The sequence below is a fragment of the Neorhizobium sp. BT27B genome (assembly GCF_050455485.1).
In the GTDB taxonomy this organism is placed as follows: Bacteria; Pseudomonadota; Alphaproteobacteria; order Rhizobiales; family Rhizobiaceae; genus Neorhizobium.
The window spans coordinates 283838-335963 of record NZ_JBCIYT010000008.1; the positions used below are offsets into that span (position 1 = coordinate 283838).

Annotated in this window: 43 protein-coding genes and 5 pseudogenes (1 of these 48 only partly in view); 21 read left to right on the forward strand and 27 right to left on the reverse strand. The window is 59.1% G+C overall.

What is annotated here, in order from left to right:
* The 3 genes in view from AAIH70_RS21945 to AAIH70_RS21955 are tightly spaced (at most 14 nt apart) and all read left to right on the forward strand, a layout consistent with a single transcriptional unit that may run on beyond the window.
* On the forward strand, positions 1–426 hold the 3' portion of the coding sequence (locus AAIH70_RS21945) for an ABC transporter permease (protein WP_132278015.1). 705 nt of this gene lie to the left of the window's left edge; only the last 426 of its 1131 coding nucleotides appear in the window; its start codon lies off the left edge, out of view; the stop codon is at positions 424–426.
* 14 nt (positions 427–440) lie between these two features.
* Entirely contained in the window at positions 441–2108 is a 1668-nt protein-coding gene (locus AAIH70_RS21950) for an ABC transporter ATP-binding protein (protein WP_430035638.1), read from the forward strand.
* Positions 2109–2122: 14 nt separating this feature from the next.
* Positions 2123–3499: an alpha-glucosidase/alpha-galactosidase gene (locus tag AAIH70_RS21955; protein ID WP_430035640.1), complete on the forward strand. Its 1377-nt coding sequence runs from the start codon at positions 2123–2125 to the stop codon at positions 3497–3499.
* 15 nt (positions 3500–3514) lie between these two features.
* Here AAIH70_RS21955 and AAIH70_RS21960 read toward each other — a convergent pair whose 3' ends face one another.
* Entirely contained in the window at positions 3515–4399 is an 885-nt protein-coding gene (locus AAIH70_RS21960) for a helix-turn-helix domain-containing protein (protein WP_165932099.1), read from the reverse strand.
* 91 nt (positions 4400–4490) lie between these two features.
* Here AAIH70_RS21960 and AAIH70_RS21965 point away from each other — a divergent pair, with 91 nt between their 5' ends.
* The 5 genes from AAIH70_RS21965 (at position 4491) to AAIH70_RS21985 (ending at position 10671) form a co-directional block, all read left to right on the forward strand.
* A complete protein-coding gene (locus AAIH70_RS21965) occupies positions 4491–5765 on the forward strand; it encodes an ABC transporter substrate-binding protein (protein WP_430035642.1) in 1275 nt (424 codons plus the stop codon).
* Between the two features lie 64 nt (positions 5766–5829).
* The gene (locus tag AAIH70_RS21970) at positions 5830–6690 is read left to right on the forward strand and encodes a carbohydrate ABC transporter permease (RefSeq protein ID WP_430035644.1); all 861 of its coding nucleotides are present in this window, start codon (positions 5830–5832) and stop codon (positions 6688–6690) included.
* Positions 6687–7523 carry a carbohydrate ABC transporter permease gene (locus tag AAIH70_RS21975; RefSeq protein ID WP_430035647.1) on the forward strand — a complete coding sequence of 279 codons (837 nt, stop codon included), beginning with the start codon at positions 6687–6689 and terminating at the stop codon, positions 7521–7523. The genes AAIH70_RS21970 and AAIH70_RS21975 overlap by 4 nt, the downstream gene beginning before the upstream one ends.
* 11 nt (positions 7524–7534) lie before the next feature.
* Entirely contained in the window at positions 7535–8617 is a 1083-nt protein-coding gene (locus AAIH70_RS21980) for an ABC transporter ATP-binding protein (RefSeq protein ID WP_430035649.1), read from the forward strand.
* Positions 8618–8661: 44 nt separating this feature from the next.
* Entirely contained in the window at positions 8662–10671 is a 2010-nt protein-coding gene (locus AAIH70_RS21985; protein ID WP_430035651.1) for an aldo/keto reductase, read from the forward strand.
* A gap of 134 nt (positions 10672–10805) precedes the next feature.
* Here AAIH70_RS21985 and AAIH70_RS21990 read toward each other — a convergent pair.
* The 12 genes and pseudogenes from AAIH70_RS21990 to AAIH70_RS22045 form a co-directional block, all read right to left on the reverse strand.
* Positions 10806–11221: pseudogene (locus AAIH70_RS21990) on the reverse strand (DDE-type integrase/transposase/recombinase); the annotation flags it as partial.
* A 111-nt stretch (positions 11222–11332) separates the two neighbouring features.
* The gene (locus AAIH70_RS21995; protein ID WP_132280164.1) at positions 11333–12085 is read right to left on the reverse strand and encodes a siderophore-interacting protein; all 753 of its coding nucleotides are present in this window, start codon (positions 12083–12085) and stop codon (positions 11333–11335) included.
* On the reverse strand, positions 12082–14067 hold the full coding sequence (fhuB, locus tag AAIH70_RS22000; protein WP_430035654.1) for a Fe(3+)-hydroxamate ABC transporter permease FhuB: 1986 nt from the start codon (positions 14065–14067) through the stop codon (positions 12082–12084). The genes AAIH70_RS21995 and fhuB overlap by 4 nt, the downstream gene beginning before the upstream one ends.
* A gap of 1 nt (position 14068) precedes the next feature.
* A complete protein-coding gene (locus AAIH70_RS22005; RefSeq protein WP_430035656.1) occupies positions 14069–14959 on the reverse strand; it encodes an ABC transporter substrate-binding protein in 891 nt (296 codons plus the stop codon).
* A 2-nt stretch (positions 14960–14961) separates the two neighbouring features.
* On the reverse strand, positions 14962–17394 hold the full coding sequence (locus AAIH70_RS22010; protein ID WP_165932147.1) for a TonB-dependent siderophore receptor: 2433 nt from the start codon (positions 17392–17394) through the stop codon (positions 14962–14964).
* A gap of 150 nt (positions 17395–17544) precedes the next feature.
* A complete protein-coding gene (locus AAIH70_RS22015; RefSeq protein WP_165932148.1) occupies positions 17545–18462 on the reverse strand; it encodes a FecR family protein in 918 nt (305 codons plus the stop codon).
* A 132-nt stretch (positions 18463–18594) separates the two neighbouring features.
* A complete protein-coding gene (locus AAIH70_RS22020; RefSeq protein ID WP_245519378.1) occupies positions 18595–19164 on the reverse strand; it encodes an RNA polymerase sigma factor in 570 nt (189 codons plus the stop codon).
* 289 nt (positions 19165–19453) lie between these two features.
* Positions 19454–21037: pseudogene (locus tag AAIH70_RS22025) on the reverse strand (ABC-F family ATP-binding cassette domain-containing protein); the annotation flags it as partial.
* A gap of 263 nt (positions 21038–21300) precedes the next feature.
* A pseudogene (locus AAIH70_RS22030) lies at positions 21301–21727 on the reverse strand (SMP-30/gluconolactonase/LRE family protein); the annotation flags it as partial.
* Between the two features lie 17 nt (positions 21728–21744).
* Entirely contained in the window at positions 21745–22422 is a 678-nt protein-coding gene (locus AAIH70_RS22035; RefSeq protein ID WP_132280179.1) for a DUF1028 domain-containing protein, read from the reverse strand.
* Positions 22423–22512: 90 nt separating this feature from the next.
* On the reverse strand, positions 22513–22926 hold the full coding sequence (locus AAIH70_RS22040; protein ID WP_132280182.1) for a RidA family protein: 414 nt from the start codon (positions 22924–22926) through the stop codon (positions 22513–22515).
* 54 nt (positions 22927–22980) lie between these two features.
* Positions 22981–24231, reverse strand: coding sequence for a flavin-containing monooxygenase (locus AAIH70_RS22045; RefSeq protein WP_132280185.1), 1251 nt, complete (start codon positions 24229–24231; stop codon positions 22981–22983).
* 284 nt (positions 24232–24515) lie between these two features.
* Between AAIH70_RS22045 and AAIH70_RS22050 the strand changes: the two genes are divergently transcribed.
* The 9 genes and pseudogenes from AAIH70_RS22050 to AAIH70_RS22090 all read left to right on the forward strand — a co-directional run bounded on the left by AAIH70_RS22050 (position 24516) and on the right by AAIH70_RS22090 (position 35947).
* Positions 24516–25469 (forward strand): LysR family transcriptional regulator, encoded by a 954-nt coding sequence (locus tag AAIH70_RS22050; protein ID WP_132280188.1) that lies wholly within the window; start codon positions 24516–24518, stop codon positions 25467–25469.
* Positions 25470–25590: 121 nt separating this feature from the next.
* Positions 25591–27933, forward strand: coding sequence for a glycoside hydrolase family 3 C-terminal domain-containing protein (locus tag AAIH70_RS22055; protein ID WP_207908335.1), 2343 nt, complete (start codon positions 25591–25593; stop codon positions 27931–27933).
* Positions 27930–29135, forward strand: a complete 1206-nt coding sequence (gene argE, locus AAIH70_RS22060) for an acetylornithine deacetylase (protein ID WP_207908336.1) — start codon at positions 27930–27932, stop codon at positions 29133–29135. Before AAIH70_RS22055 ends, argE begins: the two co-directional genes overlap by 4 nt.
* Positions 29136–29205: 70 nt before the next feature.
* On the forward strand, positions 29206–30276 hold the full coding sequence (locus AAIH70_RS22065) for an ABC transporter substrate-binding protein (protein ID WP_132280194.1): 1071 nt from the start codon (positions 29206–29208) through the stop codon (positions 30274–30276).
* Between the two features lie 121 nt (positions 30277–30397).
* Positions 30398–32134, forward strand: a complete 1737-nt coding sequence (locus AAIH70_RS22070) for an ABC transporter permease subunit (protein WP_132280197.1) — start codon at positions 30398–30400, stop codon at positions 32132–32134.
* A 51-nt stretch (positions 32135–32185) separates the two neighbouring features.
* Positions 32186–33244, forward strand: coding sequence for an ABC transporter ATP-binding protein (locus AAIH70_RS22075; RefSeq protein ID WP_245519379.1), 1059 nt, complete (start codon positions 32186–32188; stop codon positions 33242–33244).
* Between the two features lie 120 nt (positions 33245–33364).
* Complete coding sequence (locus tag AAIH70_RS22080; protein WP_132280203.1) at positions 33365–34276, forward strand: nucleoside hydrolase; 912 nt, start codon at positions 33365–33367, stop codon at positions 34274–34276.
* 129 nt (positions 34277–34405) lie between these two features.
* Positions 34406–34699, forward strand: a pseudogene (locus AAIH70_RS22085) (SDR family oxidoreductase); the annotation flags it as partial.
* A gap of 184 nt (positions 34700–34883) precedes the next feature.
* Positions 34884–35947, forward strand: a pseudogene (locus tag AAIH70_RS22090) (nucleotidyltransferase family protein).
* Between the two features lie 178 nt (positions 35948–36125).
* Here AAIH70_RS22090 and AAIH70_RS22095 read toward each other — a convergent pair.
* Positions 36126–36461, reverse strand: coding sequence for a GntR family transcriptional regulator (locus AAIH70_RS22095; RefSeq protein ID WP_132280206.1), 336 nt, complete (start codon positions 36459–36461; stop codon positions 36126–36128).
* A 225-nt stretch (positions 36462–36686) separates the two neighbouring features.
* Between AAIH70_RS22095 and AAIH70_RS22100 the strand changes: the two genes are divergently transcribed.
* Positions 36687–37052, forward strand: coding sequence for a hypothetical protein (locus AAIH70_RS22100; RefSeq protein ID WP_132280209.1), 366 nt, complete (start codon positions 36687–36689; stop codon positions 37050–37052).
* A gap of 129 nt (positions 37053–37181) precedes the next feature.
* The gene (locus AAIH70_RS22105) at positions 37182–37409 is read left to right on the forward strand and encodes a hypothetical protein (RefSeq protein WP_430035666.1); all 228 of its coding nucleotides are present in this window, start codon (positions 37182–37184) and stop codon (positions 37407–37409) included.
* Between the two features lie 123 nt (positions 37410–37532).
* Here AAIH70_RS22105 and AAIH70_RS22110 read toward each other — a convergent pair whose 3' ends face one another.
* The 3 genes from AAIH70_RS22110 to AAIH70_RS22120 form a co-directional block, all read right to left on the reverse strand.
* Positions 37533–38021, reverse strand: a complete 489-nt coding sequence (locus AAIH70_RS22110) for a GlcG/HbpS family heme-binding protein (protein WP_132280215.1) — start codon at positions 38019–38021, stop codon at positions 37533–37535.
* Between the two features lie 96 nt (positions 38022–38117).
* The gene (locus AAIH70_RS22115) at positions 38118–38699 is read right to left on the reverse strand and encodes a response regulator transcription factor (RefSeq protein ID WP_132280218.1); all 582 of its coding nucleotides are present in this window, start codon (positions 38697–38699) and stop codon (positions 38118–38120) included.
* Positions 38696–40282 carry a sensor histidine kinase gene (locus AAIH70_RS22120; RefSeq protein WP_430035669.1) on the reverse strand — a complete coding sequence of 529 codons (1587 nt, stop codon included), beginning with the start codon at positions 40280–40282 and terminating at the stop codon, positions 38696–38698. Before AAIH70_RS22120 ends, AAIH70_RS22115 begins: the two co-directional genes overlap by 4 nt.
* Before the next feature lie 783 nt (positions 40283–41065).
* On the opposite strand from AAIH70_RS22120, the gene AAIH70_RS22125 reads away from it, so the two are divergent.
* Complete coding sequence (locus AAIH70_RS22125) at positions 41066–41878, forward strand: IS5 family transposase (RefSeq protein ID WP_153353569.1); 813 nt, start codon at positions 41066–41068, stop codon at positions 41876–41878.
* Positions 41879–42014: 136 nt separating this feature from the next.
* Here the strand turns inward: AAIH70_RS22125 and AAIH70_RS22130 are convergent, their stop codons facing one another.
* The 9 genes from AAIH70_RS22130 to AAIH70_RS22170 all read right to left on the reverse strand — a co-directional run bounded on the left by AAIH70_RS22130 (position 42015) and on the right by AAIH70_RS22170 (position 49766).
* Positions 42015–42863: a Pnap_2097 family protein gene (locus AAIH70_RS22130; protein WP_132280224.1), complete on the reverse strand. Its 849-nt coding sequence runs from the start codon at positions 42861–42863 to the stop codon at positions 42015–42017.
* A gap of 2 nt (positions 42864–42865) precedes the next feature.
* Positions 42866–44140 (reverse strand): MSMEG_0569 family flavin-dependent oxidoreductase, encoded by a 1275-nt coding sequence (locus AAIH70_RS22135; RefSeq protein WP_132280227.1) that lies wholly within the window; start codon positions 44138–44140, stop codon positions 42866–42868.
* Positions 44141–44152: 12 nt separating this feature from the next.
* Positions 44153–44440, reverse strand: coding sequence for an MSMEG_0570 family nitrogen starvation response protein (locus AAIH70_RS22140; RefSeq protein ID WP_132280230.1), 288 nt, complete (start codon positions 44438–44440; stop codon positions 44153–44155).
* On the reverse strand, positions 44433–45590 hold the full coding sequence (locus AAIH70_RS22145) for an MSMEG_0565 family glycosyltransferase (protein ID WP_132280233.1): 1158 nt from the start codon (positions 45588–45590) through the stop codon (positions 44433–44435). The genes AAIH70_RS22140 and AAIH70_RS22145 overlap by 8 nt, the downstream gene beginning before the upstream one ends.
* On the reverse strand, positions 45587–46561 hold the full coding sequence (locus tag AAIH70_RS22150) for a sll0787 family AIR synthase-like protein (RefSeq protein WP_132280236.1): 975 nt from the start codon (positions 46559–46561) through the stop codon (positions 45587–45589). Before AAIH70_RS22150 ends, AAIH70_RS22145 begins: the two co-directional genes overlap by 4 nt.
* A gap of 1 nt (position 46562) precedes the next feature.
* The gene (locus AAIH70_RS22155; protein ID WP_132280239.1) at positions 46563–47105 is read right to left on the reverse strand and encodes an MSMEG_0567/Sll0786 family nitrogen starvation N-acetyltransferase; all 543 of its coding nucleotides are present in this window, start codon (positions 47103–47105) and stop codon (positions 46563–46565) included.
* Entirely contained in the window at positions 47102–48229 is a 1128-nt protein-coding gene (locus tag AAIH70_RS22160) for an MSMEG_0568 family radical SAM protein (RefSeq protein WP_132280242.1), read from the reverse strand. Before AAIH70_RS22160 ends, AAIH70_RS22155 begins: the two co-directional genes overlap by 4 nt.
* Complete coding sequence (locus tag AAIH70_RS22165; RefSeq protein WP_430035676.1) at positions 48147–49202, reverse strand: Nit6803 family nitrilase; 1056 nt, start codon at positions 49200–49202, stop codon at positions 48147–48149. The genes AAIH70_RS22160 and AAIH70_RS22165 overlap by 83 nt, the downstream gene beginning before the upstream one ends.
* An 81-nt stretch (positions 49203–49283) precedes the next feature.
* Positions 49284–49766 (reverse strand): MSMEG_0572/Sll0783 family nitrogen starvation response protein, encoded by a 483-nt coding sequence (locus AAIH70_RS22170; RefSeq protein ID WP_132280249.1) that lies wholly within the window; start codon positions 49764–49766, stop codon positions 49284–49286.
* A 338-nt stretch (positions 49767–50104) separates the two neighbouring features.
* On the opposite strand from AAIH70_RS22170, the gene AAIH70_RS22175 reads away from it, so the two are divergent.
* The gene (locus AAIH70_RS22175) at positions 50105–51508 is read left to right on the forward strand and encodes a PLP-dependent aminotransferase family protein (protein ID WP_430035678.1); all 1404 of its coding nucleotides are present in this window, start codon (positions 50105–50107) and stop codon (positions 51506–51508) included.
* Positions 51509–51852: 344 nt separating this feature from the next.
* Here AAIH70_RS22175 and AAIH70_RS22180 read toward each other — a convergent pair.
* A partial coding sequence (locus tag AAIH70_RS22180) for a hypothetical protein (protein WP_430035681.1) occupies positions 51853–52126 on the reverse strand: 274 nt, incomplete at its 5' end.

The following is a 52126-nucleotide window of genomic DNA, read 5'->3' on the forward strand; positions in this document are numbered from 1 at the left end:
CATGTGTTCCTGACATTCGTTGTCGTGGTCATGTCGGCGCTGGGCTGGGCGCAGATGTCACGCGAGGTGCGCGGCAAGTCGATGGCTCTGTCCCGCATCGATTATGTCCGCGCAGCCATTGCCGTCGGCGCCACCGATCGCCGCATCATCTTCCAGCATATCCTGCCCAATGTGATGAGCCATGTGATCGTTTCGGTCACGCTGCATATCCCGAGCGTGGTACTGCTGGAATCCTTCCTCGGCTTCCTCGGTTTCGCGGTCAAACCGCCGCTGATCTCCTGGGGCCTGATGCTGCAGGACACCTCCACCTATTCCGTCATCGGGTCCTATCCGTGGATCCTCGCCCCCGTCGGCTTCGTGCTAATCACCGTCTTTGCGTTCAATGCGCTGGGTGACGGTCTGCGCGATGCCGTGGATCCCTATTGAGGAGAGGACAGAACATGGCTCTCGCAATCGTCAACAATTACGCACCTTCCGACCGTTTCGATCATGATGCGCAGAAGGGAACACCGATCATCGATGCCCGCAATGTCGGCGTTACCTTCAAGGTGGAGCACGGCGCGGTAGAGGCGGTGAAGGATATTTCCTTCCAGCTCTATCGTGGCGAAACCATCGCCATCGTGGGGGAATCCGGTTCCGGCAAGTCGGTGACGGCACGCACCGTGATGGGGCTGCTCTCGAAACGCGCAACCATCTCGCCGAAGGCGACGGTCGGCTTCAACGGCGACAATATCCTGAAATTTTCGCCGCGTGCCCGGCGCGCCTTGCGCGGCAACCGCATCTCGATGATCTTTCAGGAGCCGATGAGTTCGCTCAATCCGCTTTATACGGTGGGCAGCCAGATCGTCGAGGCGATCCGCGCGCATAACAGGGTCAACCGGAAGGATGCCGAGGCGAAGGCGCTCGATCTCCTGAAGCAGGTGCAGATCCCCGAACCGGAAGCGCGGCTGAAACAATATCCGCATCAGCTTTCGGGCGGCCAACGCCAGCGCGTGATGATCGCCATGGCGCTCTCGAATGACCCCGACGTGCTGATCGCCGACGAACCGACGACGGCGCTCGACGTCACGGTGCAGGCGCAAATCCTCAACCTTATCCGTTACCTGCAGACACAGCGCGGCATGGCGGTGGTGCTGATCACCCACGACCTCACGATCGTGAAGAAGTTTTCGGACTATGTTTATGTGATGCAGCACGGGGAAATGCGCGAGCACAACACGACCGAGCGTATCTTTGCCGATCCGCGCCATCCCTATACGAAAAAGCTGCTGGCCTCGGAGCCGCATGGCAGCGCCGGGCCGCTGCCGGCGGATGCGGGTGTGCTGCTCTCGGCGAATGGCGTGCGGGTGTCGTTCATGATGCGCCATGGCGGCATCTTCAAACCGGACCTGCGCGAACTGGTGGCCGTCGATGGTCTCGGCCTCACGCTTCGCCGGCATGAAACACTGGGTATTGTCGGTGAATCAGGCTCGGGCAAGACCACATTCGGCCAGTCTCTGCTGCGGTTGAACCAGCCGAGTGCCGCCGAAATCACCTTTGCTGGTGAGCGGATCGACGCCCACTCCCGTGCCCAGATGCGGCCGCTGCGGGCGAAAATGCAGGTCGTTTTTCAGGACCCGTTTTCGTCCCTCAACCCGCGCATGACGATCGGCCAGATCATCGATGAAGGCCTTGTCGTCAACGGGCTCGGCAGGAACAAGGCAGAACGGCTGGCACGCGTGCGTGATGCGCTTGATGCTGCCGGCATGCCGACCAATATCCTGTCGCGCTTCCCGCACGAATTTTCCGGCGGTCAGAGGCAGCGTATCGCCATTGCCCGTGCCGTGGCGTTGGAGCCGGAATTCATCCTGCTCGATGAGCCCACCTCGGCGCTCGACATGTCGGTGCAGGCGCAGATCATCGAGCTGCTGCGAAAACTGCAGGATGAGCGCGGCCTCAGCTACCTGTTCATCAGCCATGACCTGAAAGTGGTGCGCGCACTCTGCCACCGCGTCATCGTCATGCAGAACGGCCGCATCGTCGAGGAGGGGCCGGTCGAAGACGTCCTTTCCAAACCCAAAACGGAATACACCCAGCGGCTCGTGAAGGCCGCTTTCGAAATCGCCTGATATCGGAGGAACATATGGCAGGACATCCCAAAATCACATTCATCGGCGCCGGTTCGACGGTGTTCATGAAAAACATCATCGGCGACGTGTTGCAGCGGCCGGCTCTTTCCGAGGCACATATCGCGCTGATGGATATCAATCCGCAGCGGCTGGAAGAAAGCGCCATCGTCGTCAACAAGCTGATCTCGACGCTTGGGGTGAAGGCGACGGCGGAGACGTTCAACGATCAGCGCAAGGCACTGGCCAATGCCGATTTCGTCGTCGTCGCCTTCCAGATCGGCGGGTACGAACCCTGCACGGTGACCGATTTCGAACTGCCGAAAAAATACGGCCTGCGCCAGACAATCGCCGATACGCTCGGTGTCGGCGGCATCATGCGCGGGCTTCGCACCGTGCCGCATCTGTGGAAGATTTGTGAGGACATGCTCGCCGTCTGCCCGAATGCGATCATGCTGCAATATGTGAACCCGATGGCGATCAATACATGGGCGATCGCGGAAAAATATCCGACCATCCGTCAGGTTGGCCTTTGCCACTCGGTGCAGGGCACGGCGATGGAACTCGCCCATGATCTTGGTATTCCTTACGAGGAAATCCGCTATCGCTCGGCTGGCATCAACCACATGGCGTTTTATCTCGAATTCGAGCATCGCCAGAAGGACGGTTCATATCGCAACCTCTATCCGGATCTGCTGCGCGGTTACCGCGAGGGCAGGGCGCCGAAACCCACATGGAACCCGCGATGCCCCAACAAGGTGCGGTATGAAATGCTGACGAGGCTCGGGTATTTTGTCACCGAAAGCTCGGAGCATTTTGCTGAATACACGCCCTATTTCATCAAGGAAGGCCGCGAGGACCTGATCGAAAAATTCGGCATTCCGCTCGATGAATATCCAAAGCGCTGCATCGAGCAGATCGACAAATGGAAAAATCAGGCGGATGCCTATCGCTCGGCCGAAAAGATCGAAGTCAAGCAGTCCAAGGAATATGCCTCCTCGATCATCAACTCGGTCTGGACCGGCGAACCTTCGGTCATCTACGGCAATCAGCGCAACAATGGCTGCATCACCTCGCTTCCCTTCAATTGCGCCGCCGAAGTGGCTTGCCTTGTCGATCACAACGGCATCCAGCCGACCTTTGTCGGCGACCTGCCGCCACAGCTGACGGCGCTGATGCGCACCAATATCAACGTGCAGGAACTGACGGTTCAGGCACTGATGACGGAAAACCGCGAGCACATTTTCCACGCGGCGATGATGGACCCGCATACCGCCGCCGAACTCGATCTCGACCAGATCTGGTCGCTGACCGAGGACCTTCTGACGGCGCATCGCGACTGGCTGCCGGAATGGACGCAGAGCGTACCAGTCCGCCAGGCAAAGGCGAGCTGACCCAACCGGCTCGTCTCAAACCGCCGCGGCACGTGTGTCGCGGCGGAAATCCGATGGTGGCATGCCGGCGGTGGAGCGAAACGCCTTATTGAAGGCGCTGACCGACCCGAAACCGCTGTCCATCGCCACCTGCAGAATGCTGTCGCCGCTATGCATCAGTTTCGCCTGCGCATGCGAAAGCCTGAGCAGCGTCAGATATTTGATCAGCGTCATGCCGGTCGATTTGCGAAACAGGTTCATTGCGTATTTGGGATGCAGTCTTGCCGCCTCGGCAATGTCGGTCGCATCCAGTTCTTCCAGAAAATTGGCGGCAATGAAGTCGCACATCTTTACGACGGCGGGCGAGGGCGCACCGGTCTCCATCGAGGAAGAGTGCGTCTTGCCGGATGAGATCGTCTCATAGGGCTCCATAAAAATCCGTTCGACGCGCAGAAGCAGTTCCTCCACCGCATGCTGCGCCTTCATCTCTTCACCCGATGTCACGTAGCGGAACCAGCGCGGAAAATTTTCGCGGTCGGCCGCGTCGGTCTGTGAAGTCAGCATCGTCGCGCCGCCCATCAGCATGGCGGAGACGCTGGCTGGCAGGCGCATGCGGAAAAAATGCACGAGCGGCAGATGTGCGCCGGCATAGATGGAATCGCGTGAGGATTCGTCCATCCGGTGCGGCTGTCCGCCCCAGAACAGGCAGATTTGCCCGGCCGACAGTGTCAGATCATGCCCGCCCATGCGGTAATGCACATGCCCGCGCATGATATAGTTGACCTCGATCTGCGCGTGCCAGTGCGGCCGCAGCATCACGCGTGGATGTCCGTGGAAAAATTGCAGCGTTGTCGGCATGCCCTCGATGCTGCTTGCACCCGGCTGGTAAAAAGCCTTTTCCTCGATCTTACTTTCCGACAGGTCCGTGTTCCCTTTGTACGAGACAGAGTTTCGCCGATCGCTAATCTGCTCATGTTCGTGGAGGAACAGCAATTGAAAAGGGAGGTTTTCAATGCGCTACAGGTTTCTTGGCGCGACGGTATCGTTTGCTCTTTTGGCAACCGGGCCCGCAGCCGCGCAATCGACTGAAATTACCATCTGGAGCTGGAACGTTGCCGCCTCGGCATTGAAGTCCACTCTTGATGGGTTCAACAAGAAATACCCCGACATCAAGGTGACGGTGCAGGATCTTGGCAACGATCAGGTTTTCGATAAATCGCTGGCCGCGTGTGCTGCCGGTGGTGACGGATTGCCGGATATCGTGACGATCGAGAATTTTGAGGCGGAACTGTTCTGGAACCGTTTTCCGGATTGTTTCACCGACCTGACGGCACTCGGCTACACGCCGGAAATGCAGGCGCTTTTCCCCGAATTCAAACGCACGGAACTGGAAGTGGATGGTGCTGCCTATTCCATGCCATGGGATTCCGGGCCGGTCGCAGTCTTCTACCGCCGTGATTTCTATGAGAAGGCAGGTGTCGATCCTGCAACGATCAAGACCTGGGATGATTTTCTGAGCGCCGGCAAGAAAGTCATGGCGGCCAACCCCGGCACGGTGATGGCGCAGGCCGATTTCAACGGCGACAGCGAGTGGTTCCGCATGCTCTCCAACGAGCAGGGTTGCGGTTACTTTTCGACCGATGGACAATCCATCACCATCAATCAGCCCGCCTGCGTCGCCACGCTCGACAAGATCAAGCAGATGAAGGATGCCGGCATCATCACCGCCGCCATCTGGGACGAAAAGATCCAGGCGAACACCGCCGGCCGTACAGCCAGCCAGGTTTTCGGCGCCTGGTACGAAGGCACAATTCGCTCTGGCTCGCCGGATCTTGCGGGTAAATGGGGCGTCTATCCGATGCCGAGCCTGACGGCCGACGGGCCGCACGCCGCCAATCTCGGCGGCTCTTCGCTCGCCATCAGCGAAAACTCGAAGAACAAGGAAGCTGCCTTCAAATTCGTGGAATATGCGCTGACCACCAATGAAGGCCAGGTGTCGATGCTGAAATCTTTCGGCCTCGTGCCGTCGCTTCTGTCGGCGATCGATGATCCGTTCGTCAAGGAAAGGCAGCCCTATTGGGGTGATCAGGCGGTGTGGGCGGATATCCTTTCCACCCTGCCCAAGATCAGGCCGGCGCGCGGCACCGCATTCCAGGCGGATGCGGATGGCGTCTACAAGGCGGTGCAGGCGAAATTTTTCGCCAACGGCTACCCGGACGCCAAGACGGCGCTCGATGATGCCGCCAAGCAGATCGAAACGGCCACCGGCCTTCCCATCGCGGAATGAGCAATCGGGCCGGGCAGTCCGCTGTCCGGCTCAAACTCCCCGCCGACGATGACCGGAGGAAGCCATGCGTGTCCACAACAGGATCGCTTATGCGTTCCTGGCCCCCTATCTGCTGATTTTCGCCAGCTTCTGGCTGTGGCCGATCATCAGTTCGTTCCTGATCTCGTTCCAGAACACCCGCGTCAATCCGTGGCGTTTCGCGCCCTCGATGAACTGGGGCCGACTGGTCGGTGATCCGGCTTTCTATAACGCGCTTTACAACACGCTGATCATTCTCGTCATTCAGGTGCCGGTGATGATTGCGCTTGCCACCGTCATGGCGGTGCTCTTGAACTCGCCGCTCCTGAAGGCGCGGCCGCTTTATCGTTTCGCCTTTTTCGCGCCGGTCGTGGTGGGTGAGGTGGCTTATGCCGCCGTGTTCCGGCTGATGTTCAGTGCCGATTTCGGTATCGTCAACAAGATCATCGGCACGGTTGGCCTCTCCCCCATCTCATGGTTCGACAACGGCACGGCGGCGATGGCGCTGCTGATCATGGCCGTTACCTGGCGCTGGGCCGGTTACAACGCCATCATCATCCTCGCCGGGCTGCAATCCATTCCCGGCGATGTTTATGAGGCGGCAACGCTTGACCGTGTCGGCAAGGTTCAGCAGTTCTATCATATCACCCTGCCGCTCTTAAAACCCATCATTCTGTTCTGCATCGTTTTATCGGTCATCGGCACGATGCAGCTGTTTGCCGAGCCTTTCCTCATCACCAATCGCGGTGGGCCGGGTGGGGCAACCGAAACGCTGGGCCTGCTGCTTTACCGGCAGGGGTTTACCTCGCTCAATTTCGGTTACGCCTCGGCAATCGCCTATACGATCGCAGGCCTGGCCGTTGCCATTTCGCTGCTCAACCTGTTTTTCGGGAGGGAGGCGAAATGAGATCGAAATCCCGCTCGTTGCTGATGCGCCGGTTGGCGCTGCATGCCGCGCTCACGCCACTCGCCATCATCTGGCTGTTTCCGCTGTGGATGATGTTCGTGTTCTCGACCATGTCGGATTACGGCATTTTCAGCCCCGATATCGTGCTCGTCCCATCGACGCAGTTCATCGAGAATTTCCAGAACCTGCAGGCCGATACGGATTTTCTGCGGGCGATGTTCATCTCCATCACCGTCGCCGTCATCTACACCATTCTGTCGGTGATGCTGACCTCGATGGCCGGATGGGCCTTGGCACGGTACCGGTTCGCCGGGCGCTCCGTCGTCATCGCCATCATTCTCGGCACGATCACGCTGCCCTTTGCGGTCGTCGTCATCCCACAGTTCATCATGGTGGCGCGCGAGTTCAGGCTCGCCAATACCTGGGTGGCGCTCATTGTGCCACCGCTGTTTAATTCGCTCGGCGTGCTGTTCATGCGGCAGGCATTTTCCATGATGCCGTCGGAACTGTTCGATGCGGCGCGGGTCGAGGGCGTCAAGGAATGGCGCATCTTTCTGCACATCGCGCTGCCCTTGGCGCGGCCGACCATGGCGGCGCTGTCGATCATTCTCTTCCTCGCATCCTGGAACAATTATCTCTGGCCGCTGCTGATCAATTCGCGGCCGGGCATGATGACCGCGCCTGTGGCTCTCGGCACGCTGATTGGCCTCACCAAAGTGTCCTGGGGCGGCATCATGGCGGGGGCGGTACTGCTGACTGCGCCGATCCTCTTCGTCTTCATTTTCCTTCAGCGTCATTTCATTTCCGGCATCACCGCCGGCGCCGTAAAATAATCGGAGGCTTCATGGCCGGGCTCACCCTCAAAAATGTCATCAAGCGTTTCGGTGCCTTGCAGGTCATCCATGGCGCCGATCTGGAAATCAAAGACGGCGAATTCGTCGTGTTCGTCGGTCCATCCGGCTGCGGCAAGTCCACGCTTTTGCGCATGATTGCCGGTTTGGAGGATATTTCAGGCGGCGAGATTGCCATCGACGGCACTGTCGTCAACGATGCCGAACCGGCCGATCGCCATATCGCCATGGTGTTCCAGTCCTACGCGCTTTATCCGCACATGACGGTGCGCAAAAACCTGTCCTTCGGCCTGACGATGAACGGCAACCCGAAGGCCGATACCGAACGTCGCGTGGCGCATGCAGCCGATATCCTGCAGATCAACGAGCTGATGGATCGCCGGCCCGGCCAGTTGTCCGGCGGTCAGCGTCAGCGTGTTGCCATCGGCCGCGCCATCGTGCGCGAACCGCAGGTGTTTCTGTTCGACGAACCGCTCTCCAACCTCGACGCTGAACTGCGGGTGCAGATGCGGGTGGAGATTTCAAAACTGCACAAGCAGCTCGGCACGACGATGATCTACGTCACCCACGACCAGACCGAGGCGATGACGCTGGCCGACAAGATCGTCGTGCTGCGCTCGGGGCGCATCGAGCAGGTGGGCGCGCCGCTTGATCTCTACGATGATCCGGCCAACCAGTTTGTGGCCGGGTTCGTCGGCTCGCCGAAGATGAATTTTTTGAAGGCGACGATCGAGACGGTTTCAACTGACGGGGTGACGGTCGCGCTTGATGCGAACCCGAAGCTCAAGGTCATGCTGCCAATCTTCGGTCAAGTCGCCATCGGCACGCCTGTCACTTTGGGTATTCGCCCGGAACATTTTGTCGATGCCGGTGCCGGCGACGCCGACCTGACGGTGGATGTCGATGTCGCCGAACATCTCGGCCATACCAGCTATGTCTATGCCGCCGTTTCCGGTGAGCCTCTGATCATCGAACGGCCGGAATCCCGCCATGCTGCCGCTCAGCAACAACTCACTGTCGGTCTGCCGGCAAAACGCTGTTTCCTGTTCGACGCCGAAGGCCGTCGCCTTCGCTGACATCTTTTGTTTCATCTCCCAAGACTGACTGAAAAGGACATGCCATGAGTGCAGAGCAAAAAATCCGCTGGGGTATTATCGGTCCCGGCACGATCGCAAAAACCTTTGCCGAAGGCATTGCCGGGTCCTCCACCGGCACGCTCGCGGCGATCGCCAGCCGCAACCCCGACAAGCCGGGGCTTGGTGATGGTTTTCCCGGTGCGCGTATCGTCAGCGGTTATGAGGCCTTACTGGCCGACCCAGACATCGATGCGGTCTATATCGCCACGCCGCATACGGGCCATGCCGAATGGGCGATCAAGGCCGTGCGGGCGGGCAAACATGTGCTGGTGGAAAAGCCAATCGCGCTGTCCGCCTTCGATGCCGACGCGATCTTTCATGAGGCGAAGAAGGCGGGAGTGTTCGTCGGCGAAGCCTATATGTACCTCTTCCACCCGCAGACGGCGCGGCTCGTCGAACTGGTGAAACAGGGCGTCATTGGTGACGTCAGGTTGATCCGCTCCAGCTTCGGTTTCGATATGGGCGGTTTCCGGCCGGAACACCGGCTGTTTTCCAACGATCTCGCCGGCGGCGGCATTCTGGACGTTGGCGGTTATCCGGTTTCGATGGTGCGGCTTCTGGCCGGCGCCGTCAGCGGCATATCCTATGCCGAACCGGTAAGCGTTGCCGGTGCCGCGCATCTTGGCCAGTCGGGCGTTGACGAATGGGCATCCGCCGTCCTGAAATTCGAAAACGGCATCGTGGCCGAAGTCTCATGCTCGATCATGGCGAACCAGGACAATACGCTACGCATCATCGGCTCCAAGGGTCGTATCGAGGTCAAGGATTTCTGGTTTGCAGGCGGGCGCAAAGGCGGTACGGGCAGGATCGAGATTGTCAGAGGCGACGAGCGGGAAGTCGTAGAGGTATCGGAAGATCGGCATCTCTACTCTTTCGAGGTGGATGCCGTGACTGCGGCGATCCGGGCCGGTGAAAAAAGGTTTGCCTATCCGGGCATGAATGCGGCGGAGACACTGGCCAATCTGCGTGTGCTGGATCGTTGGCGTGCTTCGGTCGGTCTGGAGTATGGGGTCGAGAAAGCGGCGCAACGCACGAAAAACATTGCCGGCGCATCCGTCGTCGCCGGAAACAGCGTGCCGAAACGGCAGATACCGGGCCTTGCCAAGCCGGCTTCGGTCGTGGCGCTCGGTTTCGAGTTTTTCCCGAATTTCGCATCGGCCTCCCTGACCTTGGACGCCTTTTACGAGGCGGGCGGCAACCTGTTCGACACGGCTTTCGTTTACGGTGCCGGCAAGACCGAAAGCATCTTTGGCGACTGGCACACCAGCCGCAATGTGCCGCGTGAAGAGATCGTGCTGATCGGCAAGGGTGCGCATTCACCGCTCTGCTATCCGGATATCATTGCCAAACAGCTCGATCAGTCGCTGCAGCGGTTGAAGACGGATTATCTCGATATCTATTTCATGCACCGCGACGATCCGGACATCCCGATCGGTGAGTTTGTCGATGCCATCGATGCCGAGGTGAAGCGCGGGCGTATTCGCGGCATTTATGGCGGCTCCAACTGGACACGCGAACGTCTGGATGCGGCAATCGACTATGCAAAGAAGAACGGCAAGGCGGCCCCGGCCGCGCTTTCCAACAACTTTGCGCTGGCGGAAATGCTCGATCCGATCTGGCCGGGTTGCGTGACATCATCGACGGCCGAGTGGAAGAATTGGCTGAACGAACGACAGATCCCCAATTTCGCATGGTCCAGCCAGGGGCGCGGCTTTTTCACCGACAGGGCGGGTCGTGACAAACGGGACGATGCGGAAATCGTGCGTTGCTGGTATTCGGACAGCAATTTCGAACGTCGCGACCGTGCCATCGAGCTTGCGCAAAAGCGCGGCTGCAGCCCGATCCACATCGCGCTTGCCTATGTCATTGCCCAGTCATTTCCAGTGATACCGCTTATCGGACCACGCACCGTTGGTGAGTTGGAGGACAGTCTGTCCGCTCTCGCGATAGAGTTGTCTGCGGCGGACATCGGTTGGCTGGAAGCTAAGAATTGAGTTAGGTGAGACCTCAATCGGCCAAATGGTTCTTACCTGATGGCCGAAAGTCTCTTTCGTCATAATCGGGCTTGAAACGTCACGGTGAGTATGAGGATGGATTGAATAGCCCGAGATTTGTAGACCCCCTCGGGTTAGATTTTCTGCTGCTTCTCGAACTCGATGGGCGACAGAATTCCATTTCTGACGTGCTTGCGTTTCGGGTTTTAGAACATCTCGATGTAATCGAACGCATTCTGGCGAGCTTCATCGCGTGAACGACCCTGTGACGTATCCTTTTCTGCTTCAGAAGATTGAAGAAGCTCTCGGCCACCGCATTGTCATGGCAGTTGCCGCGTCGGCTCATCGAGTGAACCAGTTTGTGGTGCTTGACGAGCGAGGCCCAGGCCATGCTGGTGAACTGCGAACCCTGATCCGAATGAATCAGCACCTTGTCCTTCGGTTTGCGTCTCCACACCGCCGTGCGCAGAGCCTGCAATACGACGTCCATGGTTTGTCGGCTCTGCATCGCCCAGCCGATGACCCGGTGGGAATAGAAATCGATGACGACCACACCGCCTGGCTATCCACCCAGCCGCTGTTTAGCGAGCAGACGTACCGTCACTTAGTGAACCTGACAATCAGCTCGACAGTCCAATCCCCATCAGGAGCTTAAGGCATATCAATCTCTCGTCTTGCCTCTCGTCCAATATCCGATCGCCGTCACGCTCTCTTTCTCAAATCCGGCGACATCGAGAAGCTGACGGCGGATCTGGGTGGCGATCCTCGTTTCTCCAGCCACCCAAATATAGCTGTTCCGTTCGGGAAGACGAACGTCATTCCAGATCTCCTCCAGCCTGGTGATTTCGGAATGCAGTCCGAAGCCGAAGCTCCATGCAATGCGATATTCCGGGTTGATATCGCCTGGAATATCTTCGGCGGACGGTATCTCCAGATGGGCCTGGATGGGGCAGATCCCCTGATGTTCTTCCATGATACGGCATGCCGCAGGCAGGCCTGTGGCATCGGCAACCAAAACGATAAGTCCCGTATTTTCCGGTGGTGCGTATTTGCCTTGCGGGCTTGTCAGCCCAATCGTGTCACCGGTTCTGGCGGAGGACGCCCAGTCCGACGCGATGCCTCCCTCGTGGACGACGAATTCGATGAGCATGCGACCTTCGGCGCTGTTCCAGTGCCGCACGGTATAGGGGCGCATCGGCGAACGGGGCATATCACCGGGCATCTGCCAACGGCCGTCAACCATGCGCGGCATGGTAATCACGCCGTTTGCGGCCGGAAATACCAGTCGCACCCATTCGTCTGCAAAGCCGCTCGTAGCGAAACGTGCGAGGTCCGCGCCGCCCAATTCGATACGGATCATATTCGGGGTTATCCGATTGGACGAGACGACTTCGCCCAGATAGCAATCCTTCATCGCTGGCCTTTCCAGAGGTAAAAAAGGAAGAACGGTCCACCGACCAGGCTGGTCAGCACACCGGCGGGGATCTGCCACGGAAAAATCAGCATGCGACCGAGCCAGTCGGCGACAAGCATGATTGTTGCGCCTGCCAGTGCGCAAGCCAGCAGCTGAGGCAGGGCGCGAGTGAAGCCGATCTGGCGCACCAGTTGTGGTGCCAGCAAGCCGACGAAGCTTGCTGGACCAACCACAAGCGTCGCCGCAGCGGCAGCGATCGCGCAGGAAAGCATGATGGTGCCGCGTGCCAGCTTCAAATCGATGCCGAGCGCTGTTGCTGTCGGTTCACCCAATGGAAGGATTTCCAGCCAGCGATTGAGCAGGGGAGTGAGGACGATGGAAGCAATGGCGATGGCTGCAACCAGCGTTGCCTGATCGGTGGTGACCCGGTAGGTCGAACCCGACATCCAGGTCAGCAGAAGTGCACGCACCGGGCCGCCGGTCGAAATCAGAAAGGCGGACAGTGCGCCGACGACCGTCGACAGCGCAATACCGGTGAGCAGAAGGCGCTCGGAGGAAAACCGGTGTCGCCAGCCGAGCGTGACGATGACGGCCACGACGGCCAAACCACCTGCTGTCGAAGCGGCCAAAAGGGCGGAAACACTGACGGTGCCATAGGCCACGATAAAGATCGCCGCTCCGAACGTCGCGCCTGATGAAACGCCCATCATTTCCGGGCTGGCCAATGGGTTGCTCGTCAGCTTCTGGATCAGCATCCCGGCAATGCCGAGCAGCATGCCGGCGGCGATGGCCGCGACGATCCTGGCGGCGCGCCATCGCAGAATCAGGTCGATGTCTGTCGTCAGTTCCCACCCGTCGGGCCCGCGACCAATAACGAATGCGACACACAACAGGATCACGAAAGCGCAGACCAGAACCGGCAACGTCAGCTGACCTGTCGATGCCCGACGGGAGGATGAATGCGCTGGCGCCGCTGAAATGCCGGTTCGTATCCGTTTGAGAAGAAGGAGCAGAACCGGTGCCCCAAGCAGCGATGCGACGATGCCTGTCGGCAGTCGTCCTCCTCCCATTGTCGGCCATTGGACGAGTTGATCCGCGCAGACGAGAAGCGCGCCGCCCAGCAGCGGTGCCCATAACAGGCGATCCGCCAGCCGACCGGCTCCGATCGATCGCACCAATGCCGGAACCGCCAAGCCTATGAAACCGATAATGCCAACCGCGGCAACCACTGCGCCGGATAGAACGAGTGCGATCAGCAAGGCCGCAATACGCAATTGGTTCGGCTTCAAACCCAATGAAAGAACGGCGTCATCGCCGAGATTGAAAAGCGAGAGCGGGCGCCTGATCGGCACTATTGTCAAAGCACAGATGAGAAGGCACACGAACAGTCCGCGGGCTGGCCCCCAGCCGCTTTGCTCAAGGCGGCCCGTCTGCCATTGCAGCAGCTCTTCGCTACGGTCCGGATGCAGAAGGACGATGATCGCGCAGATCGTTGCAAGCGTCAGGTTCACCACGAGGCCGGCCATCACCATCGAGATGGGTGTGGTCGAGCCGCGACGGGCGATGCCGAATACGAGTGCGGTGGCAAGGCCTGCACCGGCGATGGCGATCGGACCATATCCGTGTATCAGCAAGCCCGGTGCCCAGATGAGCGATGCGAGAAGTGCCGCCTGTGCGCCGGCGGAACTGCCAAGTGTTGTCGGTTCTGCCAGCGGGTTTCGCAAGGTCTGTTGGAAAACTGTTCCCGCAAGCGAAAGCGCTGCGCCACTCAGCCACGCAATAAACAAACGCGGCAGAGCCGACTGCATGAACAGCAACTCGTTCGGCGAGCTCGGTAAATCTGCGGTGATCGCCGCCAGCCAGTTAGCCATCGGCAAAACGGCGTTGAGCGATTGGATCGCCAGGATTGTTGCGAGCGCCGTCACGAGGATGGTGACTGCCCGCACGGCATGCACTGAGGAGGGCAGTTCCGGCCTCGTCATGTCAGGACGCATCGCTGAACGTGGCAGAAAACCATTCTGCGAGAGCAGTGGCAGATGCGAGGCCACCGAAGATCGAGACCGGCTGTGTGAGGTGGACGCGACCCTCGCGCACAGCCGGCAGGCCGGCCCAGAGGGAATTGTCTTCCATCGCGGTGAGGGCGTTGGCGGTGAGCCTGCCCTGGTTGAGAATGACAATGTCGCTGTCGGAAACCGTCATCAGCTTTTCGATGCCAATCGATGAAAAACCAAAACCGTTGACGTCGCTGGTCCAGGCGTTTTTGAGGCCTGAATGTTTTGCGACACTGTCCGGGAGGCTGCCGGCGGCATAGATGTTCACGAAGCGGTTGGTGCCATGCAGGTTGATGAGCACGATGCGGCGCGGTGGCAGTTGGCGCTGCATATCAGCCAACCTTCGCTGCGCTCCGAGCATCACGTCCCGTTGCTCGGCCTCGGGATAATGCGAAAGCACCGTTCGAGAAAACTCTATCGCCCTTTCGACCGGATCGCCGCCACTGCCATGGATGCTGCAGAGCCGAACGGGCGCGATGCTTTCCAGTTGCGGTCTTGAAATCGCACTCCATCCCGGCAGATAGATCGCGTCAGGTTTGAGGCGATCCATATATTCCAGATTGGGTTCCCAGGTGGAGCCAAGATCGGTGACGCCTTGAAGGTTGGCGAAGGATTGGAACGTCTCGCGGAACCCGTGAAGATCGGCAATTCCAACCGGCTTGATGCCCATCGTCAGCAGTGTCTCGGCGGCTGCCCAATCGATGACCGCCGGCCTTTTTTGATCGGTGCCTGCAATGGATTGCCTCGGCCGGACAAGGACGGTCGCCGCCGCACCGAATACGGCGAGGCGGCGACTTATGAGGGCAGGGGCACACTCGGGCATGTTCACCAACGATAGCTCAGCTTGCCCGTGAAGGTGCGTTCCGAGCCGTAATTGCAGGCATTCACCGTAAAGCAGCCGGGGACATAGGATTTGTCGAACAGGTTGCTGACGTTCAGCGATGCAGAGAGCCCCTTTGCTTCGGGGAATTTCTGGCCGAAATCATAACGAAGTGCGACATCGACAAGTGTGAAGGCTGGGACCTTGAACGTGTTGTCGTCGCTGCCCCAGGTGTCGCCAATATACCGAACACCGCCACCGATGCTCAAACCGTCAAGCGCTTCCTGCTGCATTTCGTAGTTCAACCAGATGGACGCGGTATGCCGGGGCACGCGATAGGGCGTGTTGCCCAACTGGCTTGTCGTTTCCGTCTCGGTGATTTCCGCATCCGAATAGGTATAGGCGGCAGTCAGGCTCAGGCCGTCGTCGAGGTTGGCAAGTGCCTCCAACTCGAAGCCGCGTACCCGAACTTCACCTGTCTGAAGGGTAACGCGCGGATCAGCATAATTATAGGTCTGGACGTTTTGGCGAGCGAGATCGAAGGCACTCACCGTGAACAGACCGTCGAAACCCGCCGGCTGATACTTGATGCCGACTTCGTACTGCTGCGCGGTTTCCGGTACAAACACATTGCCGAGGCTGTCTGTACCGACCACTGGCGAGAAGGACTCGGAATAGCTCACATAAGGCGCGATGCCGTTGTCGAACAGATAGGTCAGGCCGGCGCGTTTGGTGAAGGAGTGGTCACGTTGCGTCGTTACGCCGCCCGCAAGGAGGTTTTCCGTGTCGCGCCATGCCCAATCCTGCCGAATTCCGAGCGTCAGGATGAGGTTGTCGAACTTGATTTGGTCCTGTGCATAGATGCCCGCCTGCGAGGCGGTGATGTCGGACAGGGATCTGCTCGTCCATGTGCCGGTATTGATCGGCGATCCATAGACCGGATTGAAGATATCGATCGAGGGCGCTGCACCGCGTTGCTCAAGCCATTTCGACGATCCCCAGAGATAGTCGACACCGACGATCGCCTTGTGTTCAATCGCTCCGGTATCGAAATCGAAACGCAGGCGATTGTCCACGGCGATGCCATCGTTCTCGATGTCACGCAGATTGTATGTGCGGTTGAGGGTGCGGTTACCCACCAGAGCACCGCTCGCCTGCAAATACTGGCGATGGTTGGTCAGGTGCGTATAGCGAAAGTTCTGCTCGAACTGGACAGTGTCATTGAAGCGGTGCTGGAATTCGTATCCCACTGCCGTACGATCGGCCGTCTCGTATTCCCAGCTGGGTTCACCGAGAAATCGGTTGAATGGAATATGACCGTTGGGATTGTCGAACAGGACGGCTGCAGCGGGAACCTGCGCGTAAAAATCGCCGTCATTACGCTGGTAGGAGCCGAGGACGGTCAGTTTCGTGTCTTCATCCGGTGCCCAGGTAAAGCTCGGGGCAAAATAGCGCCGATCGTTATCGACATGATCGACCTGTGTGCCGGCATCGCGCGCCATGCCGACAAAGCGGTACATGATCGTCTTGTCTTCGGAAACGCCACCAAGGTCGAAGCCGCCCTGGTAGTGATCGAAGCTGCCGAATACGGTCTCGATCTCATTGACCGGATTATCGGTCGGACGTTTGGAGACCGTATTGACCATGCCGCCCGGCACTTGCTGGCCGTAAAGAACCGATGAGGGCCCTTTGAGAACCTCGATGCGCTCCACGCCATAAGGATCGAGCGCAAAGAAACCGAAATATCCCGGCGTTACGGCCCGCAGCCCATCCTGAAACGTGTCGAGGCTGCTTTGCTGGAAGCCGCGCAGATAAAGTGGATTGTCCATCATCTGCGAACCGCTGGATTCAGAACGCACGCCGGCGGTGTAACGCAGCGCTTCATTGATGCTCTGAACGCCTTGGTCCTTCATCCGGTCTGAGGTGATGACGGAAATCGACTGCGGCGTTTCAAGAATGGGAATATCTCCCTTCGTGCCGGTCGAAGAACTGTTTGCGACATAGCCGTCAACATGCTCGAATGCGCCACCCTGGCCCGCAACCGTGATGGTGCCCAGCTGCGTGCTGTCTCCGCCCGCTGCCGCATCGCCTGGGGCCGCCGGACCGCGCAATGTGACGGTATTGGCGTTGGTGAAACTGTAGGAAAGACCTGTGCCATCCAGAAGACGGCTAAGCGCTTGTTCGCGGGTGAATGTTCCAGAAATGCCGCGCGTCGTTTTGTCTTTTACCAGCGCTGCCGGAAAGATCACCTGCAGGCCTGCCCTGTCGCCAAACCGCATGATGCCGGCGCTGAGCTGCCCGGCGGGTATCGTATAATTGATGGCCGCTGCCCGGCTTGTGGTTCCACCCTGCTGTTGAGCGAGAACCGGCAGAGGCGAGACCGAAGCCAACATTACCGCCAGCACACTGGTTGCCGCGATTGTTACGCCCGCGGACATTTTTCTGGAAACCAACACCTTCATCGCCCCTGTCACTCCAACACTACGGATCTGGGCGCGTCCCCCGCACCCTTATGACAGCAAGACGGATGGCGATAACGATCACCTCACACTTACTTGAAAATAAAATTCATGTTTTAGCGCGGCCTGTCAGGCGGAGCTGAGAACAACGAGATAGCGGCTGAGATAAACGGCTCGGACAGGCAGTGCGCTGGTAATGGCGTCGAGCACGCCGTCGGGATTGTCTATCGAAAAAATTCCTGTGACGCGCATGCTGGCCAAGGCCGTATCGGTCATGGTGATCATGCCGCTGCGGTAGCGGTTGACGTCGGCGATAACCTGACCGAGTGGCCGGTTTTCAAAGATCAGCTTGCCGCGACGCCATGCCGTTTCCGCATCGGCATCAATTCGCTCGATTGCCCCAACGCCGCCGCCGGTCGCATAAGTCACATTCTCCCCCTGCCGGACGATCACCGACGTTCGGTCGGATGCAACAACCGAGACGGCGCTTTCCTCCACGGCAATAGTCACATTGTCGCTCCATTTATGCACGGCGAACCGTGTGCCGAGCGCCGTTGTGCTGCCATCGCCCGCATCGACCCTGAAAGGGCGAGATGGGTCCTTGGCGACATCGAAAAACACGCGCCCGCGGATCAGTCGCAATGCCCGTGCGTTTTCGGTGAAATCGAGGGCAATCGCCGTTTCTGCGTCGAGGCTGGCCGTCGAGCCGTCCGCAAGCTTCACCACGCGTTGCTCACCGGTTCCGGTCGAGTAGTCGGCGGTCCAGGCGGCGATCGGCAGGGAGGCAGTGACGACGCCGGCTGCCACTATTGCGGTGGCGCTCCCGGCCAGGAAACCGCGGCGGCTCAAAAGATTGCCGCGGCCTGTCTTTTGCAGATTGTCCTTGCGAGGGTCTCCGACGACATCGAAATCCGACCACAGAGCTGCGACCTTCATATATTCCTGCAGGTTGGCGGGCTCCGACATCCACCGGGCATGCTCTGCACGGTCTTCAGCCGTGGCTTCGCCGGACTGAATGCGGACGAACCAGGCTGTTGCGTGGTCCATTATGGCGCCGTTTTCCGATTTTCCTACCATCAATGCCACCGATTTGCCGTGTCGGCGAATATCATTCGCCTTGAAGCCAAGACGGAACAGAGGGTGCAGTCCCTCACCGGTGAGGGTGAATTTCTTTGTTCTCTAGTCAAGGAACTCATCCATCTTCGACCGACATGTCGCCAGCGCCCTGATCATCAACTTTTCAACCGCGCTTCGGGTAATGCCAAGCTTTGCAGCTATTTCACTATGCGTCAGGCCATCGAACTTGTGCATCAGGAACACCTCGCGTTGGCGCGCGGGCAGAGCGGCGACGATCTGTTTCAACCTTTCGAGCCGCTGGCGGTAATCCAGCGCGTGCTCGGCGGTATTATTCGCATGATCGGGAATATCAGGCAGTTCGCCTGACGAGATGTATCGAGACCGCGCAACCCGGCCGCGCAGGTGATCGACCGCGACATTTTCGGCGATCCGGAACACATAGGCGCGGGGATTGGCAATGTCGCTGTCGTCTACAATACGTTGCGTGCGCAGATAGGTGTCCTGAAACGCGTCTTCCGCCTCCGAACGACCGCCTAGGCGTTTCGTCAGATAACCAACCAGTTCGCCATAACTCTCGCTCAGGGCGTGAAGCAACGTTGATGTCTTCTTGGCTGGCATAGGGACATGCGTTTCGTGAAGCTGATAAAAATAGCGAGCAATCTGCTCGTCCAACCGCCAGATAAAACATAAACTTGATATTGTGAATCAAATTTTCCGCAAACGTCGTCGCGATAGGCAAATCGGTGCGGCAGATCAGAGATATCTACGCCGCCAGGCAACCAGCGAGCCCGCCCCGGCACTGTCGAAAGGGGAATATCAATTCGACAGATCGTGCGGCAAACCGGCTATAGCCGAAAAATCTTTGCCGCACCGGAGAAGCAACCCAAAGCGCCCACGAAGCGCGCTTTGGGTATTGGTCTTGCATTGCCGTGCCTTCTAACTGGCATCGATCAAGGCATCATTTTTTTTTCTTCTTTTTCCCGGATGAAACGATGAGATCGCGGTACTCGTCCATGTCGCCTTCGAATGTGGTAACGGTGCCGTTGTTGACGAGCCACAGGCGGTCGACTGTCGCTTCGATCAGATGGCGGTCATGCGAGATCAGGATCACGGCACCGTCATAATCGTTCAGCGCTTCGATCAGCGCACGACGGCTGTCGATGTCCAGATGGTTGGTCGGTTCGTCGAGGATCAGCAGGTTCGGCGCATGGAATGCCGCCAGACCCATCAGCAGACGAGCCTTTTCACCGCCGGACAAATCCTTGGCAGCAGTCGCCATTTTTTCGGTGGCAAGTCCCATCTGTGCCACGCGGGCACGCACCTTGGCTTCCGGCGCCTGCGGCATCAGTTTACGCACATGCTCGATAGCGGATTCTTCAGGCACGAGATCGTCCAGCTGGTGCTGGGCAAAAAAGCCGATCTTCAGCGAAGGGGCTATCCGCAGATCGCCGGTTTCGGGTGCAAGACGGCCGGAGATGAATTTGGCAAAGGTCGACTTGCCGTTGCCATTGGAACCCAGCAGCGCAATTCGGTCATCGTTGTCGATACGCAGATTGATGCCCTTGAGAATGGGATTGCCTGGTTCGTAACCGACGGAACCACCATCGATGGCGATGATCGGCGAGGCAGGCTGCTTTGCCGGTTCCGGAAAGGTTATGGGCTGAACGTGATCTTCGATGACCGAAGATACCGTACCCATGCGTTCCAGCGCCTTGACGCGTGATTGTGCCTGTTTGGCCTTGGATGCCTTGGCCTTGAAGCGGTCGATGAAACTCTGCAGATGCTTGCGCGCTGCATCGTTCTTGACCTTTGCCTTGGTTTGTAATTCGTCGTTTTCGGCCTTCTGGCGCACGAACTGGTCGTAACCGCCGCGATAGAAGGTCAGCTTCTTCTGGTCGAGATGGACAATGGCATTGACGGCGTTGTTCAACAGGTCGCGGTCATGGCTGATGATGATGACCGTGTAAGGGTAACGGCGGATGTAATCCTCAAGCCAGAGCGTGCCTTCAAGGTCGAGATAATTGGTCGGTTCGTCGAGCAGCAGCAGGTCAGGTTCGGAAAACAGCACCGATGCCAGTGCCACGCGCATGCGCCAGCCGCCTGAAAAGGACGATGCCGGGCGAAGCTGGGCTTCCTGGTTAAAACCGAGGCCGGCCAGAATGCTGGATGCACGCGCTTCTGCCGAGTGCGCATCGATGTCGATCAGCCGCATCTGAATATCGGCGATGCGTTCCGGGTCGGTTGCTGTTTCCGACTCCAGCATCAGCGCGGCGCGTTCCTTGTCGGCCGCCATGACGATCTCGATGAGACTGTCTTCGGTACCGGGAGCTTCCTGCGCTACCTGCCCGATCCTGGCATTCTTGGGGATAGACACCGAGCCGCTTTCGGCGCCGTGGTGCCCGGTGATGACTTTGAACAGGGTGGATTTTCCCGCGCCATTTCGGCCAACAAGGCCAGCCTTGGTGCCGCTTGGAAGCGTTACATTGGCCTTATCAAGGAGAAGACGGCCGGCGATGCGGGTGGAAAGATCGGAGATTGAAATCATTGCGCCGTCTTGGGCAAAGTCTTCCCTGATAGCAAGCGCGGTCGATGAATGGCCGATGCCCATCGGGAAAAGCGATGGCGGTGGATGCTGCGCTGCAACACTGCCTTGGTCGCCAATCTCCATCAAGTCGCTGCTGCAGATTTTCAGTATTTTCGACAAGAGGTTTCCTAATACCGCAAATCCGGCAGTCCGCGATCGCGAAACCTATGGGGCCAGATTTTGCGATAGATGCCGACCAATCTGCCGCGTGAGGAGGGTGAAGCAAAGCCGTCCGGCAGACCGTTTTCGAGTTCGCAAAACACCTTCCTTTTGGTGGCATGGCCATCATCATCGACATTGAAGGCACGGAAATGGCGCGGGCGCCGGTGTCGTGACTTGAGGACGAACCCGCGACGTGGAGCGTTTTTCGTCCGGAGAAAAGGCAAGCCCGTTGGGCTGACCGAAATCGGTGATCACCGCGTCGAGTTTTCCGCTTGCCGGATCGAGCCGATAGACGTTGCGGGTCGCCTGCTCCGGTTCGGCACTATAGCCCTCTTAGTCCGACTTGATACCGTAAGTGGGATCGGTGAACCACACGCTGCCATCGCATCTGACGACGTCGTCGTTCGGCGAATTCAGGCGTTTGCCCTGAAAACTGTCGGCCAGAACGGTTATCGAGCCATCGATCTCGGCGCAGGTGACGTGTCGGCCGGCAGAACGCGTCCTTCCTACTCGTCGCCAGGTACGCCGTATGAGGGAGCGGCCAAAGGGTTTACCGCACGTGTCACGTAATCCGCGGCCTGCGGCTTGTAGACATCCCATGCGCGTGCCACCGCTGCGATCGGACAACCCTCATCCAACCAGTCGATGCGCAGTTCGGCATAAGGCCAGCTTTCCTTGTCGACGATCAGCAGGCCCGCAGAACGAACGGGCCCCGCTTCACCACCTGCATCGACGGCGGCCTTGAGCGCAGCGATGAGGCGGTCACCCAGGGTACCTGTCGTGGCTTTGAACGTATCGATCATCGCCTGCGGTACGCCATCATTGGCGAGAAGGTTGCCGGCGGCAACACATTGACTGCCGGTGGCCGAAGTCCAGATGCCGAGGGCGTTGGGGCCTGAATGGATGGCGGTCCCGCCCTGTATATCCACCGCCAGCAACTGGCGATAGCCGGGGAAATCATCACTCTGTTGCGCCGTGGTGACGGCGTCCGCCGCGCCTGCGCCCTTGGCAAGCTCGTCGAGCATTTTTGGGCCGAGCGCAGGATTGGTCACGTTCTGGGTCGCAACCGCACCGATGCCGGCACGTGCCCATGCGCAGCGGGCAGCGACAGCAGGCGAGGAAGAGGAAATCGCCACGCCGAACTGGCCGGACTGCTCGCAGCGAGCAACGATTGAGAAGGTCATGGGAACTCCTGTGTCAGGACGGTGTGGCTATGTTTACGGTCGACTGATCGCGATCGGCCCGCAGCTGCCGGCCGATCGCTTCGAAAACGATCAGTCCGGGATGACAGCCGTCGCGTCGATCTCGACCAGCCATTCCGGCCGGGCCAACGCCACGACGACGAGGCCCGTGCAGACCGGGAAGACGCCTTTGATATATTCGCCCATCGTGCGGTAAACCGCCTCGCGATGGCGAACATCGGTCAGATAGACGACCAGCTTGGTGACATGCTCCATCTGGCCGCCGGATTCCTGCACCAGCTGGCGGATGTTCTGCATCACCTTGTGTGTCTGTTCGACCGGATCATGGCTGCCGATGTTCTTGGCGGTGTCGAGATCCTGCGGGCACTGGCCTCGCAGGAAGATCATCGTGCCGCGCGCGACGACGGCCTGGCAGAGGTCATTGTCGAGATTCTGCTCGGGATAGGTTTCCTTGGTGTTGAACTTGCGAATGCGCGTATGTGCCATTCTTGTCTCCATCGGATTGTTCATGGAAGATGCCGGTCGATCTCTGTCGGTATCTCAGGATTGCGGCGCGTAGGCGAGGTAGGTGTCCTGGATGAGGATGTGGTCGGCCACGTGCTTGGCATCGTGCCAGACCCCCCAGATGAAGCTGGAGCCACGACCGGACAGCCAGGGCAGGCCGAGGAAATAGATGCCTTTTTCAGCCGTGACGCCCCGCTGTTGCTTCGGGCGGCCAGCTTCATCGAAGGCATCGACCTTCAGCCAGCTGTAATCGGAAACAAAACCCGTCGCCCAGATGATTGTGGTGACGCCAGCTTCGCCAAGGTTGAGTTCGCGCAACGGATTGGTGACACAATCGACCTGCGGACCAAGCACCCGTGCCTCCGGCTCCTGCGCAAGGTCAAGGCCGTTGCGAGCAACGAAGGCATCCGCCTCGTCAAGCAGCGACAGATAGTTCTGGTCGCCTCGGTCGAGATTACGGGCAAGATCGTCAGCGAAGGAAAGCGATCCGTCACGGTAAGCGCCGGTCATGCCGGCCAGCACCATGCCCTGTGCCGCCAGGCGACGGAAATCGATGGTCTTGCCGCCATGCGCGCCGCTGACAGCAATGGTGACATGTTCCGAACCTGGGGCCTGCGCCTGCGCATCCCACTTCCCGAGCACGCCGAGCCACCAGACGAAATCGCGGCCACGATAGGCGCGAGGCGGGCGGTCGTGCGGGCCGACGGACAGATAGACCTTGCGGCCGGAAAGCATGAGTTCTTCGGCGATCTGGACGCCGGAGGAACCGGCGCCAACCACCAGAACAGCACCTTCGGCGAGCTGGGCAGGGTTACGGTACTCGCTCGAATGCATTTGCGTGACGCCGGCATCTGCGGGCACGATCGACGGAATGCTTGGCTTCTGGAACGGGCCGGTGGCGGCAACGACATTGAGGGCTTCGATCACGCCATTCGACGTTTCGACGCGGAAACCGGGGCGGTCTTCAAGACGCTCGACCTTGGTGACATCGACACCGCAGCGGATCGGCGCCTTGTGCATGCCGGCATAGGCCTCGAAATAGTCTGCGACACCTTCCTTCGGCACGAATGCATCCGGGTGGCCGGGAAAATCCATGCCGGGAAAACGGTCGTGCCATGCGGGGCCGTTGGCAACCAGCGAATCCCACCGCATCGAACGCCAGCGCTCGGCAATGCGTCCGCGCTCGAGCACGAGGTAATCGACGCCGTTGCGGCTCAGATGTTCGCTCATGGCCACACCTGCCTGGCCGGCTCCGACCACCAGCGTATGGATCTTCTCGACTGACATGCTCTCGCCCTTTTCTTTTTCGCCACGACCCGCCGATCGGCGTCAGCTGTCATTCCGCTCTAACGAACGGTTGGCATTCGGAAAATTACGATTTGCTGCAGCACTGGTTAGGATTGCCGAAAGCAGGGCGGGAGCGCCTCGTGAAGCGCCGTTAAGCAAAACCGGCGGCAACAGAATATTTACTTTTTAGCAAACCGCAAATAGTAAGCTGGCTTGCTTAGCCTCGCATAGGCATGGGCACACCCGTCGGCCTTCGTGCCTGACATACGGCATCAGGGCCCCACATGCGTTTCACTTTGCGTCAGCTCGAATATTTCATCGCCACCGCCGAAGCCGGCTCCATCACGCTTGCATCGGATCGCATTCGCGTTTCGCAGCCGTCGATCTCAACCGCAATCTCGCAGCTGGAAATCGAGCTCAACACCCAGCTTTTCCTGAGGCGCCATGCACAGGGCCTGTCGCTGACGCCGGCCGGGCAAAAACTGTTGTTGCAGGCAAAGGCTGTGATCGAGCAGGTGCAGAACCTCTACACGGCCGCTTCCGAGGCGACGGACCAGATCCGCGGGACCCTGTCGCTGGGCTGTCTATTGACCTTCGCGCCAATGTTGCTGCCGGAAGTCAGCCAGAGTTTCAAGGCCGCCTATCCCGGCGTGACCGTTCGGCCCACGGTCGCCGATCATCGGACGCTGCTGACCAAGCTGGAGCGTGCAGAACTGGATATCGCGCTTTCCTACGATCTTCTGGTACCGGAAGGGTTCGAGTTTACCCCGCTTGCCGAACTGCCGCCTTACGTTCAGGTCGCGGAAACCGACCCGCTGGCGGAGCGTTCGGCGATTTCCCTTGCCGAGCTGGAGGCACACGAGTTCATCCTTCTCGATCTGCCGTTGTCTCGTGATTATTTTCTGGGACTTTTCGCGGCGGCTGGCGCCACGCCAAACATCGTCGCGCAGATCCAGCACCAGGAAGTCATCCGTACGATGGTCGCCAGCCGCTATGGTTATACGCTCGCCAATGTTCGCCCCAAGAACAAGGCGGCGCTGGATGGAAGGCGGCTCGTCAGTCTGCGCCTCTCGGGTGAACACAAGCCGATGCGTATCGGCCTGATCCGTGTTGGGCAGCAGGTCTCGACACGGATGGTGCGGACCTTCGAAACGCATTGCGCCAACCTCATTTCCGATAACTACGTGCCGGGCATGGAGGCGCCGATCCTCAACCTGCGCCGCACCGGCAATGCCTAGGCTCGCTTTTTTCAAAGCACCAGTTTCGAATATCCTATTTTTCTTTTTGATCGTCGGCTGACAGTGTGCGCGCCAAACGCCGCCTGACCAGTGCGGTGAGTGCCGCATTACGGAGTCGAGAATGCACGAGAAGACCAAGTCCGCAGACCAGGCAATCACATTGATCGTCGAGGCGATGACCAATCAGGAAAAGGTCGATCTGCTTTCCGGCTTCGGAATGTGGAAAACCGCAGCGGTTCCCGCGTACGGTATCAAGCCGATCGTCATGACCGACGGAACCTACGGCGTGCGCTATTCGATCCCGCAGATCGACAGCGACGAACGCGGCGGCATGGATCTCGATGCTTTTCTATCGGTGGTCAACCAGCGCGCCAGCGATGTCGCTATTGCCTGGGGTGAGATGAAGCCGGCCACCTGCTTCCCCAATGGTTCGGCGATGGGCAACAGCTGGGACGAAGGCCTGATGCAGCGGCTGGGCGTGCTTCTCGGCCAGGAATGCCGCGCCATGGGCGTGCACCTGTTGCTTGGTCCGGGCATCAACCTGCGTCGCACACCGCTCGCCGGCCGATCCTACGAATATTATTCGGAAGATCCGCTGGTTACCGGCAAGCTGTCGGCGGCGGTTATCGAAGGCATCCAGAGCCAAGGCGTTGGCACCTCGCTGAAGCATTTTGCCTGCAATAATTCCGAAGTCGAACGCACTACGATGGACAGCGTCATCGAGGAACGCGCGCTTCGGGAAATCTATCTCAAGGGTTTCGAGATCGCCATCAAGCAATCGAAACCCTGGACGATCATGTCCTCCTATAACCGCCTCAACGGCGTGCAGGCCTCGCAGGACCCTTGGCTCCTGAACGAGGTCCTGCGCGATGACTGGGGTTTTGACGGCGTTGTCGTTTCCGACTGGCATGGCATCAAGGATCGCCCGGTTTCGCTGATGGCCGGTGGCGATCTCGACATGCCGGAAAGCCCGCGCCGCAAGGCCGATCTTCTCGCCGCACTCGACAACGGCAGTGTCCCGGCCGAGGTGGCGAACCTGTCGTGCCAGCGCATGCTCGACATGATCGCGCGGTGCAACGAAGGTGCAAGCCAGCCTGTGCCGGTCTACACCGCCGAAGAACACCATGCCGAAGCCCGTGCAATGGCCGCCACCTCCATGGTTCTGGTGCGCAATGAAGATCTGCTGCCGATCCGGCCGGAGATAAAAACCATTCTCGTCGTCGGTCGCGACGCCGGCACGCCGGTCATCCAGGGTTCGGGTTGCGCCACAACAATCCCGACCATGGTCGATCAGCCACTGGAGCAACTGGAGCTGGCCTTGGGCGAAAATCATAGTCTGACCTTCCGCGAGGAAGCCGATGCCGATACGCTGGCACTGGCCGCCAAGGCGGATCTGGTTCTGGTCTACACCTCGACCGAAGGGGCTTATGACGGCGAAGGTTCCGACCGCACCACGCTGGCGCTCGGCCCCGGTCAGGATGCCATGATTGCGGCGCTGGCTGCCGTGTCTGACAAGGTCGCCGTTGTGATCGCTTGCCCTGATGCCGTGGAAATGCCGTGGATCGAGGCGGTGAAGGCGGTTCTCGTCACCTTCTATTCCGGTCAGGCCATGGGTGGTGCCGTCGCCGACGTGCTGACCGGCAAGGTCAACCCGTCCGGCAAGCTTTCCGTCACTTTTCCGAAGCGTCTCGCCGATGTTCCCGGCTTCCTGCATTATCCGGGTGAAAACGGTCGACATATCTATGGCGAAGGTATCCATGTCGGTTACCGCTCTTATGATCTGCGCGAAATTGAGCCGCTGTTCCCCTTCGGCCACGGCCTGAGCTATACCAGCTTTGCCTATTCCGACCTGTCCGTCTCGTCATCCGAGATCGGATTGAAGGACGAAATCGCCGTCGCCTTCACCGTGACCAATACCGGCGAACGCACCGGTGCCGAAGTGGCGCAGCTTTACCTGCAGGCACCCGGTAAACGGTTGAAGCGCTCGCCGCAGGAACTGAAGGGTTTTGCCAAGCCGATGCTGGCGCCGGGCGAGAGCAAGCGCGTCAAAATCACCCTCAAGGGTTCGGATCTGGCGATCTGGGATCCGGCACTTGGTCGCTGGGTGTTGGAAGGCGTCGAGGCCCGTCTCGTGGTCGGCGCCTCCTCGCGTGATCCGAAACTTTCCGCTGATCTGACGATCAAGCCGTCTGTCCTGCCGCATCGTCGCATCGCTTATGACACCCAACCGGCTTATGTCCTGCCGAACGCCATCGCCTGCGAGCATATCTGCGCCTATCTGACGGACCGCTGCAATATTTCGAGAGAGGATGCCATGCGCATGCTCAATCATTGCTCGAACTCGTTCTTTGGAATTTTCACCTCGCTCGAGCGCCGTCTCCGCGTTTCCATTCCCGAAGCCGAGGTTGCCGGTCTCGTTGCCGAGATCAACGCGGCGATGGACGAGGCGGAGAAAAGACTGTGACCGCGACGCAGGATTGGCTGGAACGATTGGTGGCTCACCCCACCATCAGTTCCGCCACGAACCTGCCGCTGATCGACGAGATCGAGGCGGCGCTGGCGAATTCCGGCGCGGTCTGCGAACGCTTTATCGATGCAACGGGACAAAAGGTGGCGCTGCTGGCGCGTCTTGGCCCGGATGTGCCGGGAGGCTTGATGCTCTCGGGGCATGTCGATGTCGTGCCGGTTGCCGGGCAGGACTGGACAGTTCCGCCGTTCAGCGTCACCCGCAAGGGCGGCAAGCTCTACGGGCGAGGCACGACCGACATGAAGGGGTTTGTGGCATCGGCCGTGGCGCTTGCGCAGACGATCGATTTCCAAAGTCTGGCGGCGCCGTTGTGGCTTGCGATCTCTTATGACGAGGAGATCGGCTGTGTCGGCGTCAGGCCGATGCTTGAGGAGATTGCCGGTCGGGATATCCTGCCCGACCTTATCGTCATTGGTGAACCGACGTCGATGCAGCTTGGCCTTGGCCACAAGGGCAAGATGGCTTTCCAGGTGAAGGCCAGGGGCGTTCCGCGCCATTCCGCTGAAGCGCCGCTGGCGCTCAACGCCCTGCATATCGCCGCCGATTTCATCTCCGGTCTGCGCAAATTGCAGGACGAAATCGAGGCGCGTGGTTTGCGTGAGCCCGGATATTCGGTGCCTTATGCCACCGTTCATGTCGGCAAATTGTCAGGTGGCACCGCTGTCAATCTGGTACCGGATCATGCGGATCTCCTGATGGAATGCCGCATGATGGCGGGGGATGACCCGTTGGCTCTGGCCGAACAGGTCCGCAAGGCCGGCGCGGCGGCCGTTGCCCCGCACAAGGATCGGTTCAAGGAAGCGTCTATAGATATCGAGATCACCGGCAATTATCCTGGCCATTCGATTGATGCGGACCACCCGGTCGTGCAGGCCTTTGCCGCCTGCCTTCCGAAGGGAGCCGGAGAGTGCCGCGTCAGCTTCGGAACCGAGGCCGGATTGTTCGCGCAGGCACTGGATGTGCCCGTTGTGATCTGCGGACCCGGCAGCATGGAACAGGGGCATCGTCCCGACGAATTCATCGAGGAAACCCAGCTGGCGCTGTGCGACCAGGTCCTTGCGGAGGCCGTCATTCGCTTTTGCACAAGCCGTCGGCCGCTTGCTTCGCATGTGCCAAAGCAGATGCACGGAAAATTGTAATTTACCGAAGCCGCAGCGACGGGAAGAGTAGAGTTGACGAAGGTCAAAACAAAAACGCCGGAGGGTAAAAATGAATAATAATGTATCACGCCGTGGCTTCATGAAGACGACCACCGGGCTTGCCGCCGTGGCGCTTGCCGCTCCGGTCATTCTGAAGGGCAATCGCGTATTCGCCGGCGAAACGCTGGTCGTGCGCGACATGGGCGGCGCCTTCTATGAAGGTTTCAAACTTGCCTTCTATGACACCTTCACTGCCGAGACCGGCGTCACCATCCAAACCAATACCAATGAGCCCGACCCGATCCCGCAGTACAAGATGGCGATCGACACGGACACCAAGCTGTTTGACGTTGCCCTGATGACGCCGGAACATGTTCTGCGCATCCGCAAGCTCGGCGACAACTACATGCTGCCGCTCAACATCGAGGTTCCCAACAAGGCCGATTTCGCGCCGCATACGTTCGAAAACGATTTTGCCGGTGTCGCGATCTTCGCACTGGCCATGGCCTATCGCAAGGACACCGTGAAGACGGTTCCGACCAGCTGGGCCGATTTCTGGAATACCGAAGCCTTCAAGGGGCGTCGCGGCATGTGGCGCAGCCCGGTTACGACGCTGGAAATGGCGCTGCTCGCCGATGGCGTTCCTCTCGACAAGCTGTATCCGCTCGACGTCGAGCGTGCCTTCAAAAGCCTCGACAAGATCAAGTCCAGCATCGACATCTGGTGGACTTCGGGCGCTCACGCCACGCAGTTGCTCCAGAATGGAGAATTGGACATGATGTCGACCTGGTCGACACGCGCACAGGCAGCCATCAATGCCGGCGCGCCGGCAGGCATCGTCTGGAACGGCGGCCTGTTCAACATCGATGGCTGGACCATTGCCGGCAACACGCAGAAGGCTGATCTGGCTCGCAAGTTCATCGAATGGTGCCTGGATGCAAAACGTCAGGCCGCCTATACGGACATTCTGGCTTGCGGTCCGACCAACATGAAGGCTTACGAACATCTGAGCGCCGAGAAGGCTCAGCTCCTGCCGACGGCGCCCGCCAACATCAAGGGCCTGACTGTCATGAACGCTGCCTACTGGGCAGAACATCAGGACGAACTGACCCAGCGCTTCGAACAGTGGATCCTGAGCTGATTTTCAGCGCCAACGACCACCTGAGCTTCAGGTCTCGCCCCATGGCGGGACCAGTTATCTGATAATGGGTGGCCCAGTTCTGCGATATGCTGAACGGGCCATTTCAACGAACGGGACATCCATGGCTGAACTTTCCGCCAAAGACACCTTCTCACGGAAGCGCCTGAGGGCGGACAGCCTCTGGCTCACCATGCCGGGTCTTGTCTACATGGCTCTGTTGCTGATCCTTCCGGCCGGCGCGCTGATCTGGCAATCCTTCGTCGATCCGAAATCCGGTGCTTTCGACCTGTCCGTTTATCGACAGATGTTTTCAGCTGGTGTCTACGTGAAGGTGCTTGCCAACACATTCGCCATCTCCGCGCAGGTCACCCTCGTTTGCCTTCTGGTCGGTTATCCGATCGCCGTCTGGCTGGCCGGCATGTCGGAACGTCGTCGGCGCATGGCCATGTGGCTGGTCCTCTTGCCGTTCTGGGTCAGCCCGCTTCTGAAAAACTTTGCCTGGATCGTGCTGCTCGCCCGCAAGGGCATCGTCGCGCAGATGCTGACCGGCATGGGTTTCGATACGCAACTCGATCTGCTGTATGGCCGCGGCGCAGTGATCTTCGGCATGGCGCATGCCATGCTGCCGGTCGCGATCCTCACCATGCTGCCGACCATGCTGTCGATCGACGGTCGACTGATCCCCGCCGCGATGACAATGGGGGCAAGCCGCAGCCAGTCCTTTTGGCGCATTTTCGTGCCGCTTTCCATGCCGGGTGTGGCCGCTGCCGGCCTGCTTATTTTCGTCATGGGGCTCGGCTTCTTCATCACGCCGGCTTTGCTTGGTTCGCCACGCGAAACCGTCATAGGCCAGATGATGATTACCCAGGTGCAGCAGCTCTTCAACCTGCGCCTTGCAGGTGCTCTTGCCGCTCTCCTCCTTGCCGTGACGCTGATCACCATCGCCGTCTACGATCGCTTCTTCGGAATGTCGGCCGTCTCCGGTAATGGCGCATCGACCAAACGCGGTGGCGTTATCGGAGCCATCGGCGGCGCGGTCATCGAGATCGGCTCGGGTGTCAGCGATTTCATCGCCAACCTCTTCCCCGCGCGCCTCGGACGCGGTGTGTTCACCGCGTTCGTCTGGATCGTGATCGCCATCATGATCGTGCCGGTTCTGGCATTCCCGCCCATGGCTTTCTCGGGTTCGAGTTTTCTCGAATTCCCGCCGAAAAGCTTTTCGCTGAAATGGTTCCAGACCTATCTCAGTTCCGACCAATGGATGGGGGCGACCTCACGCTCGGCGATCGTCGCGATCGTCACGGGTATCATCGCCACCCTCATCTCGGGCATGGCGGCCTATGGTCTGGCACGCACGCAGCGCAAGGCAGGCGGCGTGATCTTCCTGTCCTTCATGCTGCCGATGATCGTACCCAATATCGTCATCGGCGTGTCGCTGTTCTACGTGCTGGCCAAGATCGGCCTGATCGCCACAGATACCGGCATCATTCTTGGCCATACACTGTCGGCCATGCCGATTGTCTTCGTCATCCTGCTGACCACGTTCCGGGGCTTCGACTGGCGGCTGCTGCAGGCTGCGGCCACGCTCGGTGCAAATGGCTGGCAGCAGATCCGGCTCGTGCTTCTGCCGCTGATCAAGGGTGGCGCCATCGCGGCATTCCTCTTCGGCCTGCTGCATTCCTTCGAGGAGCTCACCATTGCGCTCTTCGTCGGAGCGGGCGTCAAGCAGACCCTGCCCAAGCAGATGTGGGACGATATCATCCTCAGCATTTCCCCGACCCTGGCTGCTGCCTCGGTCTTCATCGTGGCGGTGGTGACAGTGCTCTTCGTCATCGCCGAAAAGGCAAGGCCGCGCTGACACATGCGTAACCCAGCCGATCCCATCACGACCAAAGGAATCACAATCGCCATGTCAGCCGCTTCTGCCAGCACGCCGGAAATCAAGCTCAAGGTACAGGGTCTCGCCAAGCTCTACGGTCAGACCACCGCACTCGATCATGTCGATCTCGAAGTGCGCAAGGGTGAACTCCTGACCCTTCTCGGTCCTTCGGGTTCGGGCAAGACCACGCTCCTGCAGCTGATCTGTGGCCTGCAGGAGCCGACCTCCGGCACCGTCATCATCGACGGCAAGGACCAGACCCATGCGCCGGTCAACAAGCGCGACATCGGCGTCGTCTTCCAGAACTATGCGCTTTTCCCGCATATGTCCGTGGCCGAGAATGTCGGCTTTGCGCTGAAAATGCGCAGCCTGCCAAAGGCTGAAATCGATGCCAAGGTGGCCAAGGCCCTGGCAACCGTCGGTCTCGCGCATGCGGCCGCACGCTCCCCCTCGCAGTTGTCCGGTGGCCAGCAGCAACGCGTCGCGCTCGCCCGCTGCCTCGTTTATGATCCCGCCATCATCCTGATGGACGAGCCGCTCGGCGCGCTCGATGCCAAGCTGCGCGAGGTCATGCAGATCGAAATCAAGCGCATTCACCGCGAAACGGGTGCGACGATCATCTTCGTCACCCACGACCAGCAGGAAGCACTCGCCCTGTCTGATCGCATCTGCCTGATGAACGACGGCAAGATCGCCCAGCTCGGCACGCCGCGTCAGATGTATGACGAGCCGCAGAACCTGTTCGTCGCAGATTTCATTGGCGTCTCCTCGATCATCCGCGGCACAGTAAAGGCAGGCGCGCTTGAAGCTGCCATCGGCACCCTGCCGATCGCTGGCGATGCACCGCCAGAAGGAACCACGGGCGCGATCGTCGTGCGACCGGAAGTCATCACGCTTGGTGAGGGTTTCTGCGAGGGACGTGTGCGCGAAACGGTCTATGGCGGTTCGGAACTGCGCGTCATCATCGACGCCGGCGAGCAGGAAATCATTGCACGCGCACCGGCAACGGCAGGCGACGTGGAAGTCGGCTCGACGGTGCGCTTCGGATGGGCGCCGGAAACTGCCCGCTTCCTCATAGATAAGGCCTAATCCCCAGGGCCTTCGTCCCCGAGCCGGGAGCGATAGCGTTTCCGGCTCGGGTACAAACTCCAGACTTTGTCGGTGCTTTTTTGGCACGCCCCAAACAGTTTTGACCGGAGCAACCGAAACATGGCCGCACTGCGTTTTCTCTACGATTGTGATCCCGGCGCCGATGACGCGCTGGCCATGCTGCTGGCGCTTGGTCGCCCCGATGCGCTCGACATGATTGCCGTGACCTGCGTGGCGGGCAATGTCGGGCTTGAACCTGTCGTCAACAATGCAAGGCGCATCCTGGAACTCTGCGGGCGGCAGGATATTCCGGTCTATTCCGGTGCGGCCCGTCCGATCATGGCATCGCGTGGTCGCCTCTCCATCATGCACGGGTCGGATGGCCTTGCCGGCAGCACGCTTCCCAAACCCACCATGCCGCTGGCGGATGGACATGCGGCAAACGCGGTCTCTCGCATCGCCCGCTCCGAAGGCAAGTTACATATCTGCGCGACTGGTCCGCTGACCAATCTGGCGTTGGCGCTGCTTCTCGATCCGGACCTGCCGGATTTCATCAGCGCCATCACCATCATGGGTGGGGCTGCATTCTGCCCCGGCAATACGACGCCGCTGGCCGAGTTCAATTTTGCCGTCGATCCGCATGCTGCTGCGATTGTTTTTGACAGCTGTATCCCGATCACCATGCTCGGCCTCGATGTCACACGTCAGGCTACAGTGACAGAGGATATGATAGGGCAGGTACAGGCGATCGATAATCCCGTAGCAAGAGAAGCTGCGCATCTGCTGATCAACTACGGTGCCAAGGATCCCTGCTTGCATGACCCTGCCGCGATTGCCTGGATGCTCAAACCGGAAATGTTCGATACGAAGCAGGCGCATGTATCCATTTCCACTGATAGCGGGCCGGCCGCCGGTCAAGTGATTGCTGCTGTCAGCGAGCGTCATCTTGACGGACGCTCACCAAATTGCGCGATCGTCACGGGCGTTGACGCTGAGGAGTTCAGGCGCGTGTTTGTTGATGCTCTAAACTGAGCGCCTGTTTGTCGTTCCGTGTCCGTCTGAACCGGTCAATGGCGCAAACGCAATGAGGTTCATGGCCTCAGCACTGAAACAACATCTTCGCCGGATCAGCGTGTTCAGCTCCTGCTATGCGGCGCTATTGAAAGCCTTTCCAAGGAGGTTTCTCCGAAAGGTGTACGGCTGGTCCGGGTTTCTCCCGGCTGGATCGCCAGTCCCGGCTCCAATGGTCTGGCTCTGCGGATCGCCGAGGAAGCCGGTATCAGCTACGACGCTGCGGTGGATTTGATCATGAAGTCGCTCGGCGACATACCTCTGGGACGACCAGCCGCGCCGGAAGAAGTCGCCGACCTGATCGCGTTCCTTGCATCGGATCGAGCATCGTCCATCACGTGCACGGAACATGTTATCGACGGTGGGACTATTCCGACCGCTTGAACATCAGGTCGTAAGTCGGCCGGTCGCCACCTCCATCCGCTAAAGCGGTACCAATCTCATTTGTTGCGAGTGGCGGCTGCGGCTGAACTTATGGCGCTGCAGCTGTCCGGCCGCGCGGCAGACTTGGGCCCGCCAAAAAAGTCTCCTCCTGTCACATGCACTTCACGCGCTCGTCTATCAGACAATGCTGGCGGAGCTGGAACAACGGTCGATGGACACCGCTTGGACCGCCAACTTTCCCCTAGAAGGCCGCTTTAAGTGCGTTGTGGTCAAGGGAAAAAACTACTGATTTTTCGACATCTCAGATGGTTCCGGTGGGAAATCCCGGCGCTATGTCGGTCCAGCCGAAGATGCTGAGATCACGCGGCGCGTCGAAACACACCAGCAGCAGAAAGATGATCTTCTCGCACGACGACGGATGGTAAGCAGTCTCACTCCTGAAGGCGGGATGATTGCACCGGATACGATGTCAGGAACGGTCGTGGAAGCGCTTGCATCCGGCGGCCTCTTTCGGCTCTTCGGTATGCTCATCGGCGCGGTCGCGTTCCAGACCTATGCGGGCTTGCTCGGTGTTCGATTGCAGGCGGCTGCAATTCTGACCGGAGATGCTGATGTCGCTCAGGATAATGCAGTCTCTCGCGAGGTTGAAGACACGCTTCCGCCCATTGTTGATCTCCTGCAGAACGTTGATCCAAGTTTTCCGCCAGTCCCCCACCGATTAGGTTCGATTGCCTCGTCCGCCTTCCAGAAAGCAACTGGATATCGTGTCGAATTTCTAACTTCGAACCGGGGATCTGATGACTACATCGACCGACCCGCAAGCATGCCTGCTCTTGGTGGCGCAAGTGCGGATCCACTTCGGTTTCTCGACTTCCTGATCAGAGATCCCTTGAGAACGATCCTGTTGCACAAGAGCGGCATCCCAGTGACTGTTCCAGATCCTGCTCGATATGCGGTGCATAAAATGATTGTGGCCACAAGACGCAGAGCCGACGGTCTAGGTGCGGTTAAACGCGACAAAGATATTCGCCAGGCCGAAATCTTTTTGAAGCTCTTTATGAGACCCGCAGAGCGTCCGATTTCCCGATTGCGTTCGAGGAAGCGTGGCAACGTGGGCCAGCGTGGCAAGAGGCTCTTCAGAAGGCTGCAAACAGTATGTTGTCTGCGGAAGGCCAAGATGCGCTTAACCGGATCAGGAGACAAGGTAACACCGAGATCGGTTCAGATCCGCCGGAGGGCTTTCCTTAGAGCACGTAGAAGTCGGCAACGGGTTTACGAATCCAAAATCGCGCATCGGCTTCAAGTTCTTAAGGATACGGTCAGTTTTACGCCGGTTCAACTCCCATCAAGAGCATTGGAGGTCTGCTTCCCACGCCAATTGAAGCATCGGCCTCCCGTTCGAACCAAGTGCGTAAAGACAGCGTACCTAAGCATTTGCAAGGCCTCGCTGAAGGCGGTGGTTGCAGGTTGGGAATCCATCACCCATTTGGCAATGCGAGGGAATTGGGTCTCGTTCCCGTCCAAATGTCTTCACTCTGAAATCCACTCGATCAGCAGGGTCTTGTAACGCGCCAGAGTAGGGTCGGCTGACTGTGGTGAAGTCGATACCAAGCTTGTTGGCAAGTTTGCGCTGCGTTGGAAACCTCCTGCCTTCCGCAAGTCGCCCATTTGGGATGTCCTGAGCCAAAGCGTTCGCAATAGCCAGGTAAATAGGCGCCTCCCAGGTATCAAGCTGAGGCGTCCAGGAGAACTCATCATTCATCCATTAAAATGCATTCAATCGAATCCATTATATGGTCGGTGCATGGGATTTAAATTTTCCGCAGAATTCAAGAAAAACGGCAACATTAGACACGTTTGATGGTTTTCAACGTCTTTCAACGGCAGCCTTCACGAGGCAGTACCCTGCGACAATATGTGATATACGTCTATTGATCGCAGTATTGTATGTTTTTGTATATGCAGTCAATTTTATTGGAGATATGACATGACCGACGACAGGGCTATGTTGTCACCTATTCACAGCAGATCCGGTGGGCTTGCCTCCCCGCCGTGGGACAGGCTGGCGTTCGTTGTGGTCGTCTTGATATGCGCTGTGGGTGCGGCGTTGGTGGGCATGATCCAGTTTGTTTATTCACCTTCAGTCGGGGTACACCTGTTTGTCGCGCTTCCTCCGGTGCTTTTCGCGTGTCTCTTGCCGTTTTGGCTGGTGAAGCGCTGGCTTGCCAGCGATCGTTTCCGTTTTGAGGCGGACAATATGAAGGGCGACGACGACCGCGTGCGAGAAAAGCCCCTGAATAGCGTGTCGAACGTCGTTACTCTCGGCGCTCAACCAGCCCATGAAACGCTTTGACAGTTGCAGGTAAATCAAGGGCTTTCGCTTAGCCAAAGCTGCTGCCGTCTGCCATAGCTATCCATGCAAGCATGCGCTCGGGCGGGATGAGATCTCAAGACCTGTCGTGATGCACAGAGAGACACAACCATGAATTGGGTACCTATCGTCTTCGTTACGTTCAAGGTTCTGGCCTTGGGAATAGCCATGTTCTTCGCTATCAAGTGGCACTACGATCAGGGGGAGAAGGGGGCAACGCTTGCTATGCTGGGCACCGGCGTCAAGATGACCACTTTCTTCGTTCTCGCGCTACTGATCGTGGCGCTTATCGCCTTTTTCGTAAGCAGCATGCTGGGTTTGGACTTGAGATTCCCTTGATGGCCGACGTCAGTGGTCACTTGGTGTTCGGCGGCCTGAACATTCAGTGACACTTGCAGAACATTGGCCTTTCCTGGCGACGCCCCAAGTTTTGCCCTGGGGCGTCGGAGTGTTTCGGTCGAGTTATTTCAGGCGGGAGGAGACTTTTTCGATCGCCTTGTTGGCACAGGCCTCGTCCAGATTGCCGCCGGGGGCGCCGGCGACGCCGATTGCACCGACTGTTGCGCTACTAGCCTTGACGGGTACGCCGCCTGCAAGAACAAGGAAGCCCGGAATGTCGACAAGGCCGGCCGCGCCAGCGTTTTTGGCGACGTTTTCGGCCATCGTGCTCGTCGGCGTGCGTGAAGACGCTGACGTGAAGGCTTTTGCGGTGGAAGCGTTTGCCGTGTGCGCTCCGGCATTCTCGGCGCGAACGAGAGCGAGCAATACGCCAGAGCGATCGGTTACAGCCGCGGCGACATTGTAGCCTTCCGTCGAGCACGCTGCCACTGCAGCCTGGGCAAGCTCTATAGCCAGCGGGGTGCCGAGGCTGGTCTGCTGGACGACATCCTGGGCAAGAGCCGAGGCGGCGAAAGACGTCGTAAGTGCAAGCGAGAGCAGGGCAGTTTTCATTTTGTCAGCCTTTTGGTTGGTGAGTGGAGTGCAGCCAACCTAGTTGGACAAGTGACGTCACGAAATTCGCACCGCCACCGAAGAGCATCGGTAGGATTACCGATGCTCGGCAAGCCAGATGCGCGTCTGTTCGGCAACGGCTGACGTCCCGAATTTCGCGGCAATGTTGGCGCGGTGGCTATCGACGGTACGCACGGAGACTTCGAGCGCGGCAGCTATGTCCTTGCTTGCAAACCCTTTTGATACAAGCTCGATCACCTCCCGCTCGCGCGCCGTCAGAAGGTCGATCAAATGGCTGTTTTCTCGAAACGCCAGAAATTCGCCAAGCATTGCCTCGCATGAGGTGATCGCTTCCATCAGGACATGTTCATCGACAGGTTTTGTCAGAAAATCCGAAACGCCTGCCTTGAATGCGCGGCGGCAAGCTTCAATGTCGCCATGGCCCGTAATCATGATCGCGGGCCATCCGATGCGCAGATCCGCCAGCTTGTTCATGAGCTGAAGACCGCTCGTCGCCGGCATCCTCAGATCCAGTATGAGAATGCCGGGTTGTGCCTTTTCGATATTCGCCAGCAGGTGCGCAGCATCCGGATATGACGTGACCTCTCTGCCATAGGTCGCAAGCAAAAGCGTCAGGGCCTCACGCACGGAAGGATCGTCGTCTACCAGATAGATCATGGCAACATACCGGTTGGGAGGTGGATGGTAAAACGGGCGCCACCATCATTACATGCTTCGATCGAACCGTTCATCTTTTCCAGAAGACGGGCAGAAAGCGGTAACCCGAGGCCCATGCCCTCTGTCTTGGTCGTGAAGAACGGATCGAATATGCGGTCGAGCGATGAAGGTTCGATGCCGGGACCATTGTCGGCAACCACGATCAGCACCTCGTTTCCTTGCCGCAGGACGTCGACTGTTATGTTCGGGTTCTGTCGATCTGCAACGGCATCGGCGGCGTTCCGGACCAGATTATGAAGAACCTGCTGAAACGAGATCACATCGACGTGGCCGGTTCCGACATTGTCGGACATCGTTACCGCGAGCGCAATGCCGCGCTGTGCCAAGTCGGCTTCGACGAGCCGCAAGGCATCGGTGATTGCCTCGGTCAGGGAAATTTCCTCTATCCGGGCCGGCGCCCCGGACACGTAGGCACGCATGCGGGAAAGGATATCCCCGGCGCGCCTGGCGTCGCGGATGTTCGCATCGATCGCACTTTCCAGGATGTCCGGGCGTTTGATTGCCAATGCACGTTTTGCCGCCTGGCTTTGGCTAAGTATTGCGGCAATCGGCTGAGCGAGTTCGTGGGCGATACCTGAAGCCATTTCACCTATTGCGTTTACGCGACCGGCCTGGGCAAGTTTCGCTTCCTGTTCAAACAACATGGCACGCCGCTCCTGCGACTGTCGCTCCCGGCTGGCATGGCGATACCTCATGATCAGCCATGTGATCGCTGCCAGCCCCGCAAGCAGAGGAAAGGCCAGTTGCGGGGGACAGAGTTCATTCAGTCTGAAACCGCGACTCACCATCAAATGCAGAGGCTGGCTGTGATTGCTGGTGTCCAGCGTGTTGGACGCTGTCAACAATGCATCGGTGCCGCCATTCTTTTCAAAAAGAACGGTATGGTTCAGCGACAACATCGACGAATATTGCGCACCTTCATCGCCCATATCCAGCAAGGCGTCCGTATCGATACGCAAGCGAAGTAGCCGCTTTGGGGCAACCAGTTTGAAGATCTCGTAAGCATGTGGTGTGGTCGCCGGTCGGGCTGAAGTATCGCCGGTCTTTTCAAGGCCGGTCAGATCCAGGATTGGCTGCAGGTCGATGATTTCGGGACCCATAGCTCTTCCATACGATACCGCCCTCACGGTGCCACTGCCGATGGAGATGGTGGCTATGTCGGTAATGCGGGGATAGCGGGTAATGATGTTTTCAGCCAGGCCCTGAATACTGGGCGATGGCTCGTCAGGTGACATGCGAACGACTGCCCCGAGCCCGGACAGGTGAGCGTCATGCTGGGCCAGCCTCTCGGCAAGAAGCATTTCCATGCTCCTTGTCCGCTCCGACAGATCGGAAAGATCCGACGTGTATTGGTAGGCCCCCAGCAGGCCCATGACGGCAAGGCTCATCAGCAACCACACAGCCAAGGCACGAAGAGGAAATACGCCTGCCTGTTTCAGCTGTCTCAACGCCATGGATGTTGTGGTTCTCTCTTGTGCCAATGACCTGGAGGCAAGCAATAGCCTTTTCGTGCGGGACGACAATCCGTAAACCTACCGTCCTCGACGTGATTGCAGCCGGCAGCTGATAGGTGCATGAGGCGTTAGGCGCCGCAAGAAAAATATGGGCGCGCCGTATGCTCGATGTCCACATCCTCGGCTCGCCTGCGATTGCAGTCGCCAATAGACCTCGACGATGGTCCTTGATCGTGCTTTCCTCAGCCTCGGCAATGCATAATCAGAAATGCTCTTCTTGGTAGCATTGGCATCCCGTGAGCGATTGATGACGTGAATGAGGCAGGCCGTGCTCTTCCGGCATCACTTAAAAAGGCTTCTTTCTGCTGAACTTGCAGGCAGTCGGATCCGACCCCACCAAGAGCAAACCGAGGTACTCCCCGCGCCGGAAAGTGATGTGAGTCCTGCGAGGCTATGCTGTTTCGCCCTTCAATCGCACCACATCCTTCGAGGGTGGTAGCCCGAACTGCCGGAAATATTCCAGGCTGAACTCTACCAAGGGCCAGAGCGTCTTTTCGCGGCGATTGCCGACCTCTCCAGCGCAGCCTGACTATCGTATCCAACAAGGAGCCCTCACAGGAAATCGCTCGCATCGGTGCTTCCGACCAAGAACCTAATTCGGCGGAGGCGTTTCCCATAACTAACCAAACCGATCGTTGGTTAACCGAACAGCGATCTGCGCGGGCTGAAACGTAGGATCGAGAATATCGACGCTGTCATTGCCCATCTCCTAAGAGCCTGTCCGAGAATTGAGTTGAGTGATCGGGCCGATGATGATTCCAAGACGGTGTTCAAAGCCAGAATGGAAGCGCCATGTGGAACCCGACCACCCGGCGGCAGTATAGTCGCAACCAGCCCCGATATGAAACCGACCTGACGGATAGAGAATGGGAGGTGCTCGCCCCGCTGTTTCCTCAACCGGCCCGCAGAGGGCGCAAACCAGTTTGGCCTGTGCGTGAGATCGTCAACGCCATCTTCTACGTTCTGCGTGGCGGTATCCCGTGGCGGCTTATCCCGAAAGACCTGCCGCCCAAGAGCACGGTGTTCGGTTATTTCTGCCGATGGCGCGATAGCGGGCTGTTCACGCGGATCAACCGTTGCCTGGTTGCAACGGATCGTGAGCGGGTCGGACGACAGGCCTCGCCGAGCGCCGCTGTTCTGGACAGCCAGAGCGTCAAGACCACCGAGAGCGGTGGTCCGCGCGGCTATGATGCGGGCAAGAAGGTCAAAGGTCGCAAGCGACAGGCGATGGTGGACATGGATGGTCGTGCGCTGGTCCTTGATCCCCAGCCTGCCGATATTCAAGACAGAGACGGCGCGATCCCTGTTCTGCAGGTATCCCGCAAGTCCTTTCCCTTCGTAGAAAAGGCATTCGCCGACATGGGATATTCAGGTGACAGGCCGCAGAATGCGACGCTGGTCGATGTCGAGATCGTCCGTAAGCCCAAGGATCAGGTCGGCTTTGCCGTTCATCCAAAGCGCTGGGTCGTCGAGCGTTTCTTCGCCTGGATCAGCCGAAATCGACGACTGTGGAAAGACCCGGAGGCAACGATAAAGTCGGCCGAAGCATTTCTCTATGCTGCATCCATCATGACGCTGACAAGGCGCATCGCACGACCATCATGAATTCTCGGACGGACTCTAAGCGAAAGGTTTGCGGTCACCAAAAAGGTTGGAGACCCTAGTTTTGTGCATGAATAACTGGTTCGGTTTCCAGGCGTCCATGTATGAGGTGGTCTCGAGAAACCGGAAAACAGCCGTATCAAGGGCCGTTTGACGCATAGGCGATGACCTTGCCGTCCTGCCGGACCATGTTGCACAACAACCTGGCATCATCAGGCGGGCCGCGCAAAAGGTTGATCTCGACGGCCTCACCAATGGCGATATTGCCGAGAAAGAACATCTCGCGCTGGCGACTGCCGACAAACGATCCGGGCATGGCTGCTTCGAGGGTGCCTGAAAAGAACCTCTGGAAATGCGCGAAATACAAGAGGCCAGCACCATTGAAGTCTTCTCTGGCATCCGGGACAAGGCGCGCGAGCAGCGTTGCTTGTCCGTCATGCGGCAAACCTGTTTGAGCATCAAACTGGCCGCGTCTGATAGCGGACGCGCGCTGTGCGAGCGCGCTTTCGCCATAACGCGCCGGTGCGTCGCGGCAGGGCTCGGCGCGCATCAGCGCGTGATTGTCTCCCGGCCGCCGTCTGATAATGAAGGCCGAGACGATCTCGACGTCGCAGATCGAAAGCGTACCGATCTGCAGGCGATGGCGGCTTGAATGCTGATTGCGCGACAGTGCGGTCAAAGACGACCGGATTTCGAGTATGTCGTTGGCGCGCGCCCTGGAAAAATCCGCATCGCGCAGCGCCGTGGCGCAGATGGATGCATAGGCCTCGCCGCCATCACCGGTGCGGAAATCGGCATTTTCCATCTGCAGGTGACGGGCCAGCATGATCCAGTGCCGATGCCCGAGTTCCTTCATCAGCCAGGTTTCCGAAAGCCCGGTGGGGGTGAGATGCGGCATGCCGAGAAGCATGTACGGATCAAGCGCCCGCTCCATCAGCTCGCGGGAGGAGGGCGCACCGATCCGGGTGTCTATAACGGCAAGGTTCATGATCACCGGCCGGCCATCTGCTTGAGCGCGGGTTGCAGCCCGCCCAGATAACCAGTGAGATGGGTCACGACATGTTCGGCGTCCTTGCCGACGGCGAGAAAGCGCCCTGACCCCCAGGTCCACAGCCAGGGCAAACCCAGAACGTAAATGCCGTCAATGCCGGTCACACCACGCTGCTGCACGGGATAACCCGTTCCATCGAAGATCGGCAGGCCGACATAGGACCAGTCCGGAGTAAATCCCGTGGCCCAGATTACCGAGGTGACGCCTTCATGTGCAAGATCGAGTTCTGTCGGTTCGCATTCCGGCTCCCAAAGCGGAAGATAGGGGCTGCCAGCCGGCGCATCGATGCCTTTTTCGGCAATGTACCGGTCGATCAGGCCATTGATGCCATTATAGACGCGATCGGCATTGTCGAGATTGCTTTTGAGATTGGCGGCGAACAGCATCTTTCCGTTCGCCACGCCTTCCATGCGGCCGTAAAGCTCCATTCCTTCCAGAGCGAATTTCCGCAGGTCGATGTCGCGGCCGCCATCGCGGCCGGTCAGGTAATGATTGGTATCATGCTTTTTCTTGGTCATGCCTTCATGGGCGACCGTGATGTCATACTGGCCGACATCGGCCAGCCAATCGACCACGTCGCGGCCACGGTAGAAGCGGGCGCAGCGCGGCGCATTGCCGGTCACCATGTGAACTTTCCGGCCGGCAAGATGCAGGTCCTCGGCGATCTGGCAGCCGGACTGGCCCGAGCCGACGACCATGACGGCACCCTCTGGCAATTGCGCGGGGTTGCGATAGTCGGCGGTATGGATCTGGATAATACTGTCCGACAGGCGCTCGGCTGCACGCGGCACTGCCGGCCGACTGTAGAGACTGGTGGCGAGCACGACACTGTCGGCCGTGACGGTGCCGGCCGATGTCTCCACCGTGAAGCCGCCGCCAGCCATCTTCTCGACGGATGTGACGCTCGTCCCTTCCAATACCGGCGCATCCACCTTCTTCACGAAGTGGTCAACATAGGCGATGATCTGGTCCTTCACCATGAAACCATGCGGATCCTCGCCGTCATAGGGATGATCGGGCAACTGGCACTGCCAGTTCGGCGTGACCAGGCAAAATGCATCCCAGCGCTCGTCCTTCCACTTGTGGGCGACGGTCTTCTTTTCGAAGACGACATGGTCGATACCGTGCGTCTTCAGGTAATGGCTGGCGGAAAGCCCGGCCTGCCCGCCGCCGATGACGACGGTGCTGTAATGCTGCTTTAAGTAATGGAGCATGGACTGGGCCTTTCAGAGAATGAAGCTGTTGCAGCGGACGCGGGCATCCGTATCGCTCAGGAAGGCGGCGGCGGCGCTTTCGATGCGGGCGAGCTGGTCGTTGGCCGACGAGCAGGCAAATCCGAATTTCGCCTCGACGCGGTCGCTGGCGATGGTCAACGCCTTGCGGCTGCGATCTACGAAATCCACGACCGGATAGCTTTCGCCCTCGGTAAAGAAATCGCGGATGATCAGGGAAGGCGAATAGCAGCTCTCTTCCTGACCATCGGGCCAAGTGATGACAAAACGCATTTCAGGCATTGGCAGCCTCCTTCAATGTTGCGTAGGTGGGCAAATGGGCCTCGGCGACACGGCGCCAGCTGAAACGGCCGGCGACCTCCAGCCCGCGGGCGATGACTCTGTCGCGGATCTGGGGGAGCAGTGACAGCGCCATGGCTTCTGCTATCGAGGCCGAGTGATGCGGATCGCACCAGATGGCGTCGTCGCTGCTCAGATATCCGGTAAACGGCGCAATCGACGGCACGATGGTGGGCACGCCGCTCGCCATCGCTTCCAATACGACAAGGCCGAATCCTTCCTTCAGCGAGGGAAAAACCAGAGCGTCGGCAAGCCGGTAGAGGTTGGGCATGTCGCCATCCGCCACCGCTCCGATCACGTGAACGGCGGCCGCATCCGACCGCAATGCCCGCAGATGGGACTGGAACTCCTCCTGGTAATCGCGGTGGTCGAGCAGGGACACGCCGCCGGCTATGACCAGTTGGGCAAGAGGTTCCACGGCGCGCAACTGCCGGAAGGCGTCGAGGATGCCGAGTGTGTTCTTGCGCGACTCGATGCCGCCGATGCTGAGAAAGACAGGGCCGGAATGCAGGCCGAGCCGGTCGTGCAGTTCGGCCTGTTCACCATTCCATGTTGGCGCAAAGCGTTGCGTATCAACACCGTTGCCGACCACGACGGAGCTGATGCCCCGATTGGTGCGCAAGGTTGCCTGCCACATTTCGCTGACGGAGAAAAACCGGTCGGCCCTATCGATGGAACGGTCCTGCAATTGCATCAGCTTTGGGTCGGAAAACGTGTCGATGTGATGCACGGTGCGGACGAAGGCGGGGATCAGACCGCGTTCCTTCAATGTCGCCAGCGCGTTGCCGGAAATGCCGTCATGGGCATGAAACATGTCGAAGTCCCGCGCTGCGGGGCTTTGGAAATATTGCACGTAGTCGGAGATGCGCTGCTCGACCATGCCAGTCATGTCCGATGCGGCGGGGTCGACGGAGAAACAGACTGTCTGACAACGTGGTTTGCGGAAGAATCCTCGGTCTCGGGCATCGGGAGCATGCAGCACAACCTCATGCCCGATGTCCGTAAGTCCTTCCGAAAGATGCATCGCATGCACAACGCCGCCACGCGGGTTGGTGGAATGAGTGAGCATGGCAATGCGTAGACGCCGGCTCATGCCGCATGCTCCTTATGGCGCAATTGCATCAGCGGGTTGGTTAAGTAGTCGCGGATGACTGCCCGCTCGTCACCATCCGATATGGTGACATACGTGCCGGCTGTGACCGTACCTATGGGGGCAGCGGTTATGTTGCGTTCCGCAAAACGGGACAGCACTGCCTTGACGTTGTCGGGCGAAACAGAAAGCAGGTATCCATAACTCGGGAAGGTCGCCAGCCAGCGGTCGAGTGTAACATTGGCGGGGAGGGGAATGGTGGAAACATCGATCTCGATACCGACGCCGGAACATTCTGCCAGCATGATGGCGGTGCCGACTATACCACCCTGACTGATATCCTTGGCGGCAAGCGACAATCCCGATTCTGCAATCTGCGGCAGGATGTCCAGATCGCCGCGCAACCGTGCAGACGGCGCGTCGGTTGCCGCTTCCCAGTTGTTGAAGGGTTCGCGGTAGCGGCCACGATGGTCGATCGCGGCAACCAGAATATCGCCCGGCTTCGCATCGAAACTGGTCAGCAGCTTTTTGGCCCTGCCAAGGATGGCGACGGACAGCTGCCCGCGATCGGTGCGGATATTGGTATGTCCACCGACGATCGGCACGCCGAACGTTTCGGCGGCTGCCCGCATGCCGGCAAGTACCGGGGCTGCTTCCGCCTCACCGTTGGCCCAGACAGCATCGACGACCGCAACCGGCCGGCCGCCCATGGCCACCACGTCGGATATGTTGACCATGACGCCGCACCAGCCTGCAAACCAGGGATCGGCGGCGACGAATTCGTTGATGAAGCCCTCGATTGCAAACAGCAGATAACCGTCACCATCCGGGATGGCAGCGCAGTCGTCGCCAACGGGAACGGCTTTGCCACCAAGGCCGAGGCTTGCCGCGACGCCGCCTATATCCTGTTTTGCGGCAATGCCGCTGCTGGACCGCAATCGTGCGGCAAGGGCTTCGATATCGATGCTGCCCATGTCATGCCGCCTTTTTCGCGAGCGCGACAAAACCCGCTTCGGGCGTGGCGCAGGGTGGATACCATGCCAGGTCCGCCTTCATCCGAAGATGCGGCTTGCCGTAGATCTCGAATTCCTCGACCACATCCCAATGCAGGCGACGGAACAGAAGCCCGTTCTGAACCTGCACATTGGCGAAAAACGTGTGGCAGCCCATTGCGTTGGCGGAGGAGACCGCGAGCTTGATGAGGGTCGCGCCCAGTGCGCCGACCTTGCGAAAATCCTCGTGCACGGCAAGCCGCGAACCCCACCACACACCCGGCTCGGCCTCGTGAATGCGAACCGTTCCAACCAGCCTGTCGGCGGCGATCCCCAGCATCGAGAGCGCAACGATCGGGATGGCGTGATCGTCGATCGCATCACGGTCGTCATCTTCGAATATCTGCTGTTCGCGGCAGAAGACAAAACGGCGCAAGGCGTGCGCTTCGTCGCGCTCCCAGTTCGAGGTGGCAAACTTCACCTGGAATTCGTTCGAACGATAAGGTGCAAAGGGTTCGAGCATCATTTGGTCAGCATCCTTTCATAGGTGGAAAGGGCAGAGCAGGCGCCGCATTTGCCGCAGCCGGCCTTGATATCGACGGCCTTCAAGCCGCTGGTCACCAGCATTTTCGACAGCGGGCCGAGGATCGAATGCATAAAATCGGGTTTCGGGGAGGGGTGGCTTTCGAGCGGCGTTCCCGAAATCGGCACGAAGGGCACGACGAATGGATAGACACCGATCGCCACCAGCTTTTCGCAGATATCGAGAATTGCTTCGCGGGTATCGCCGAGACCTGCGAGAATATAGGTCGACACCTGGCCGCGGCCGAAAACCTCGACTGCCGCCTTGAACGACGTCATGTATTTTTCGATTCCCACCTGCGCCTTGCCGGGCATGATGCGGGCACGGATTTCCGGCGTTACGACTTCCAGATGCATGCCGAGCGCATCGACGCCTGCCTCCTTCATGCGAGTGAACCAGATGTCGTCCTCGGGCGGTTCACATTGCGCCTGGATGGGAATGTCGACCGCCGCCTTGATGGCGCGCGCACTTTCCGCCAGCACGGCCGCACCGCGATCGTCGCCCTTCGGCGTGCCGGTCGTCATCACCATATGCTTGACGCCGTCGAGTTCGACGGCCGCCTTTGCGACTTCGGCGAGTTGGGCCGGCGTCTTGTGCGCCACCGTGCGGCCTGCCGCAAGCGACTGGCCGATGGCGCAGAACTGACAGGTTTTCGTGCGGCTCTGATAGCGGATGCAGGTCTGCAGCACCGTCGTCGCCAGCACGTCGCGACCATGCAGGACCGCAATCTGCGAATAGGGCACGCCATCTGCAGTCGAGCGTTCATAGAAGCGGGGGCGCAGCGGAAACGATACCTCGCCGATCACCCGGCCGTCGCGGCTGATGCGGCTGTTGCCGGCATCGTCCGGCTTTTCCACCAGATAGGGACTTTCGAACGCGGGGGCGGTGTGGACCGGCACCATCACCGTCATGCCATCGATCGTCAGCGCCTTGTGGTCGGAAGGGCCGGCGCCGCCACGACGGCTTTCATGGCCGGCCTTGGGATCAACCAGCCGTGCTCCGAAGGACTGCAACTCGTTGATCAGCGTTTCGGTCGAAAGCTGCGTCCGTGTGTTCGTTGTGTCCATCGGTGTTGCTCCCTGTCGGTGCGATGTGAGAAGAGGAAGGATGCGAAGCGACCATCGGCACGGTCGGCCGGTCGTCGATGACGAGATGCAGGAGTTCGGGGCGGGCATAATGGCCGACCGAGTCCATCATCCGCTTGCGCTTGACGATCAGGCTCATGTCGAGATCGGCGATCAAAATGCCTTCGCCTTCGGTGATCGGATCTGCCAGATGTTTGCCTTCTGGCGAGATGATCGCCGTCATGCAGCCGCCGCGCAGCGCCTTTTGCAGGCCCTGATCCGGCGTGATCGAGACGATCTGTTCGTCGCTCAGCCAGCCGGTGGCATTGACGACGAAGCAGCCACTTTCCAGCGCGTGGTGACGGATGGTGACTTCCATCTGGTCGGCAAAGATTTGACCGACCATCGAGCCGGGAAATTGCGCGATGTGGATGTCTTCGTGCTGGGCCATCAGGGCGTAGCGGGCGAGTGGATTGTAATGTTCCCAGCAGGCCAGCGCGCCGATGCGGCCGACCTTGCTGTCGACGACCCTCAGCCCCGACGCATCGCCCTGGCCCCAGATCATCCTTTCATGGAAGGTCGGCGTGATTTTGCGGCGCTTGAGGATCATGCGGCCATCGGCGTCGAACACGATCTGGCTGTTATAGAGCGTGCCGTGATCCCGCTCGTTGACGCCAAGCGCTACGACGATACCGTGTTCGCGCGCAGCCGAGGCCACCGCATCCGTGGTCGCACTTGGCACGGCCACCGCTTCTTCATAGAGGCGCACATGTTCACGTCCCGACAGGACCGGCGGCAGCACGAAGGAAAAATACGGATACCAGGGAACAAGGGTCTCCGGAAAAACGATCAGTTCCGCGCCATTGGCGGCCGCGTCGTGAATGGTCTCGAGAACGCGGGCCAGCGTCTTTTCCCGCGAGGTCAGGTCCGGCGCAATCTGCGCGGCGGCGGCGCGAACCGTGTTTTTTCTGTCCATGGAAAAATCCTTCGTTAGGGTTGAAGGAAGCATAGCTCCCGACAGCCGGGGGAACCCGGAAGAGGGCTCCCCCGCGCTCGGTCAGAGTGTCCAGGTGTCGAGGATGACGGCCCCATCGCGGCGGTGGATGAGCATGAGGTCGAGCACGTCGAGCGGGCTGATCGGCGTGATGCCTGGGATCAGTGCGGGCTCGCCATGTCCATAGAGCGCCTGCAGCGCGAAACGGCAGGCATAGACCTTGCCGCCCTCTTCAAGGAAACCCTTGATCTGGTTGTTGAAGTTGAGATGGCCCGGAAAGGCTTCCGCGCCGAGCTTGGGAAAGCCGCGCTGGATGCCCAGCGTGACGCCGGGACCATACAGCAGGATCGATGTGTCGTAGCCCTTGCGCTTCAAGCGTTTGGCCTGCAGCAGGTTGACGAGGCCGATCGAGCCTTCGAAGGCGACGGTATGGAAGGTGATGAGGGCTTTCTCGCCCTCTTTCGCCTGAACGTCTTCAAAGACCTTCTCTTCGTAATCGACGAAGAAGTCTCCGTCAGCATGGGCCGGGGCTGTGATTGCGGGCATGAATGGCTCCTGTTTTGAACTCAGACCCCGTCGCGGGGCGCAACCATTCAATTGCAATCACCGTGCCAATATTGGTTTTGCCTAAAATAAAATCAGATTCGCGAAAAAGCCGATCATTTACGCAGTCAATTTGGCATTAGTCATTTTTATCTGTCAAAAAAGCCGCAAAAATATGCCTTTTATCAGATCGCTCATGCTTCACATGAATGCATTCAATATGCCGTCATTGCAGACGTTTCGTGGCATTTCCTGGGAGCCGGGCCTGCGGCAATTTTTCCGATGACATCGCCAGTCCGCAACAATATACAGTCAATGATACGCGTAAATGGATATGCCGCATGAAGACCTGGATGCCCGATCTGAGCCGCAGCAGCGGCCCCCGTTACATGGCGATCGCCGATGTGATCGAAATGGATCTTCGCAGCGGCCATCTGGTTGTCGGAGACAGGTTGCCGCCGCAGAGAGAATTGGCAAAGCGGCTGGAAATCGATTTCACCACCGTTGCGCGTGGCTATGTGGAGGCGCAGAAGCGTGGCCTGGTCAGTACGCATGTGGGGCGTGGCACTTTCGTGACCGGCGGGGTGGAGAAGGAGCGCCTGGGATTTGTATCGAATGCGGCGCCTGATCCCCGCCGCAGCGCGGCCATCGATCTTTCGATGAACATGCCGCCGGAACCGGATGATCCTGAGCTGATTGCCCGCATGCGCGAGGGATTGTCCTCCGTTGCGACGAACATGATCTCGCTTCTGCGCTACCAGGGTTTTGGCGGCGCGGGCATGGACAAGGATGCGGCAGCCTCGTGGCTCAGCCGGCGCGGGCTCGTGCCCTCGCAGGAACGCATCTTCGTGACCCCGGGCGCTCACCCGGCCTTGCTGGCAATTTTCGGCATGCTGGCAAAACCGGGCGAGATCGTATTTTCCGAAAACATTACCTATCCGGGCATGCGTTCGATCGCGGCGCAACTGGGTTTGAACCTCATCGGTCTGCCGATGGACGAGCACGGCATCGTTCCCGAGGCGTTTGCGCAGGCCTGCGAACGGTCAAAGCCCAAGGCGCTTTATCTCAATCCGACCTTGCAGAACCCCACGACGCTGACCATTCCGCAGAAACGACGCGAGGAAATCTGCGCTGTTGCCCGCAAATACCATGTGCCGATCGTCGAGGACGATGCTTACGGTTTTATTCCGCTTCACAGTCCAGCGCCGCTGGCGGCCATGGCGCCCGATTTGACCTGGCATATCGGCGGCCTCGCCAAGTGCATCGGTGCAGGGCTGCGACTGGCCTTCGTGGTCGCTCCCGACACAAAGGCGGCATGGCCGTTCATCAGCGCCATGCGGGCCAACAATGTATCGGCCTCGCCGCTGACCGTGGCACTGGCGACGCGCTGGATCGAGGATGGCACGGCCGACAGCATTCTGCGCTTCATCCGCACAGAAGCCGCCGCGCGGCAGGATATGGTCGCAACCATTCTGCCGGAGGGCAGCTACCGCGCCGATCCGATCAGCTTCAACATCTGGCTGCCGCTCGGTCAGGGCTGGACCCGCTCGACCTTTGGCTCCCACATGCGCACATCGGGGCTGGGGGTTGTCGCTAGCGACGCATTCACGGTGGATGGCGCCGCGGCAGAGGCGGTCAGGGTGTGCCTGGGTGGACCGATTTCACGCGCAAAGCTGAGAGGCGCGCTGGAGTTCATGGGCCATGCGCTGGAGGGATCGCCCGAACGGGTCGGTACATTCTTCTGAAGAAAAACCGGGCGAGGAAGCTCGATGAATGGCTGGAAGCTGCCAGTGCCGGCTTGTTGCATCGCTTGCCGGCTGCGTCGCAAGGCCCATTGGTGCCGTCAGAAACGCAATCATCTCACCTCCGACACCATAAGAAGGCGGGATCACGCGCCTGAATCTCATCAAACACCAATGTATGAACGAGCGAAACTCGATCTTCTGCAGGCGTGGTTGATCGGCGCAATCCAGTCATTCTGCTTCAACAAAAATGCGTCAGATCTAATTCTGGGTGGAAATTTCCTGTGCCGCCGGAGCCGTTCTCAGCGACAATCACAACATCAGAAGGCGACTGGCGATAAGGTAAATTAGGGTTGGATGAAATTAAAACTGAATAATGTTTGTGGGGGATCGACCCCTTGCCTGCCGATCCGCACCCGCGGCCCTTGGATGCGGCTATTGTGGAGAGCGCGTCCGCGTGGCGGAATGCGATGGTCTTTTGGGTTTGAAAGAAGGACGTCGCTGATAACACGGCCGCCCGGATGACTGGCGCAGTTGTTCCTATGAGCCAGCCCCTGAACAGAAGAGCTTGCCGCAAACATCCGCCAGCCGCTGCCGTTCTGCTTCATCGGCATCAATCCG

Excerpts from the sequence above, each read along its gene's own strand:
- AAIH70_RS21950 (WP_430035638.1), top strand. The coding sequence starts at position 441 with ATGGCTCTCGCAATCGTCAACAATTACGCACCTTCCGACCGTTTCGAT.
- AAIH70_RS21955 (WP_430035640.1), top strand. The coding sequence starts at position 2,123 with ATGGCAGGACATCCCAAAATCACATTCATCGGCGCCGGTTCGACGGTG.
- AAIH70_RS21965 (WP_430035642.1), top strand. The coding sequence starts at position 4,491 with ATGCGCTACAGGTTTCTTGGCGCGACGGTATCGTTTGCTCTTTTGGCA.
- AAIH70_RS21970 (WP_430035644.1), top strand. The coding sequence starts at position 5,830 with ATGCGTGTCCACAACAGGATCGCTTATGCGTTCCTGGCCCCCTATCTG.
- AAIH70_RS21975 (WP_430035647.1), top strand. The coding sequence starts at position 6,687 with ATGAGATCGAAATCCCGCTCGTTGCTGATGCGCCGGTTGGCGCTGCAT.
- AAIH70_RS21980 (WP_430035649.1), top strand. The coding sequence starts at position 7,535 with ATGGCCGGGCTCACCCTCAAAAATGTCATCAAGCGTTTCGGTGCCTTG.
- AAIH70_RS21985 (WP_430035651.1), top strand. The coding sequence starts at position 8,662 with ATGAGTGCAGAGCAAAAAATCCGCTGGGGTATTATCGGTCCCGGCACG.
- AAIH70_RS21995 (WP_132280164.1), bottom strand. The coding sequence starts at position 12,085 with ATGAAGGATTGCTATCTGGGCGAAGTCGTCTCGTCCAATCGGATAACC.
- fhuB (WP_430035654.1), bottom strand. The coding sequence starts at position 14,067 with ATGACGAGGCCGGAACTGCCCTCCTCAGTGCATGCCGTGCGGGCAGTC.
- AAIH70_RS22005 (WP_430035656.1), bottom strand. The coding sequence starts at position 14,959 with ATGCCCGAGTGTGCCCCTGCCCTCATAAGTCGCCGCCTCGCCGTATTC.
- AAIH70_RS22010 (WP_165932147.1), bottom strand. The coding sequence starts at position 17,394 with ATGTCCGCGGGCGTAACAATCGCGGCAACCAGTGTGCTGGCGGTAATG.
- AAIH70_RS22015 (WP_165932148.1), bottom strand. The coding sequence starts at position 18,462 with ATGGACCACGCAACAGCCTGGTTCGTCCGCATTCAGTCCGGCGAAGCC.
- AAIH70_RS22035 (WP_132280179.1), bottom strand. The coding sequence starts at position 22,422 with ATGACCTTCTCAATCGTTGCTCGCTGCGAGCAGTCCGGCCAGTTCGGC.
- AAIH70_RS22040 (WP_132280182.1), bottom strand. The coding sequence starts at position 22,926 with ATGGCACATACGCGCATTCGCAAGTTCAACACCAAGGAAACCTATCCC.
- AAIH70_RS22045 (WP_132280185.1), bottom strand. The coding sequence starts at position 24,231 with ATGTCAGTCGAGAAGATCCATACGCTGGTGGTCGGAGCCGGCCAGGCA.
- AAIH70_RS22050 (WP_132280188.1), top strand. The coding sequence starts at position 24,516 with ATGCGTTTCACTTTGCGTCAGCTCGAATATTTCATCGCCACCGCCGAA.
- AAIH70_RS22055 (WP_207908335.1), top strand. The coding sequence starts at position 25,591 with ATGCACGAGAAGACCAAGTCCGCAGACCAGGCAATCACATTGATCGTC.
- AAIH70_RS22065 (WP_132280194.1), top strand. The coding sequence starts at position 29,206 with ATGAATAATAATGTATCACGCCGTGGCTTCATGAAGACGACCACCGGG.
- AAIH70_RS22070 (WP_132280197.1), top strand. The coding sequence starts at position 30,398 with ATGGCTGAACTTTCCGCCAAAGACACCTTCTCACGGAAGCGCCTGAGG.
- AAIH70_RS22075 (WP_245519379.1), top strand. The coding sequence starts at position 32,186 with ATGTCAGCCGCTTCTGCCAGCACGCCGGAAATCAAGCTCAAGGTACAG.
- AAIH70_RS22080 (WP_132280203.1), top strand. The coding sequence starts at position 33,365 with ATGGCCGCACTGCGTTTTCTCTACGATTGTGATCCCGGCGCCGATGAC.
- AAIH70_RS22095 (WP_132280206.1), bottom strand. The coding sequence starts at position 36,461 with ATGAATGATGAGTTCTCCTGGACGCCTCAGCTTGATACCTGGGAGGCG.
- AAIH70_RS22100 (WP_132280209.1), top strand. The coding sequence starts at position 36,687 with ATGACCGACGACAGGGCTATGTTGTCACCTATTCACAGCAGATCCGGT.
- AAIH70_RS22105 (WP_430035666.1), top strand. The coding sequence starts at position 37,182 with ATGAATTGGGTACCTATCGTCTTCGTTACGTTCAAGGTTCTGGCCTTG.
- AAIH70_RS22110 (WP_132280215.1), bottom strand. The coding sequence starts at position 38,021 with ATGAAAACTGCCCTGCTCTCGCTTGCACTTACGACGTCTTTCGCCGCC.
- AAIH70_RS22115 (WP_132280218.1), bottom strand. The coding sequence starts at position 38,699 with ATGATCTATCTGGTAGACGACGATCCTTCCGTGCGTGAGGCCCTGACG.
- AAIH70_RS22125 (WP_153353569.1), top strand. The coding sequence starts at position 41,066 with ATGTGGAACCCGACCACCCGGCGGCAGTATAGTCGCAACCAGCCCCGA.
- AAIH70_RS22130 (WP_132280224.1), bottom strand. The coding sequence starts at position 42,863 with ATGAACCTTGCCGTTATAGACACCCGGATCGGTGCGCCCTCCTCCCGC.
- AAIH70_RS22135 (WP_132280227.1), bottom strand. The coding sequence starts at position 44,140 with ATGCTCCATTACTTAAAGCAGCATTACAGCACCGTCGTCATCGGCGGC.
- AAIH70_RS22140 (WP_132280230.1), bottom strand. The coding sequence starts at position 44,440 with ATGCCTGAAATGCGTTTTGTCATCACTTGGCCCGATGGTCAGGAAGAG.
- AAIH70_RS22145 (WP_132280233.1), bottom strand. The coding sequence starts at position 45,590 with ATGAGCCGGCGTCTACGCATTGCCATGCTCACTCATTCCACCAACCCG.
- AAIH70_RS22150 (WP_132280236.1), bottom strand. The coding sequence starts at position 46,561 with ATGGGCAGCATCGATATCGAAGCCCTTGCCGCACGATTGCGGTCCAGC.
- AAIH70_RS22155 (WP_132280239.1), bottom strand. The coding sequence starts at position 47,105 with ATGATGCTCGAACCCTTTGCACCTTATCGTTCGAACGAATTCCAGGTG.
- AAIH70_RS22160 (WP_132280242.1), bottom strand. The coding sequence starts at position 48,229 with ATGGACACAACGAACACACGGACGCAGCTTTCGACCGAAACGCTGATC.
- AAIH70_RS22165 (WP_430035676.1), bottom strand. The coding sequence starts at position 49,202 with ATGGACAGAAAAAACACGGTTCGCGCCGCCGCCGCGCAGATTGCGCCG.
- AAIH70_RS22170 (WP_132280249.1), bottom strand. The coding sequence starts at position 49,766 with ATGCCCGCAATCACAGCCCCGGCCCATGCTGACGGAGACTTCTTCGTC.
- AAIH70_RS22175 (WP_430035678.1), top strand. The coding sequence starts at position 50,105 with ATGAAGACCTGGATGCCCGATCTGAGCCGCAGCAGCGGCCCCCGTTAC.